Annotated in this window: 48 protein-coding genes and 3 pseudogenes (2 of these 51 cut by a window edge); 16 read left to right on the top strand and 35 right to left on the bottom strand. The window is 59.7% G+C overall.

All coding sequences use genetic code 11. The annotated features are described in order from the left end of the window. Window positions 1–140, bottom strand: the 5' portion of a protein-coding gene (locus tag AC1PLA_RS07950) for a hypothetical protein (protein ID WP_481105939.1). 898 nt of this gene lie to the left of the window's left edge; the window shows 140 of its 1038 coding nt (coding positions 1–140); the start codon lies at window positions 138–140; the stop codon falls past the left edge of the window. Window positions 141–746: 606 nt separating this feature from the next. Here AC1PLA_RS07950 and AC1PLA_RS07945 point away from each other — a divergent pair. Next, complete coding sequence (locus tag AC1PLA_RS07945) at window positions 747–2000, top strand: HAD hydrolase-like protein (RefSeq protein WP_481105938.1); 1254 nt, start codon at window positions 747–749, stop codon at window positions 1998–2000. Then, entirely contained in the window at window positions 1997–2986 is a 990-nt protein-coding gene (locus AC1PLA_RS07940; RefSeq protein WP_481105937.1) for a DNA-processing protein DprA, read from the top strand. Before AC1PLA_RS07945 ends, AC1PLA_RS07940 begins: the two co-directional genes overlap by 4 nt. 67 nt (window positions 2987–3053) lie before the next feature. Here AC1PLA_RS07940 and AC1PLA_RS07935 read toward each other — a convergent pair whose 3' ends face one another. The 3 genes from AC1PLA_RS07935 to AC1PLA_RS07925 all read right to left on the bottom strand — a co-directional run bounded on the left by AC1PLA_RS07935 (window position 3054) and on the right by AC1PLA_RS07925 (window position 5866). Beyond that, complete coding sequence (locus tag AC1PLA_RS07935; RefSeq protein ID WP_481105936.1) at window positions 3054–3908, bottom strand: hypothetical protein; 855 nt, start codon at window positions 3906–3908, stop codon at window positions 3054–3056. 1018 nt (window positions 3909–4926) lie between these two features. Beyond that, entirely contained in the window at window positions 4927–5520 is a 594-nt protein-coding gene (locus AC1PLA_RS07930) for a hypothetical protein (RefSeq protein ID WP_481105935.1), read from the bottom strand. Between the two features lie 46 nt (window positions 5521–5566). Then, complete coding sequence (locus AC1PLA_RS07925; RefSeq protein WP_481105934.1) at window positions 5567–5866, bottom strand: hypothetical protein; 300 nt, start codon at window positions 5864–5866, stop codon at window positions 5567–5569. 197 nt (window positions 5867–6063) lie between these two features. On the opposite strand from AC1PLA_RS07925, the gene AC1PLA_RS07920 reads away from it, so the two are divergent. The 5 genes from AC1PLA_RS07920 to AC1PLA_RS07900 all read left to right on the top strand — a co-directional run bounded on the left by AC1PLA_RS07920 (window position 6064) and on the right by AC1PLA_RS07900 (window position 15275). Continuing rightward, window positions 6064–9264: a tellurite resistance TerB family protein gene (locus tag AC1PLA_RS07920; RefSeq protein WP_481105933.1), complete on the top strand. Its 3201-nt coding sequence runs from the start codon at window positions 6064–6066 to the stop codon at window positions 9262–9264. Beyond that, on the top strand, window positions 9261–10559 hold the full coding sequence (locus tag AC1PLA_RS07915; protein ID WP_481105932.1) for an ATP-binding protein: 1299 nt from the start codon (window positions 9261–9263) through the stop codon (window positions 10557–10559). The genes AC1PLA_RS07920 and AC1PLA_RS07915 overlap by 4 nt, the downstream gene beginning before the upstream one ends. Window positions 10560–10562: 3 nt before the next feature. Then, window positions 10563–12761: a DEAD/DEAH box helicase gene (locus AC1PLA_RS07910; protein ID WP_481105931.1), complete on the top strand. Its 2199-nt coding sequence runs from the start codon at window positions 10563–10565 to the stop codon at window positions 12759–12761. Between the two features lie 12 nt (window positions 12762–12773). Further along, window positions 12774–13505, top strand: coding sequence for a hypothetical protein (locus tag AC1PLA_RS07905; RefSeq protein ID WP_481105930.1), 732 nt, complete (start codon window positions 12774–12776; stop codon window positions 13503–13505). Between the two features lie 201 nt (window positions 13506–13706). Then, window positions 13707–15275, top strand: a complete 1569-nt coding sequence (locus tag AC1PLA_RS07900) for a DUF4365 domain-containing protein (RefSeq protein ID WP_481105929.1) — start codon at window positions 13707–13709, stop codon at window positions 15273–15275. 92 nt (window positions 15276–15367) lie between these two features. On the opposite strand, the gene AC1PLA_RS07895 is transcribed toward AC1PLA_RS07900, so the two are convergent. After that, complete coding sequence (locus AC1PLA_RS07895) at window positions 15368–16189, bottom strand: hypothetical protein (RefSeq protein ID WP_481105928.1); 822 nt, start codon at window positions 16187–16189, stop codon at window positions 15368–15370. Between the two features lie 12 nt (window positions 16190–16201). Further along, window positions 16202–16705, bottom strand: coding sequence for a hypothetical protein (locus AC1PLA_RS07890; RefSeq protein WP_481105927.1), 504 nt, complete (start codon window positions 16703–16705; stop codon window positions 16202–16204). Window positions 16706–16879: 174 nt separating this feature from the next. Between AC1PLA_RS07890 and AC1PLA_RS07885 the strand changes: the two are divergent. Then, a pseudogene (locus tag AC1PLA_RS07885) lies at window positions 16880–17128 on the top strand (IS5/IS1182 family transposase); the annotation flags it as partial. Window positions 17129–17259: 131 nt separating this feature from the next. On the opposite strand, the gene AC1PLA_RS07880 reads toward AC1PLA_RS07885, so the two are convergent. From AC1PLA_RS07880 to AC1PLA_RS07860, 5 genes are all read right to left on the bottom strand, one after another. Continuing rightward, window positions 17260–18327: an ankyrin repeat domain-containing protein gene (locus AC1PLA_RS07880; RefSeq protein ID WP_481105926.1), complete on the bottom strand. Its 1068-nt coding sequence runs from the start codon at window positions 18325–18327 to the stop codon at window positions 17260–17262. A gap of 92 nt (window positions 18328–18419) precedes the next feature. Next, window positions 18420–18653, bottom strand: a complete 234-nt coding sequence (locus AC1PLA_RS07875; RefSeq protein ID WP_481105925.1) for a hypothetical protein — start codon at window positions 18651–18653, stop codon at window positions 18420–18422. Window positions 18654–18808: 155 nt separating this feature from the next. Further along, window positions 18809–19477 carry a hypothetical protein gene (locus AC1PLA_RS07870; RefSeq protein WP_481105924.1) on the bottom strand — a complete coding sequence of 223 codons (669 nt, stop codon included), beginning with the start codon at window positions 19475–19477 and terminating at the stop codon, window positions 18809–18811. Between the two features lie 102 nt (window positions 19478–19579). Continuing rightward, window positions 19580–20218, bottom strand: coding sequence for a DUF6988 family protein (locus AC1PLA_RS07865; RefSeq protein WP_481105923.1), 639 nt, complete (start codon window positions 20216–20218; stop codon window positions 19580–19582). 235 nt (window positions 20219–20453) lie between these two features. Next, window positions 20454–20933: a JAB domain-containing protein gene (locus AC1PLA_RS07860; RefSeq protein ID WP_481105922.1), complete on the bottom strand. Its 480-nt coding sequence runs from the start codon at window positions 20931–20933 to the stop codon at window positions 20454–20456. A 449-nt stretch (window positions 20934–21382) separates the two neighbouring features. On the opposite strand from AC1PLA_RS07860, the pseudogene AC1PLA_RS07855 reads away from it, so the two are divergent. Continuing rightward, window positions 21383–21809 (top strand): annotated as a pseudogene (locus AC1PLA_RS07855) (hypothetical protein). 187 nt (window positions 21810–21996) lie between these two features. Here AC1PLA_RS07855 and AC1PLA_RS07850 read toward each other — a convergent pair. Further along, window positions 21997–22212 (bottom strand): annotated as a pseudogene (locus AC1PLA_RS07850) (hypothetical protein); the annotation flags it as partial. Window positions 22213–22541: 329 nt separating this feature from the next. On the opposite strand from AC1PLA_RS07850, the gene AC1PLA_RS07845 reads away from it, so the two are divergent. Next, the gene (locus AC1PLA_RS07845; protein ID WP_104613924.1) at window positions 22542–23279 is read left to right on the top strand and encodes a DNA/RNA non-specific endonuclease; all 738 of its coding nucleotides are present in this window, start codon (window positions 22542–22544) and stop codon (window positions 23277–23279) included. A gap of 76 nt (window positions 23280–23355) precedes the next feature. Here the strand turns inward: AC1PLA_RS07845 and AC1PLA_RS07840 are convergent, their stop codons facing one another. Then, window positions 23356–23751 (bottom strand): H-NS histone family protein, encoded by a 396-nt coding sequence (locus AC1PLA_RS07840; RefSeq protein ID WP_481105921.1) that lies wholly within the window; start codon window positions 23749–23751, stop codon window positions 23356–23358. 1085 nt (window positions 23752–24836) lie between these two features. Between AC1PLA_RS07840 and AC1PLA_RS07835 the strand changes: the two genes are divergently transcribed. Further along, complete coding sequence (locus tag AC1PLA_RS07835) at window positions 24837–25829, top strand: hypothetical protein (RefSeq protein WP_481105920.1); 993 nt, start codon at window positions 24837–24839, stop codon at window positions 25827–25829. A gap of 28 nt (window positions 25830–25857) precedes the next feature. Here AC1PLA_RS07835 and AC1PLA_RS07830 read toward each other — a convergent pair whose 3' ends face one another. The 6 genes from AC1PLA_RS07830 to AC1PLA_RS07805 form a co-directional block, all read right to left on the bottom strand. Continuing rightward, window positions 25858–26070: a hypothetical protein gene (locus tag AC1PLA_RS07830; protein WP_481105919.1), complete on the bottom strand. Its 213-nt coding sequence runs from the start codon at window positions 26068–26070 to the stop codon at window positions 25858–25860. A gap of 49 nt (window positions 26071–26119) precedes the next feature. Continuing rightward, window positions 26120–27562, bottom strand: a complete 1443-nt coding sequence (locus AC1PLA_RS07825; RefSeq protein WP_481105918.1) for a DUF6538 domain-containing protein — start codon at window positions 27560–27562, stop codon at window positions 26120–26122. A 374-nt stretch (window positions 27563–27936) separates the two neighbouring features. After that, window positions 27937–28059, bottom strand: a complete 123-nt coding sequence (locus AC1PLA_RS07820; RefSeq protein ID WP_317063056.1) for a hypothetical protein — start codon at window positions 28057–28059, stop codon at window positions 27937–27939. Window positions 28060–28671: 612 nt separating this feature from the next. Further along, window positions 28672–30369, bottom strand: a complete 1698-nt coding sequence (locus tag AC1PLA_RS07815; RefSeq protein WP_481105917.1) for a DUF6119 family protein — start codon at window positions 30367–30369, stop codon at window positions 28672–28674. A 428-nt stretch (window positions 30370–30797) separates the two neighbouring features. Beyond that, window positions 30798–30968, bottom strand: a complete 171-nt coding sequence (locus AC1PLA_RS07810) for a hypothetical protein (RefSeq protein WP_196246525.1) — start codon at window positions 30966–30968, stop codon at window positions 30798–30800. 117 nt (window positions 30969–31085) lie between these two features. Continuing rightward, on the bottom strand, window positions 31086–31334 hold the full coding sequence (locus tag AC1PLA_RS07805; RefSeq protein ID WP_024939309.1) for a hypothetical protein: 249 nt from the start codon (window positions 31332–31334) through the stop codon (window positions 31086–31088). A 154-nt stretch (window positions 31335–31488) separates the two neighbouring features. On the opposite strand from AC1PLA_RS07805, the gene AC1PLA_RS07800 reads away from it, so the two are divergent. After that, window positions 31489–33186 carry a sensor domain-containing diguanylate cyclase gene (locus AC1PLA_RS07800; protein WP_481105916.1) on the top strand — a complete coding sequence of 566 codons (1698 nt, stop codon included), beginning with the start codon at window positions 31489–31491 and terminating at the stop codon, window positions 33184–33186. A 95-nt stretch (window positions 33187–33281) separates the two neighbouring features. Here AC1PLA_RS07800 and AC1PLA_RS07795 read toward each other — a convergent pair whose 3' ends face one another. After that, window positions 33282–33587, bottom strand: a complete 306-nt coding sequence (locus AC1PLA_RS07795) for a hypothetical protein (RefSeq protein ID WP_481105915.1) — start codon at window positions 33585–33587, stop codon at window positions 33282–33284. 94 nt (window positions 33588–33681) lie between these two features. On the opposite strand from AC1PLA_RS07795, the gene AC1PLA_RS07790 reads away from it, so the two are divergent. Continuing rightward, window positions 33682–34656, top strand: coding sequence for a GGDEF domain-containing protein (locus AC1PLA_RS07790; RefSeq protein ID WP_024938938.1), 975 nt, complete (start codon window positions 33682–33684; stop codon window positions 34654–34656). A 137-nt stretch (window positions 34657–34793) separates the two neighbouring features. On the opposite strand, the gene AC1PLA_RS07785 is transcribed toward AC1PLA_RS07790, so the two are convergent. The 6 genes from AC1PLA_RS07785 to AC1PLA_RS07760 form a co-directional block, all read right to left on the bottom strand. Continuing rightward, the gene (locus AC1PLA_RS07785; protein WP_039520439.1) at window positions 34794–36218 is read right to left on the bottom strand and encodes an efflux transporter outer membrane subunit; all 1425 of its coding nucleotides are present in this window, start codon (window positions 36216–36218) and stop codon (window positions 34794–34796) included. After that, the gene (locus AC1PLA_RS07780) at window positions 36212–36943 is read right to left on the bottom strand and encodes an SDR family oxidoreductase (protein WP_039520437.1); all 732 of its coding nucleotides are present in this window, start codon (window positions 36941–36943) and stop codon (window positions 36212–36214) included. Before AC1PLA_RS07780 ends, AC1PLA_RS07785 begins: the two co-directional genes overlap by 7 nt. A 43-nt stretch (window positions 36944–36986) precedes the next feature. Continuing rightward, window positions 36987–40157: an efflux RND transporter permease subunit gene (locus AC1PLA_RS07775; RefSeq protein WP_039520435.1), complete on the bottom strand. Its 3171-nt coding sequence runs from the start codon at window positions 40155–40157 to the stop codon at window positions 36987–36989. 105 nt (window positions 40158–40262) lie between these two features. After that, the gene (locus tag AC1PLA_RS07770) at window positions 40263–41453 is read right to left on the bottom strand and encodes an efflux RND transporter periplasmic adaptor subunit (RefSeq protein ID WP_024938934.1); all 1191 of its coding nucleotides are present in this window, start codon (window positions 41451–41453) and stop codon (window positions 40263–40265) included. Then, a complete protein-coding gene (locus tag AC1PLA_RS07765) occupies window positions 41450–42223 on the bottom strand; it encodes an SDR family NAD(P)-dependent oxidoreductase (protein WP_039520429.1) in 774 nt (257 codons plus the stop codon). Before AC1PLA_RS07765 ends, AC1PLA_RS07770 begins: the two co-directional genes overlap by 4 nt. Further along, complete coding sequence (locus tag AC1PLA_RS07760) at window positions 42220–42447, bottom strand: hypothetical protein (protein WP_080689404.1); 228 nt, start codon at window positions 42445–42447, stop codon at window positions 42220–42222. Before AC1PLA_RS07760 ends, AC1PLA_RS07765 begins: the two co-directional genes overlap by 4 nt. Before the next feature lie 128 nt (window positions 42448–42575). Here AC1PLA_RS07760 and AC1PLA_RS07755 point away from each other — a divergent pair, with 128 nt between their 5' ends. Beyond that, window positions 42576–43610, top strand: coding sequence for an XC_2801 family transcriptional regulator (locus tag AC1PLA_RS07755; protein ID WP_016850355.1), 1035 nt, complete (start codon window positions 42576–42578; stop codon window positions 43608–43610). A gap of 889 nt (window positions 43611–44499) precedes the next feature. On the opposite strand, the gene AC1PLA_RS07750 is transcribed toward AC1PLA_RS07755, so the two are convergent. The 9 genes from AC1PLA_RS07750 to AC1PLA_RS07710 all read right to left on the bottom strand — a co-directional run bounded on the left by AC1PLA_RS07750 (window position 44500) and on the right by AC1PLA_RS07710 (window position 56817). Then, a complete protein-coding gene (locus AC1PLA_RS07750; RefSeq protein WP_016902719.1) occupies window positions 44500–45225 on the bottom strand; it encodes a YiaD family glycine zipper/OmpA-like lipoprotein in 726 nt (241 codons plus the stop codon). 290 nt (window positions 45226–45515) lie between these two features. Beyond that, complete coding sequence (locus AC1PLA_RS07745; RefSeq protein ID WP_481105914.1) at window positions 45516–46934, bottom strand: cryptochrome/photolyase family protein; 1419 nt, start codon at window positions 46932–46934, stop codon at window positions 45516–45518. Between the two features lie 102 nt (window positions 46935–47036). Continuing rightward, the gene (locus AC1PLA_RS07740) at window positions 47037–48467 is read right to left on the bottom strand and encodes a replicative DNA helicase (RefSeq protein WP_016902717.1); all 1431 of its coding nucleotides are present in this window, start codon (window positions 48465–48467) and stop codon (window positions 47037–47039) included. A 222-nt stretch (window positions 48468–48689) separates the two neighbouring features. Beyond that, window positions 48690–49244: an NADPH-dependent FMN reductase gene (locus AC1PLA_RS07735; RefSeq protein ID WP_104594802.1), complete on the bottom strand. Its 555-nt coding sequence runs from the start codon at window positions 49242–49244 to the stop codon at window positions 48690–48692. 76 nt (window positions 49245–49320) lie between these two features. Further along, window positions 49321–51261 (bottom strand): asparagine synthase (glutamine-hydrolyzing), encoded by a 1941-nt coding sequence (asnB, locus tag AC1PLA_RS07730; RefSeq protein WP_054591583.1) that lies wholly within the window; start codon window positions 51259–51261, stop codon window positions 49321–49323. A gap of 31 nt (window positions 51262–51292) precedes the next feature. After that, window positions 51293–51937, bottom strand: coding sequence for a glutathione S-transferase family protein (locus tag AC1PLA_RS07725; protein ID WP_024938929.1), 645 nt, complete (start codon window positions 51935–51937; stop codon window positions 51293–51295). Window positions 51938–52061: 124 nt separating this feature from the next. After that, window positions 52062–54632, bottom strand: a complete 2571-nt coding sequence (locus AC1PLA_RS07720; protein WP_481106174.1) for a DUF3857 domain-containing transglutaminase family protein — start codon at window positions 54630–54632, stop codon at window positions 52062–52064. Between the two features lie 58 nt (window positions 54633–54690). Further along, complete coding sequence (locus AC1PLA_RS07715) at window positions 54691–55866, bottom strand: acyl-CoA dehydrogenase family protein (protein WP_024938928.1); 1176 nt, start codon at window positions 55864–55866, stop codon at window positions 54691–54693. Window positions 55867–56025: 159 nt separating this feature from the next. Further along, window positions 56026–56817: a glycine zipper 2TM domain-containing protein gene (locus tag AC1PLA_RS07710; protein WP_006451921.1), complete on the bottom strand. Its 792-nt coding sequence runs from the start codon at window positions 56815–56817 to the stop codon at window positions 56026–56028. A gap of 145 nt (window positions 56818–56962) precedes the next feature. Here AC1PLA_RS07710 and AC1PLA_RS07705 point away from each other — a divergent pair, with 145 nt between their 5' ends. Together AC1PLA_RS07705 and AC1PLA_RS07700 are read left to right on the top strand one after the other, a co-directional pair. Next, entirely contained in the window at window positions 56963–57178 is a 216-nt protein-coding gene (locus AC1PLA_RS07705) for a DUF6116 family protein (protein WP_481105913.1), read from the top strand. Continuing rightward, window positions 57178–57671: the 5' portion of a TatD family hydrolase gene (locus AC1PLA_RS07700; protein WP_481105912.1), read on the top strand. Its footprint extends 274 nt past the window's final position; the window shows 494 of its 768 coding nt (coding positions 1–494); the start codon lies at window positions 57178–57180; its stop codon lies beyond the right edge, outside the window. Before AC1PLA_RS07705 ends, AC1PLA_RS07700 begins: the two co-directional genes overlap by 1 nt.

Raw genomic sequence — 57671 nt, 5'->3', positions numbered from 1 at the left:
CATGCAGCCTCGCTATTGAAGCCAAAGGCGCGAATCGTGGCTTCGCGAATTCGATGCGGACTGATACTAAAGTGCTCACTACAAGCACGATGAAGCGTTTCGGACAGGCGCAGCACGGCCTGCCGGTCAAAGCTGGTCATAAGATATTCCTCAATTTGGGCACAGCGAGGTATTGCGATGCACCAATGGCGCATGCAGCTGGTCATTTGCAATGGACGGGGCTAGAAAAGCCCTAGCAGCCTCAGCTGCGGAATCTTGATGTCATCTCTGGCTCCTATGTGTTTTGACGGTAGTTCTGGACCTTGACTGCGGTTTCCCCAAGGCCCCCCGTTCAAAACAAGGAGCATCAGATCGTAATGAGCCCGCAGCAACTCGGGGTATGGACCCCTGGCTATTGCCAATGTCGAGAGTTGCACATGCCAAATGGGCCGTCAAGAACCAGAGAGGACTTGCAAGCCGCAATACGCTCACGCTGGTCAAGCGCCTGGCAGTGCATTGGCATGGGAAAACCGAGATGCGTTGTGTAGGCAACTTACGACTGCGGCCCGCATGGCTTCTCTTGGCTGCTTGATCTCTTCATCACGCTCTGCCCCCCGGACCCTCGGAAGTCTTACTAAGGGCCAGAAGCTTTCGTCTGCGATTACCCCCTCCCAGAACCTCCTCACTGCTGTTGTCATGCGCCAGACCTTTGAGATAGTGTCTTCGGGCAAATGGACTTACAGGGGAATAGGATGATCCGGCTTTGTTTGTTTGATCTCGACCAGACGCTGGTCGATACCGAGGACATGAAAGAACTCCGTGAGGCTGGCAAGCATCGTGACGACGCAGCCTATGCGGCCGAGGTCGGTGCTGCTTTCAGGAGCCGTCAGCGAAACATCATTGATGAAGTCACATTACTCAGACTGCGCTCAGAATTTTCCGAATTGAAGCTCGGCATATTTACGAGATCACCCAGGCGCTATGTCGATGTGGTGCTCACCAAGGCCTACTCCCAGACCAACTGGGATGTCGTAATCGCTTACGAAGACGTGCGGCGTTGCAAGCCTAATGGTGAGGGCATTCATAACGCCATGATTGCATTAGACATGAACGACACAAATCAGCTCCCTTATGTTCTCCTCGTGGGTGACGGAGACGTAGACATTAAGGCGGCTTACAACGCGGGGTGCCGCGTGGCATTGTTTAAGAAGGGTTGGCCGCGCAGCTATCAGAAGACTCATTGGCGTAGTCTTTCATTGCTCCCGGACGTGATATTAGGAGATCAGGAAGAACTTCGGACCTGTCTAGAAGATCCCTTGCCCGGGCTGCCCTGCTTGGAACGCTTACTGGACGCCGGAATGCCGGCCACTGCAAAGCCACGTTTTGATGAGATTGGCAAATTCTTTCCGGGTGAGAACGCACGGCATGTCGTGCATGTAGCCGGGCGCTACTTCACCTTCTGCGAAGCCTTGAAGTATCGAAGAGACTGGCATCGCCTATCTCAGGCCATCCAAGACAACAAAGATGCGGTGATCTTTCCCTCGGAATGGATCGAAACAATCCGGAGCTTTATCGCCTTCCACTACCTCATCCTTACTTCTGTATTGCCCTTCAGCGGAACCGGTCCAGAATTGGTCATTACGGTCATCCCTGCCAGGCCTGACCGGTCGCACCGGCTTGCACATCTGTTAGCACAGCTACAGGCGTCGTATGGCACCAACCCCAGACTCAACCATTTGCGATTGACATTCAACCCCAATGTGCTCGGCTACCGGCCGGGGGTGCAGTCTCAAAGCCACGATCATCTAAAGCAGGAGGCGCGCTTCGCCAACGTTCGTGATCACCTCTACGTTGCCAATCCAGCGGAAGTGCAAGGCAAGAGGTTCCTAGTCATCGATGACGTGACAACCACCGGATCAACCCTGTTGTATGCCAAAAAATACCTCACCGACGCAGGTGCTAGTTCCGTAGACTGTTTCAGCCTGGCCCAGACCGTATCAGACCCCTTGAAATATCAATGAGCGAGATCTCACCAACCACCGGCAAATTGCTGGCGCTGTCCATGCTCAAAGGCATCGGGCCTGTCACGCTGCGCAAGATGGCAAGCATGGCAAATTTCGAAACCGCCACACCCGAGAGCATGTCCTACCAGTTCCCGGCAAACGCCGCCACCTTGCGCGACAGCGTGGCCTGGAAGCACGCATTAGACGGAGCAGAGAAGCAGGTCGAACAGGCAGAGCGACATGGCGCTCGAATTCTTTCGCCCCTCGACCCGGACTATCCCACCTTGCTTGCAGCGACGAAAGACGATCCATTTTTGCTGTTTGTGCGCGGCACGCTCGCACCTGAGGCAGCTAAGTCAGTGGCAGTCATTGGCACACGTGAGCCTACTAAGCATGGCGCTCTCATCGCCGAAAGAATTGCTCAATATCTGGCTGAGCAAGGTTGGAGCGTGGTCAGCGGACTAGCTAAGGGCTGTGATGCCATCGCGCACCGGGCGGCGCTCGACCATGACGGGCATACAGTCGCTGTCTTGGCCCATGGCCTGCATACCGTAGCACCCAAGACCAATGCACGGTTGGCAGAGGATATTCTCAACAAGGGCGGGGCCTTGGTCTCCGAATACCGGTTTGGCGTAGAGCCTCGTCCTGAGTTCTTTGTCAAACGAGATCGAACTCAGGCAGGCCTTGCCCAAGGCGTCGTCATGGTTCAATCAGACCTTAAAGGTGGAAGCCTGCACGCTTCACGCGCGGCGCTAGACTATGGTCGTTGGCTGGCCGCGCCCTACCCTACAGAGTTGGATCGGATAAATGGCGAGCCGAAGGTCCAAGCAAACCTTACATTTGCTGATGGGTCGAAACAGGATCGGATGGATCTGCTGCGCTGCCCAGCAACTGCGCTGGATCATCTTATCGTCCTGCGCAGCCGTGAGGATTATAGCAAGATGCTCCTGAGCGATTCGACGGAGAAAATATTGTTAGATCCTATGCAAGGCGGATTGATCTAATCTATCCCTCGCAGGGTAGATGCTACATTTGCTATTTCAGCCAAATTGATGCCGCAGGAAAGTGAGATTAGGCACTTTCGAGCTTTGGCAGCACGTGCTCGTCCCAGAAGCTTGCGCGCGCAATAAGGCATGGAATATAGCCTTCATAGGCTCGGTCAAGGATGGCCTTGAAGCGTGCGTGATAGCCATCCAAGTAATTACACCAGGAAGCTAACTCTTCCGTAGCTTCATCGATCCCTTTCAACGGAATCTCGTCAATTTCTTTGAGCGCCTGCAAGTAGTCAGCGAACTTGCCTGCGGCGACCTCATAGCTGTTGAGTTCCTGCACGACTGGCACATCCTTATAGGTCCTCTCGATCATCGAGTGTGCTCGAACGGACGCCTCAAGCAAGTTCTTATTTAGCAACTGAGCGATAGCTAAGCATCGTTGCGACGTCGCACGAAAATCGCTTTCGTCTTCCCTAACTTCAAGCCCCCCCCCTAGTTGAGTCAGCCAGCGAAACGCATCGCCAAACCTGAAGCGAGCTATCCCAGTCCGATTAGGCAGCAGCTTACTTGTCTGGTCATACACGCAGGAACGCTCAAGCTGCGCAAAAGCGCCCACCACTGAATTCGCCCAGTCCTTGACACGGGAACACGTTTGCCAAGCAGACGTGTATTTACTCTTATAGTCATCGCGAATGACTGCCAGCTGGGCGTCGAGCGAGTGATAGTCGATAGCCGACATGCAGTAGCGCAGTATCGCTGCTTCATCGGAGACATGCGCCAGCGCCACTGGATCGGACAGACCACCTGCCTGCTGATAGCGTGATACTTGATCCACAGTTTGCAGCGCATGCTCGATGGTGCCTCCACCGATCAAATACTCACGGAGGAACAAGTAATCGCTGAACGGAGTGATTTGCGAGAAATTGCTTTGCACGTCAACCTGCCTTGGATGGGTGCCGCGTTTATTTGGAAGCCCGGCGCGGCACGCTGCCGGGCTTCCTACACAGCCTTAATAGTCAGGCTGACACTTTTGGCCTCAGTGCTCAGTCGCGTAGAGACAAACGGACGCCACAAATGCAAAGCAACGTCCAATAAATTGGCGCGGAGAGAAGGACTCGAACCTTCTAGCCTCCCCTTGGTCACGATCGTCAAAGTTAAGCGCATTCGTCCTTCAACTTGGGTTGTAGCTCTTCCCCAACTGGGCTCCGCGAGAGGCACGCCACCAACCAACCAGACCACAGTGCACTTTTGAACCACCCGCGAATGGACAAACCGAGGAGCCATCCATGCGTCTCGCTTCTTACCCTAGCTTGCTGCCCATTCAAGACCACTTCGGCACTCTTACGAGCACCCATGCATCCTTCGTCTACAGCGTGTGGAACAACGTATTCAATGTGTGTGTTTGAAGTCATATTCAGCTCCTTAGTGATGACAGATGCTTTGACCACCAGGGAAGTCTGCAACCCAAACTGGGACTCGAACTGCGCCTCCCTATGCGCCGCGTTTGGCACCAAGAAGGTAGGGGGCTAAGCACCCCTTGATCAAATTATAACCCTAAAAAGACGGCACTAGCAACTTAACTCGCATAAGTTTTGCGCGTTACGCACCGTCCTGCAATATTCATCTTTCTAAAGAAGCTTTTACCGATGATTATTTCAAGAATTTATATACTAGCCGCCTCAGCTTGCAGGCACTAATAAAACAGTCGCTACGTCACGAACTTCAACGAAATGCTTAACAACCCTCAATGCACCGCATCGCCTGTTTTCTTATATTACCAATAAATAAAAAGGCAATGTAATCGCAACCTGCCAATTATGTATCGATAACATGCTAAGAATACAAAATTAGCCACGCACTGAGTCACCGCATTAGCCACGGCTGTTAATTTCCATAAAATCCGTGGCGGATCTAAAAACTAGAATAACAATTAAGACAAATCAGAACAAGCATCAAAATCCACCCAACCTTTTCTTATACATAGCCCAACTAGCCATCAAATGGACCAGTAAAATCAGAGAAGCAACAAAAATTTGCCATTGATTCGCACTAAATTCCGCAAATACCTTTTCCAGAAAGTTTTCAGCATCTCTCAACGCTGCAGCCTCCACATCTTCAAGATGCTGTCGCATATCTAACTGCATCGCCTCATATGCTTTATTTTTCACAAGCTCAATTACTCGCTCCGAACTTTCGCAACGCCCCATGACATTCTTATAACGCCACACTGCCTCGTTGCAATAAAAATTCGCATTCACACTTTTCTTCTCTTTTTCTTTTGAACAAATACTTACCGCATCTATAGCCCGGTCAATTCTCGACCTCTCCATCTTACTGGCATAGACCTTGTTTCGCTGAGCAGACTCCTGATCGACATACCAAATCAAACCGTTAAACGAAAACACTGAAATTATGGCTACTGCTACACCAGCCAGCGCTATAAAAAATAGCCGCCTTGCTGCCGTTAGACGGGAGCGGCTGGCAAATTTTCTTATGGCGCGATACAGCGCCAGAAGATATTTTTCTATCACCTCTAAATTTGGCATGTGAATCAATTCTTTGTCGGAGTGTTCAAAAAATAGAGCGGCCGAACTATTTAATTATCAACCAAATTTCTTCGCGCAACTCTGTAATCTTCTCAGCAAGACCTACGTCATACTCCTTTTCCTCCGGAGCAAACTCATCCTCGGAAATTGAATTCATCTCTACCTCTAAGGACTCAAGCGCATCATCCATGGAAATCAGCTCTCGCCGATGCCTTTCACAGATGTCATTCTTTATTAGAAAATCGAGATCACTGACTCCTCCGCTGATCCTTTCTTTAGCAACTCGCTCTTTGGCTTCAGCGTTCCACTCGTCAAGTAAAGCTCTAACCTCATCAAGATCAATCATCGAAGCTCCTTTGGACCGATTTCGACCTACCCAAGCTTGAGCATATATTTTGCTATGACCTTCGTATACCCATCTTCTAACTGAGCCAAAAGTTCATATCCATCTAGCATGATGTCCGGTTAACATCCCTAAGAGGAGTGCTAGAGGCAGGGGGCCACGTGGCGAGACGCAGAAAGAAACAAGGCTCAGGCCTCACCGTGATCGTGATCGCCTTGGCGATCATCGCGATGGTGCCGAGACAGGTGTGGATTGCCCTCGGCATTACTGTTGTGGTCGCTTTCGGGCTCTACCTCTTCGTGAAGTGGCAGGCCCAAAAGAAGCCGCTTGCCCCCATTGTGCGTGAGCCGACGCTCGCCGAACTTACTGGGTTGAAGTCAACTCCAAGCAAACCTCGCAGCTCTACAGCGCCGGCTCCCGCCAGCGCCAATCGGAAGATCCTGTCTTCCATGCTAGAGGCCGCTCAACCACCGATCGCTCCATCGCCCTCGCAGAGCAACAGGGTTGCCAGCGAGCGCGTTGCGGAACCGACTGCAGCGTTGAGCCAATCAGTCCCCCCTTCTCAGGCGGCGCCTCCACAGAACCCAGCTCTTGCTGCAAAGAACCGCCCTGGGAACTTGAGGACCGCGATGGCACACCTTGCCGAGCACGGTCCGACGACACCAGTAGCACCACCGACTCCTGCCCCTCCCGGGCAGGCGGAAATGTCTCCGATCATTCTGTCAGACACACGTGCCGCACTGGAACCGAGCGCCACAGGAAATTCTCAAGATCGTCCCGTCTCTCAGCAGCCCAACGGCAATTTACTTGAAGCAATGCGCGCTGTGACTGAGCAACCATCAATCAGTCGGCAAGCGAACTCTGCCATTGACGCCGCATCAGACGCTCCGCGCATCATCGTGCCCACCCCGAGCCGCCCACGCCCAACTGCTTCGCCTAGTCCAAGCGATCTAGGAACAACCAAGACACCAGACGCGCAAACCATCGCCTCGGCACCTACGGAAGCCCCGTCATCGCCGCAGCAACTGAACAGCAATCTTCTTGACGCCATGCGTGCAGTCGCTGCTAAAGCGGCCATACCTCGGCAGGCTCAATCTACGGCCGGCGCCGAACTCGAAGACCAACGCGGGATCGTGCCGATTGCAAGCCAACCAACGCCAACTGCTGAAAGAGTTGAGACGATCCCAGCACTGCCACCTGCATTGCCGCCTATTCCTGTTCCGACGAGCGAGACACAGGTGTCATCCATTCCGCCACCGTTGCCTGCGGCCTCCCGCACGGAACCGGCGAACGCCACGGACGAACTTCATCGCACCAGCATCGCCGGCAGTGCACCCGCCAAAGAATTCTTGGTGCCCAAGCCTCCTGCGGGCTGGGAGAAGACGCGTTGGGTGCAGCCGGGCGAGATCATCGAAATTCGTGAGGTAGAAATCTCAGGTGGGCTGTTCTACGCGGGGATCAATCTCGCTACGCCAACAGGCGGAGACGAACCGAGCTTGGTCAATGGCCGCCTTTCTGTTGCAGCAACTGGCGACTATCGCGAGCCAAGTGGCTATTGGGGAAGCTACGCTGACCTATCTGCCACTGAACGCCGCGCTTACATCAATTGGCTGGCTTCTGATCGATCCGATCCCGAATGCAACAGCACATATGTGCTCCGGTTCCTGTATGGCCTCGAAAGGCGGGTTGTGCTCGATGGCGTCAGAGAGCCCGATTCGAAGCAGGACTGGCCGGTCATCAAAGCAACGCTCAGGCAGCTCGATGCCGTTTACGGCAAAGCCGATGGACGAATTCGAAGCTACACCAACAGCTTGCTCGACTGGATGGAACTCGATGACATTGAGGACAAACTTTACACCAAGCCGCTTCCCCGCTTTCAGCGCACCCATGAGCTTCCGTTTTACCTCCGCCTAGCCTTGGGTCAATGCTCCTTGGATCGTGCCCCGGTTCCCGCACCCTTGGCCCTTGCCTGGGCGCGCCTCAGCCCAGAAGTCTCCATGCGCACTCCTACTGTCCGCTGCGCTGAAGAATTCGATCAGCTCTTCGTTGAGCGCTACCGGGAGCTTTTTGACGCGGGGTTGGTCCTGCCCAAGAACCGCACCAAGCTTAAATTTTCGAGGCAGACCTTTTCTCCTGCTTTTTATGGCACCAGCTTCAAGCCCAAGACGTTTGGCGAGACACCCGATGTCACAGCGCTCACCGGGCCCATCAAGAAGCTCAACGAAATCGTCCAGCAATGCACGGATGAACTCGGCCCGCTGAGTCGCCTTATCAACAAGAACCCCGACGCTCGGAATACGCTGGATGGCTTGCTACACCTGCCAACCAGCATTTGGCCTGCCCCGCGCAAAGCAGCGCTCCAATTGCTGGTGGACGAGGTTCAAGGTCGTGCGATCACCCTGCCCCTGAGCGAGCTTGCCGATCGCTTCGGCAATGGTGGAGCATCGCTCAACCGAGAAAAGATCCGAGACCTTGCCAGGACGCTTGAGGCAGCTCACATCGGAATGGAACCCAACGTGCTCGAAGGCGCGCGGGCGCCTGGCGATGCTGATCCTGTGGTCCTCTTCGCGTTGTTGCCCGGCCAAACCCATCAAGCCCAAAGCAGCGCGTATCAAATCGCACTGTTGACCTTGCAACTTGCTTCCACGGTTGCACAAGCCGATGGCGATTTCAGTGCACACGAAATCGAACATCTTGGCCGAGAGATTGATGCATGGAGTCACCTCAGTCCCGCCGACCACAAGCGCCTTCGTGCGCATCTTGTATGGCTGAGCCAAGCACCAATCACTCTGGCCTCGCTCAAGAAAAAGCTTGATCCATTGGATCAACCCACCAAGGAAACAATCGCAGCCTCAATGGCAAGCCTTGCGCAAAGCGACGGTACGGTCTCGCCAGACGAAATGCGCTTCTTGGAGAAGGTTTACAAGACGCTCGGCGTGGAGACCAAGCGTGTCTTTAGTGACGTCCATGCCGTGAGCGCGGGAAGAAGCACCACCAAGGTAGAGCCAGCAAAGCAGTTTCGCCTGGACCCCAAACGTATTGCCGAACTCCAACACGATACCGCCAAGGTCTCTGCCCTCTTGGCTGGCATCTTTACCGAGGATGTGCCTGAGCCCATCATCGAGCCCCAAGCACTGCCGCTCCCCAGTCAAGAAGCTGCTTCTACTCCTGGCCTGTTGGGTTTGGATGAAGCGCATAGCGCACTGCTGCGCCTCATGCTCTCCCGACCCAACTGGACGCGCTCCGAACTGGAAGATGGCGCTTCGGATCTGGAGCTGATGCTCGACGGCGCACTTGAACACATCAATGATGCATCGTTTGATGCTTATGACATCCCATTCTCTGAAGGAGACGATCCGGTGGAGATCAACCCAGAGTTCATCGAGAAAATAGAGCAATGAGCAACCCTATTCGTGCCAAGGATCGTGATGCGGTCATCCAGTCATTGCGTGCAGGTGTCGTGCCTCGTGCGGGTCAGCACCTGATCCAGGTTGGGCGCATTCGCGAAGTCGAAACGTTGGTCAGCGACATTGATCGCTTGGCCGATGGCGGCTCCTCGTTCCGACTGGTCGTTGGCGAATACGGTGCTGGCAAGACCTTCTTCCTCAACCTCGTGCGTGCCATTGCCATGGAGCGCAAGCTTGTTGTGGCGAGTGCGGACCTCAATCCCGATCGGCGTTTGCATGCCTCCGGTGGCCAAGCCCGTTCGCTTTATGCAGAGCTGATGCGCAACTTAGCTACCCGCACAAAGCCGGACGGTGGCGCGCTGCCAGGGGTCGTTGAGAAATTCATCGCGACCGCTAAGACCGAAGCCAAAGCAAAGGATGTTCCCACCGAACAAGTCATCCGCGCCAAGCTTGAGCAGCTGACGGAACTCGTTAACGGCTATGACTTCGCTGATGTCATTGCGGCTTATTGCAAGGGCTTTGAACAAGGCAATGAGCAACTCAAATCCGATGCCATTCGCTGGCTGCGTGGCGAGTTCTCCACCAAGACCGACGCCAAATCTGCGCTGGGTGTGCGCTCGATTGTCGATGATGCCTCGGTCTACGATCAGCTCAAACTGATGGGGCGCTTCGTGCGCTTGGCCGGCTTTAGCGGCCTTCTGGTGTGCCTGGACGAGCTCGTCAATCTCTATAAGCTTGCCAACGCACAGGCACGCAACTCGAACTATGAGCAGATCTTGCGCATGCTCAATGACTCCTTCCAAGGCACGGCAGTTGGCCTTGGCTTCGTGTTGGGTGGCACGCCTGAATTCTTGATGGACACCCGGCGCGGTGTTTACAGCTACCAAGCGCTTCAAAGTCGCTTGGCCCAAAACACCTTTGCCAAGGAAGGTCTGGTCGACTTCTCTGGACCTGTTGTGCGACTTTCGAGCCTCACTGCGGAAGACTTCTATGTGCTTTTGACCAAGATCCGTCATGTCTACGCAGGCGGTGATGCGGATAAGTATCTGCTGCCTGACGAAGCTGTCCAGCAATTCATGGAGCACTGCGCCAATCGGATTGGTGACAGCTTCTTCCGCACGCCCCGCACCACGATTACCGCGTTCATCAATCTTTTAGCGGTCTTGGAGCAAAACCCCGGCACGGCTTGGCAAACTTTGATCGGCGAGGTTGAGGTCAAAGAAGACCATGGCGGCGACGAAGATCTCGCGGTTCAAGGGGATGATGAATTGGCTTCGTTCAAGCTTTAATCCATGAGCCAGTCGAACGCCTTCTCTCTTCTTTCGCCAGGCATCCAGCGCTACTTGTGGGCAGAGCAATGGGAAGCCCTGCGGGATGTCCAGGAAATGGCCATCCCACTGATCCTGCCTGCCGATCAAGATGTGATCGTGGCTGCTAGCACCGCCTCGGGGAAGACGGAAGCGGCCTTCCTGCCAGCGCTGACGTATCTCGAACAGCAAACCCCAGCAGGTTTGATCGTTTACATCAGCCCCTTGAAGGCCTTGATCAATGATCAATTCGGTCGATTGGAGCGACTGTGCGAAGACCTCGACATTCCGGTGTGGCCGTGGCATGGCGACATCAGCAGCACAAGCAAACAACGCTTCTTCAAGAAGCCGCATGGCGTCGTTTTGATCACACCAGAGTCGCTGGAAGCGATGCTGTGCAACCGAGGCACCTCGGTTGCCGGCATCTTCAAGCACCTGGCTTACTTTGTGATCGACGAGCTGCATGCCTTCATCGGCAGCGAGCGCGGCAAACAACTTCAATCCTTGCTACACAGGATCGATACCATCGTTGGTCGTAAAGTGCCTCGCATTGGGCTATCGGCAACATTGGGTGACATGCAGGCTGCGGCGCGCTTTCTGCGTCCAGCGGGCACCGCCGCGATTGTCGACGCCCCTTCCGATGCGTCAGAACTTCTCCTTATCATCAAAGGCTTTGAAGAACCTGTTCCTCAAAAGGGCGAAGCTGATGACAAGAAGGAGAAGCAAGAACTAGCACCATTGGCTGTGGCCGAGCATTTGTTCAAAATCCTTCGCGGTAGCAACAACCTGGTCTTTCCCAATAGCCGCCGTGAGGTCGAGCGCTATACCCACCTGCTCAATGAGCTTTGCGAGAAAGGCGGCGTGTCGCGTGAGTTCTGGCCGCACCATGGCAGTCTTTCCAAAGAAATTCGCTACGACACTGAGGCTGCGCTCAAACAGAAGGATCAGCCAGCAACTGCCGTTTGCACCAACACATTGGAACTCGGCATCGATATCGGCGCGGTCAAGAGCGTTGCCCAGATTGGCACGCCCCCTACCGTTGCCAGTCTTCGTCAACGCATGGGAAGATCCGGAAGACGCAAAGGTGAAGCTGCGATCCTGCGCGGCTATGTGATTGAAGACGCCATCGACTCGCAAGCGGATCTTCGAACACGCCTGAGGCTCGACACCTTCCAGACTTTGGCCGTGGTCATGCTGCTCACCGAAAAATGGTATGAGCCGCCTGTGGTCAAAGGTGCGCATCTTTCCACCTTCATCCAGCAGCTCCTTTCCGCCATTGCGCAGTATGGCGGCCTGACTGCACCTCAGGCATTCCAGTTGCTGTGCGCCCCCAATGCCCCTTTCAATCAAGTGTCTCGTGATGCGTTTGTCGAGCTGCTGCGCCATTTGGGGCAGCAAGACATCTTGATCCAAGATGGATCCGGGCTCTTGTTGCACGGACCTGTCGGCGACCGGATCGTCAACCACTACTCGTTCTATGCAGCGTTCACGGTCGACGAGGAATTCCGGATTGTCGCTGCTGGCAAACCGCTTGGCACCCTGCCCATTTCCCAGATGCTCACGACCGGCCAGCGTATCTTGTTTGGCGGGCGCACCTGGATGGTCGAGCAAATCGACGAAGGCCAGAAGACGATCTACGTGTCTGCCACCAAGAGTGGCGCGCCACCGTTGTTCAGCGGCGGCGGCGGACGCGTGCATACCAAAGTGCGTCAAACCATGCGAGCGATCTATAAGGGAACACTGACGCCGACGTTTGTGGATGCGTGTGCGCAGCGCTTCATCGACGAAGGACGGACCAGCTACCAGCAACACAGCTTGGATGATCAACTCTTTCTGGATAGGGGAAGCGACATCCTGCTTCTCACTTGGCTGGGCGATGCGGCCAACGATGCAATCGCTTGCTTGCTCAATGCCAGGAACTTCAAGGCTCAGGGGAGCCGACTGGGGGTCGAGATCACGCGGGGTCCGAATGCCCATGAGAACATCGAGAGAGCGCTCAAGGCGATCGCCGCTGCACCAACCCCATCCATTGAAGTGCTATTGGCAGGCGCGAAAAATTTGGCTAGCCAAAAGTGGGACAATCTGCTTTCGCCCCACTTGCTTCAAGTGTCCTATGCCAGCTCGAACCTAGACCTTGATGAGGCGATGGGTTGGCTACGCAGCTCCTTCCCATCTCGCAGTTGATCTACGAGAACTATGCGCCATATCGAAATTGTCCGATCGAAGCGTTCCACCCCGTCACCAGAAGACGCGAACAGTGCATCTTCCAAGAGGTCGTGCTCCATCACCCGCTTCGTCGGTAGTCTGGCTGCCGTGACAACACTAGCTGGAATCGTTCTTCACGGCTGCGGGCATGTCGCTTACACAAGCTATCTCAAAGCCTGGGGCGTTCAGGCCGACCTATTTCCACAATCGGCCGACTGGAAGGTCGTTCGCGGCTACTATGCCGTTGTGCTTCAAGGGTTCGGAATGTTCAGTGCTTTTCCGTGGGGTTCAATAGCGATTACTTTTTTTACGTTATGGCTAGCTATCTGGGTTTACCGCCTCCCCGCACAATCGGTTCGCAATGGTCGCCTTCAGGATTTCTATCGGCGTCATCCACGAGTGAAGCTTGGCATCACCTCAGGAGGCATGGCTTTTTCAGGAATTTATCTAGCATTGACGCTGTATTCCGTTGGCCTGCTCGTTTCAACAATTCCAGGCGTAATTGGGGAGCGTTATGGGAAAGAGGAAGCAGTTACTGAGAAGCATCGCCTCCTTGGTCCGGTATCGCGAGGCGATTCAGAACTCTGGGAAAAAGGCCAACGAAAGATCCGAGGCCACATCATCGCCAGCAGCTCTGAGCTGATCGCCATCTACGACACCGACCTCCATCAGGTCCGAACGCTATCCCGTGGCGATTGGGAGATACGAAGAGTGGGTCTCTAGGAGCAGCGGCGTGAGGATTCTGGTGACATCCAGGCGCACCTGACAGCATCTGCTTACCTGCCAGCGCTACGAAGTGGTAAATTTTCTGTTCGGAATGAATTTTGGCAAAGGGTAGTCAACCATCCATCCGTCTGGATGATCATCTCCCATTGCCTCGCCGCATTGGAACGGAGTCGTCCATGTTCACAAGGAGATAATGCTGTGAGCCTTTCAGCCAATCAAATTACAGGACGAGCCGCTGAACTCGAGGTTGAGCAGCTCTTCAACAGCTGGGGATGGGTGGTTGGCACCGACCACATTGATGATGGCTACGACCTTCTCGTTATGCCTGATCGTGCTCTTTACAAGGGCGCTCGATTTTCGGTCCAAGTCAAGGGCGAGGCGAAAGTTGGTAAGAAGCGTAGCGTCACAGCACCAGTTGCTAAAAACCGTCTTCGTCACTATGCGGAAGACCCACAGCCCGTTGTTATCGTCAGACGCACTGGTAATGGGAAGCTCTATTGGGTTCACGCGCAGGCGTGGGCCAAAGCCAATCCAGGTCGACTGAGCGGCTCGGGCAATGCGGGTGTGCGGATGGACCTCAATCAAGAACTCAACGAACGCGAGAGCTTCGAACACTTCCTCAAAGCAAATCTAACGCCAGTTGCACAGCGGCATCATGCACTAGTTGAACTTGCGGAAGATCGGCGTGTCTACCTCAACTCTCTTGATACTAGCCTTGAGGTTGACGTTGGGCTCGTTGATGGGCGGGAGTGCTTCACTATCCGGGCCGCTGCGGGCGGTTCCAAAGCCCGCATCCAATTTGAAGCTGCTGCTGGTGAGGCTAACTTAAGAGCCCTGTCTGACGCCATTAGGCTAGGTAAGCCTGCAGAGATCCAGGTGGAAGATGTACGCTCGATGGGGTCTCCCCTTCTATCCACTCTCGGTTTAGATTACCGGGCCGGTGGAACGATATCTATCGAACCAACTCGACGCCGCACAGGATTCATTCGCCTGCATGCTGGTGAACGTCACACCGTATCTTCGCCAATCGTCACGCTTCCCGCTGAACTCTTTATTGGGCAGGAAGGCGTGTCAGTGGTGGCATGTCATCCAGATCACCTCATGGAGATGTCTACCGATTTCCATAAGCAAGGTGCCAGAGGGGGAAGGGTCGATTGGCGCATCACTTGGAGTGATGTGAGATTGTCATCGGTCCCGATCCGAGATCTCAACGCGCTGCGCGATTGGGAGTCATGGGCGACGTCAGTGGAGATCAAACAGTGTGCAAGGATTGAATTTAGTTTCGAAGGTTCGCACCACGTTCTTCCCTTTACGCTTGCTACGGTGCCGGAGCTCCAATTACTGATAAATACCGCCCGAACGTTTGGGAGGCTCCACCTTGTGGCCGACGCCGTCCAATCTTCCTTCCAATTGCCGCCTGGCTATGACATCACACCGGGCGAAATGGGAGATATCGACCTTGCTTATGCACTCTTGAAGGGCGAGACACTACCAGTTGTCATGGGAACACTTGAGTTTGAAGCCAAGGCACCGGTTGAAGCCACAGATTACGAAATCTTAGTTCAAACGACACTTCGAATTGAGATTGGCGAACTGCTTCTTGCCGAGCTTCCCGTCAAGATCGAACTTCCCGATTTCAAGGTAGTGCCGCTGGATGGATCGCCGATGCACAAGCTCACAAAGGAAGGAAAGCACCTCGGTATGCTTTCGCTCGACGACCACACCACTGCTCCACGCTCCACAGACTTAGAGAAGCCCAAATACTAAAATAGAGCTGATCTAATCTTTGCAACCGTCCGACTTTAGATGGTCACACGCTAGGCGCTCCTCAGCGTAAGAACTTGGGTATCGCGCTCGCCTCAAGGGACGATACCAAATGCTTTCAGCCTCTCGATGAGCTTGACGTAAGCTTCCGCGTTGATAAGCCTCCTGACTTTCTTCTCTTTCAAGACAATGCGTTCTCCGTTCACAACCAAGACGCCCCTTAGTAGTGCACAGGTGAACCGAACTTGTGTGATCGGAGGCAAATTCTTGATGCTGTTGTAAAACTGCGCGAAGAATGGGCTCTTGTCCCTGAGAAGAAAGAAGAACACAGCATAGCCACTCCTAGAGAGCGACATCAGCTTTTCAAAGGTTTCCAGCTCTGGAGGATGCGTGTCGATGACCTCAATGATCACGCCGGGATTGGCGCTTCCGGGACCCATCTTGGCGATGTCCCTTCCGCTGATGTCAGGTTGAATATACTTGCCATCATCAAAGCGAATTTGGTTCTCACCATACCATCGATACTCACTCTTCGAGAGCAATTTGAAAATAGTCTGCTCATCTCTCCCGTTGGCACCTTGATCGCCACCTTCGAAGACATACGTAACAAAACGCAGATCGCCTTTTGCCTGTGTCAAGCGATCAAGCAATCCTGCAACCGCCTTACCATGTTCGACAGTTGTTGGCGCTCGATCGCAAGCGGTGAACTTTTGCTGGCCGCCGAGCCTTCGGAAGTGCAACGCATCCCTCCGCCGCACCGGCACGACAATCGTCTCGCTCCCGTCTACCAAAACGCATAATTTCATTTGCGCATAGACATTATCATCAGCGATTTCATTCGCTTTGAAGGTCTTCCCTGTCTCGACATCCTTGGCTACTGTTATCGGCATTGCGGGGCCCCTACCTTGATCAGTCATGAGCCTAGCAAATTACAGACGAACAATCTCAGCACTGCATCCTGATGTAAAAACATTCTCTTGACTGATTTCAAATTTCTCCCAAAGCGCAACCTCCCGGCGTAAATTCTCGTAAAAAAGACAAGTTGCTTCTTGGATTACTCTCGCTGGATTAACATCGAGCTGATTTACAAATGCGCAAAGATCTTGATCTGAGACCCCCGTACTTGAAAAGACCTCTCCAAAAAGCTCGTAAGAAACGATCGACCAATCGGGCGTCAAAGCCCCATCTTCCAAACGCGCCCAGTCCAAGATCTGTTGGCATTTCTCGGGTGACCGCCTCATCAAGAAAGCGACCACACTCAAGCTTCGCTGTGTAATCAGGCGACGTCTCAATAGGAGCGACCAATCAGATCGCAATGCTTCAAGCGATGCCTCGTTGCCTATGCGCAACCCGCTGGCTCGTCTTAGGCAGAACAAATCCTGGGTGCTACACACCAAGCTGCAATCATGGCGAGAGAAATACTCGTCCAGCACGCCGCTCCAAACACCATCTCTGTCCAATTTCCCCGCCCCGCAGCACCCCTACTCGCTTCAAGCTAAGGCAAATGTCGACACGGTCAAGGCATTGACGACTTGGCACCTTGATCGTCACCCTGAATGATTTAGCCAGGCGGTTTCAACTCTGGATCGCAACACCAATGGTTGTGAAGTGGCTACACCAGGCTGGAAAAGCACGAAGAGATGAAGCGCAAGCGCGAGTTGCGTTACTTGATCACCGAGAAGCCCTCAAAGCTGAAGCAGATCAAGAACAAGCGCGAAACGCTAGTTTGGTTCGTCAAGGCGCGCTAGCGCGGCCTGACCAAGAACACCGCGCAGGTGCTGATGCTGTTTGCGCTGTCGAACCTGTGGCTGAAGCGAAAGCAGTTGATGTCTGACGTGGAGAAGGTGTGCCTGTAATGGGGCAAACACAACGAAAATGCGCGGAATCGTCGAAAAACCGAATGTCTGAGTGCTGTCTGCGCCACCGATGTGGCTTGCCACAGACTCCGGCCGCATTGATCAGACTATCCCTAGCGTCCAAAGCAATGCTACAAGCGCACGCTACGAGATGAGTTCATCGTCACCGGCTCTGCCGTATCGCTCTGCGCCACCCTTTTGCGCTCGTTGGATTGAAGCTCTCTGCGCTGCTTGGCCGTATCAACTCTGGCAATCGCCTCATCAAGCTTCGCCTCAATCGCTTCCTCTGTGATCAGGTCCCGCACATCATCTAAGTTCACTCGGCGCACCAAGATGTCGGCCACCTCATCATGGCCATTTTCGAGTGCGACGTGCAAAGCCAATTCGGGATAGGCGGTCTTGTGCGCAAATTCCAAGATGGATTTGACGATACCTACATGCCCGGTTCGTGCTGCAGATTGCAGCGCCTCTTCGCCAAAGTCACGGGGCGCACGGTGGGTTGTCACAATCGCTCCGAGCAAGGTGCGCACCAAGTGTTCATGACCTTTGGTAGCGGCCGCGTTGAGTCCCAATGAGTAGGTGTCTTCCGGATCGGGAAGGCCAGCTTCGATCAAGAACTCAACGACGTCGACATGGTTGTTCTCGGCTGCCGCTGCCAAGCCATGCTGCGCACATTGGATCTTGGATGAATAAGGCAACAGATGCTTGACCACCTCCACATGTCCTTCTTTGCATGCGGCAATCAATGCTCGACTGTCCTGTGCCTTGGCATCTGAGAACAGGACCAATTGAAAGACGACATCTGCATGACCACGGCGCGCGGCCTCATACAACGCAAGTGAGTCATGTTGCAGAGGGCTACACTCTTTGAGCAGGCGTTTGACGCACTCCGTGTGCCCGTGCCTGGCAGCAAGCACCAATGCCTCGTCATCCTCTGTGTCGCAAAATGCCATGAGCTGCTCGACTGCCCGCAGTGATCCTGCCTTAGCAGCCACATCAAGCGGATAGACCTCAAATGACTCTGACAGCAGTGGCGCCAGTTGATCAACCAAGCTTTCTTTGCCGCTCGTGATTGCCACCTCAATGGCGTAGCGTGCTGCAGCATCGGGATCGCCCTGTTCCTGACAAAGCGACACCACATACATCTCACTCCCCTGCTTCACTGCCTGTCTAATCTTTCTTTTAAGTGTCTGGTCCATTTTCTCTCCTCACCTTCAACTTAACGCCATCACGTCTTTCGTCAAGATCACAGCGTGATGGCGTCAGTCGATTGGACAGGCCAAAACGGGGCTTACAGATCATTGATGTCAGGAACATCATCCTCGTAGTCGCACGCAATGAGCGAGCCGCCTTCATCTTCGATGCGAAGGATCTCAGGTGCGCTGTGCCATTGGTCGAAATCGAAGTCACTGTTTGCAATCGTGTCGACATCGCATTGAGCAAGCGCCTCCTGCGGCGAGCTTGCTTCAACTGTCATGTAGTGGGCGACTTGGACCGTCGCATTGATCTCGATGGTGTATTTCATCTTGCTCTCCGCGCTTGACGACTTGCCAAGCTTCGGAACGCAATCTATGCATCGCAGGCGCGTCGCTACAGGACGAAATCGCCATGATCGCTGAACATCCATTCATCAGTCGCCCACAATACTGGCGACTAGATGCACCAGGCAGTCAATGCTCTTTAGGCCCCCCTGTCGCCCCGAATAGGCTTGGTGTCTTCGTCCAGCTCTTGGCGATCCAGCCACGCCATCTTGGATGCATGGACCGTCATCAGATGAGAGCGGTAGGCATTTCGCCAATGCCTCTTCTCAGGGTTTGATTGCCAAGGCAGCGCCAAGGCTTGATCGATGGTCAGGGTCAAGATCGTTGCGCCTTGCTGGAAAGCTTCTTCGATCACACTCATGTCGAGCCCCGTGATGCCCGCATGCGAGATCACACTCTTGATCTTGCCAGCCGACGCGCGGATCACGATGAAGGGGATGCCCTTCCGCGTTCGACCGAAGTTACCCGAGATCGGCTCTTGGATCTGCTCTCGGGCTTTGGTGACTTGGGCATACCACGTCAAGAGTTCCACCTTAGCAATCGAGCGCGGCGTGCTCTTGCTGATCAGAAACGGATTGCCGTGCTCACGCTTGAACTGATCGAATTGGCGTCTCGGGATGCCGAGGTAGAATTCCGCCATGGCTTGGGTGAAGCGCGTCGTGCTCGGTGAGCGATCAAGTCGTTGCTTCAGGCCATCGAAATCCTGGCTGGTGATGATGGCCTCGCGCTCATCGCGCTTTGCGATGACTTCAAGCGCAGCCCGCAAAAATCCGTCTTCGAAGCTTTCCGCCTTGCTGATATTTGTCATCCAAACCGTCCTTCGTTCAAGTCTCACTGCAAGCAACTTGCACCGCAAGCTTGCCACTCATCAGCCTGACAGCCTGTGGGCGATGGCGCTTGCCTGAAAATCCTAACGTATTCGTGGAGGAAGCACAGCGGGAAATCCGTCCGCAGTCGTAGCGACCCAGCGCACCGCCTCTTGGCTACCTGCGGTGATTGCGAGTTGCATGTGAGCCATCACGACCAACGCGTTGCTTTGTTTGACCACAAGTTCAACAAGTTCAAGCGGGAAGCCCGTTCGCAACCGATGAAGCGCGTGTGCACCCGCGTGGACAAACGAGTTGAGTGCCGCCCAAGAGTATTTCTTGAACTCCAAAAACACCCGCAGTGGCTCGGCTGCCTGCTTCACCGCTTCAAGAGCGATCAGCATCTTGGATAGCATTGGCAAACGAGCCGCTAGTGATTCACTTGTCGGTGTCAGCTCTTCTTGTAAGCAGGCCACCTCGGTGTCGCTTGCGCAGTAAAGGACCCACACGGCGCGCACCAGCGCTTCGAACTGCGCCCGATGAACAACCAAGGTGGACGGCTCAGAACCGGCTGCAAGTAAGCAGCGACTCGCAACAGCGTGTTCAATCGAAAGCAGGCAAAGCGCGCGACAAACTTGCAGCCGATCACTTTGATCAAACGGCGGAGCCGATGTGATGGGCGCCAATGCCTCCAACAGCTCATCAGAACCTTCAAAGAGCTTCTCAACCTGCTCAAACATCATGCCTCCCCAAGCGTTGGATCAGTTGGATCGCATCCTGGCTCATCAACAACCCCCTCCTTCGATTTTTTTCGATGCCGTAAAAATTTTCAGCTGCCTCTCTTTCACTTGGATCTTGCCGTAATGGCGTCAGCGGCGAAAGAAGCTTGAAGACCGGACTCAAGCGTAGCGCCATATCTTTTGCAAGATCAGGCGCACTGGTGGCCCTATGCCAACAACCGATGAGAGAGAGGGTGGGCTACGCCCACCCTCTTGCTGCAAGGCTGGTGTGCTGACGCCCGCCGATCACCAAGTGATCCAGCACTCGGATGTCGAGGAGGCCCAGAGCCTGCTGCAGGCGCTCGGTGACCTTGCGGTCAGCTTCGCTTGGCTCCGGATTGCCGCTCGGGTGATTGTGGAAAAGGATGACGGCAGCAGCGTTCAAATCCAGGGCGCGCTTGGCGACTACTCGGGGATGAATATCGCAGCCGTCGATGGTGCCGAAGAAGAGATGCTCGGTCGCCAGGATGTGATGCTTGATGTCCAGGAAGACGACCCCGAAGACTTCGTGACTAAGATGTGCGCAGCGGGCAATGAGGTAATCGCCGGCTTGCTCGGGGCTGTGGATGCGGCCTTGGCGTTGAAGGCGGTGTTCCAGGATGGTGGCTGCGGCGAGCAAGATGCCTTCCTCGTCCATCTGGAGTTGGTATTGAGCCTTGATGTCTTGGGTGCGCTTCATCGGTTTGTCTCCACCAGCGCGTTGTGCGCCTCGTGGGAACCGACAGGCGAAGCGTCCGTCCCTACCGCACCCGAGAGCGAGCACCGCGCAAGCGGCACACAGCGAAGGGCCGCAACAAAGCGCCAGCGACGAGAAGGAGGCCTGTCCTTGCGGTCGGGACAGCGAAGCCAAGATTCCCTTCAAGAGGCCAAGCGCTGGTGGAGAGTAGTGATGCGCTACTCCCATGCCGGTGGTTGAGGCGCCAAGAGGGCTGCATGCTGCTGGCGTGCAATTTTTGCCAATCGCCCTCACTCTTTTGCCGAGCGCTAACTTTTTCATGCCATAAGAGTCCGCTCACAAGAAGTGCTCGCGCTCACAGCATTTCGGCTGGACTAGTCTCAGGCACGCAGCTCAACCGTGTTTCGTAAAGCTATGGGACACTCGGGCCATCTCGCGACCTGCGGCCAACCATGCGAAACGCTCAGCTAAAAGCTGCCCTAGCTACTCGAATGCGAGTGCGAGTGCTTACAACGATTTGGGTCGTCTCACTTGCCGGGTGCGCAGCGACTGGCCCCGTCACTAGCTCGCCCATTGAAGGCCCCGTGCGTCTGGGCGAGATTGCGGCGGTCGATGGGCCCAAGGTGCGTCCCGACCAAGTGATTGAGGACAGCCGTTGCCCGGCTGATGTCCAATGTATTCATGCAGGGCAGCTGATCGTCAGGACGACCGTGCTCGGCGGCGGCTGGTCCCAGCAGATTGATCTCACGCTTGGCGTTCCGGTGCCTGTTGCCGACGGCACGTTGACACTGGTGGACGCCACACCCGTGCCCATCAATGGGATGGCCCCCCCCACTACCCGCCGCTCGCTTTACGTTCAAGTTTCAGGGCGGCCGCTAGCCAAGCGATCAATCGATCTGAACAAGCAGTTGCCGCCGCTTACTCTAGGGACTTCCGAGTCAGAGGACCAATCAAGAACTTGTCGTCCACCGCACTGGCAATAGCAAAGTGAGCTGGGTTATCGCTGCGATTTCAGTGGGCGTGAGAGTAGGTCGGCTGATTGGCAACAGACGTCACCCCAGCCTTGTTCGTCCATGCTTCTGAGCCCATGCCAGAACAAAATCTCATTGATCCGCCGTCCAACGAATTCGGCATCCTGAGCAGTGAGAGCTTTTGCCTCAATGATGTGCGCCATGCCCGCGAAAGCACGTAAGAAATGGCATCTGTCAGGACTTGATGCCCGCAACGCTGGCACCGCATCGTCCAAGTGATCAAGGTGGGTTCGCAACTGGGCTCTGTCCATAACCCAGAGTATCGATGGCGCTGTCGCATCGCCTGAGATTGCACCGCCTGTGCCACGCTGGTGGAGCCACCCACTTGCTGGCGGCTCAGGTCGTTGGAGCTGGGTCACAACTTCAAGAATTAGGGATTGACGCTAGAGTTCGTTTGTTAGATACAAGTGACGACCGCGTGCCACATCGTGGCAATAGGGGCGCGGCGCAACCCTGCCACTCGCCCAGTTGGGCTGCCTGCTTCAACTCTGTCAACTCATGCGTTCCTCAACAGGCAACGGCCTTGTTCCGTGCTTGCTGAGCTTGTGCGACCCCAGAAAACACAAGGAGATGTGCTGCTATGCGATTCCGAATCTTCCTCGCCGTGTCGTTGATCACCACGTTCAGTGCTGCGGCCCAGGCCCAAGTGGTCACGCTCAACAAGGGCGGCTACACGTTGAGCTACGACTGCACGAACCGCACCGCTCTGCGCTACGAGTATGTATTGCAAGCCGACACCGGCTCGGCAGCGCGCCCTTCAAGCTTCAACTTGGATACCGAATTACCCAGTGGCTGCGCAGGCCAAACGTCGAGTGCTTCCTATGCCAGCGTGCGTTCGGGTTATGACCGGGGACATCTGGTTACGTCCAATCACATGGACTACAACGCCACCTACATCCGCCGCGCCAACTTGATGTCTAACATCGTTCCTCAGGTGGCTAGCTTCAATCAAGGCATCTGGGTCCGTGCCGAAGAAGTGGCTGAGTGTTATCGCGATATAGCAAGCGTCCAAGTCTATGGGGGCGTCATTTACAGCGACACGACCAACGACTACTTCCTCACCAGTCATGGCATCCGCACGCCGGATTTCTTCTGGAAGACCATCATCACGGCCAATCCCAATGGCGGCTCGCGGGCCATCAGTTGGCTCATTCCGAACAGCGCCACGCTCGGATCGCTGGACAGCTACATCGTCAGCATCAATGAGCTGGAAGACACCTTTGGCGCCAGCACGATTGGCATCACGGCGCCAGCAGACGTCAAGGCGATGCTGCCGGCAACTACTTGGCCACAGCCGAGTGGTTGTGACCTGAGCTAATAGACGGCAATCCGCAGACGTAAGAAATGAGTGCCCGAAGTCCCTTCGGGCACTCGTTGCCTCGCATTCGCAAGCCTCAGCCCGGGAAAGCCGGGAACTTCTCATCCGGATGCTTGGCTTTCCATTCTTTGTAAGAAGCACTGCCCTGCCAAACGGTGAAGGCCTTGGGCGGACGACCACGCCCTGACCATGTCTCTTGGTTGTGTGGCAACCAATACTTGGGCGCCACTTCCTTTCTTGTGGAAGCAGCCTTCTTCGGCTTGCGCACATCAGCACCGATCAGAGCTGCAATTTCAGATTTTTGCTTTGCACTGAAATGATCGGTGTATTGGTCGAGCAACTTGACGATCTCTGAATAGGCTTCAGATGATTGCTGCTGGCGTAGCTGAGCTTCCTGCTCTTCCAACTTCCGAATTTCTTCTGCCAATTTCTCTTTAGCAGCGGCAAGGGCACTCAAAGACGCGGTTGTCATTCAGGACTATTCCAATCGGTTGATTAGCAAATTATTCGGGAGAAATCTATTGCAGTAAAGCTGCACGGCGATCTATCGACAAGCTCTACTATTCTATCGTATTGCTCCGCAGCGACCTCTGTCTTTTTTGGATATCGGGAGGGCATGAGGCCGGTCGGGCCTCCTCAACTTGAACAGCTTGACTACTGCCACAACCCTTGAAAGCATGTAGGTCAAGACAGGGGGTGTCTATGGATAAAGCAAGGGATCGTCGAAGCGACCAGGACTACACGGCCCAGGAAGTGGCGGACCTGGATGTGTCTGCTCGCCGAGCATTGAAGCCGCATCTGCGCTGCACTTATTGCGAGGCCACCGCTCATTTCAGGTCTGCTTCAAAGCCTAGCGCAGGGCGGCGCAGCAAAGTCGCACACTTCTATGCCCTTCCCCATGGGGATGAGTGCGATATTACTCGGAGCTATAGGGACCCCTGGGAAGACGACGATACGGATCGAACTGTGGCTCACTGGGAGCAGCGAAACACCACGCTGATCGTTCGGATCGTAACTGATCAAGATGAAGGCTCGGACGATAACTTCTTAACCGGTGAACCAACGGAGAGCGAAAGCCGATCTCGCGGCGGCGGGGACCGGACGCGATCAACGAATTCCGTGTCGCGAGGCCCTCAAAAGCTCCTTGAACAGCTTGTGCATTGGCCAAGCTTCAAGACCAGCTCTCTAACGCTTCGCATGCCGGATCCCAATCGCACAGAGATGGCTGTCCACGACGCTTTCGTGCGCTTTGAAGATGCGCAGCTGGAACGCCATACGCTGAGGTGGCAGGGCTTTTGGGGAATAGTCCGCCCACTTAGTTATTGGGCGCACGGGCGCTCCTACTACTCAAACTTTGGCACCTTGAATAGCAGCTTTCGCATCTCAATCCATGAAAACCGCGTTCCTGAGATCATAAGCCGTCTCGGCTTAGCGAGAATCGAGGACTTAGCCAATAATTATTTAATACTATTTGATCGGGCTCGCGAATCAACTACTGGGCGATTCACTGCCGATGTAATTTCCGTAAACCACATCGGATTTCTGAGGGCATCCTAAATGGCAAGCTTGTGGGAGGTATCTGTTGTGCTTGCACTGCGCGATCTGCAGTGGATCATGCTTGGAGCCAACGATGAATATCCGCCGCCCGCAGTGAATTTATCCGGAAACGCAGAGTCTATTTTTGGAGATTCTCTTTTAAATGCTAACGAGAAATTTTTCCTGTTAGAGGTAAAATCCACCTCCGCCAAATCGACTTCAGAGTGGGCCCTAACCGGCGAAGGAAAGGAGAGGCGGCATACCAAGCGCGCCTTCGTCGCTGTAAAGGAACTAGCTAAGACATTCGGCAAAACACCGCCGACTTCCAATCAGCGATCAGATGTTCTTGCCAGCTTACTTTGTCATCAGCTGGCATTTTGGGAAGGAAGCATACAGGCCCTGTGCATTCAGCCCTATCTGATTTCCACCTTAAACGGGTATGTGGATGCAATTTTTAAGGCAAAATACGACACGAAGACAATGTTGGAGGATTCCGATAGAACACTCAAAATTGTTAGTGAACGAATAAATAAAAACTTTAATTTTTCATTTTCAAAAAAAGAACATCCAACTGAGCTCATTACTTGTAGCGAATGTTCATCAGGTTCGGCATCTTCGATCTACACTTCGCAGCTTGGAATTTCCGTAAATTCCGATGATAGCAACGGGGGCAGAGCCTGGATTCCACTTGGTCTACCAGCCAGAAATTTTAATGAATACTTGCAATCAATATCAAAAACATCAAATCCTGATGGCGAAGAGATAAATGTCATAATTCTTTCTGACAAAGGATTTATCCACGTAATTAGAAATACAAAAGAGATCATTCAATTTATGGATGCATTGAATCGCAGAATTCCTAGCACCGACACCGCATCCGCCGACGGCTCACTTAAAACAAAGCCAACCAAGCTGCTTGCCACTGCAAACAACCTATCTTCTGGACATTTGGCTAAAGTAGTAAATGCTGCTAGCTTCATCAAAATTCTTACTTCCAAAGCTGATGTAAGCTAACGACCATTCTGCCTATTACGCGGCTCAGCTAGATACCCTGCTCATCCTTCATGTCTTTGATATAATCGGAGACAAATTTCGGGAACCAATCGTTTTCAGTCCAATCACCCTGCGGAATGCAGGATTCGGGATCTAAATCAATTCCCTCATTAAGCTCCTCAATGTTTTTCTCTCGCGCCATCGTCAGACCATATGAAAATTTTCCTACTAATAACATTGCCCCATCAAATGTCAACGCCATATTTTATTTTCCGCACTACAGAAATAACCCACCCATTACGAAAAACAGATTAATGAAAAAATAAAATTCGGCTTAGCCCAGGTGAATATGAACCTAACCCATTCAGTTTTTCCCCGACAGTGAAGTCGCGGCTATAAGTTGCGTGATGCTCATCATCCAATTCGTGCCCCACGATCTGCGCACGCAGCTCGGAAGACACACCCAGGCCTTGCAGCTTTTGGATGAAGGTCTTTCGCAACGAGTGGAACCCGCGCTTGGCCTTAGGCCAATCCTTGCCGATCTCGCCCAGATAGCGGCTAAACGCCTTCGTGATCCAGTTCCCTTGCCCGTTCATCGCGTCTGCTTTGGCGTGCGGGAACAAGCGCTTGTGACCAGCAGCCTTTCGGCTCTCAACCCAGTCCCAAAACCCCAGCGCCAGCAGCTCGGGATGGATGGGCACAGTGCGCAGGCTTACCTCGGTTTTGACCTTCTGGTGCTCTCCCTCATCTGAAATCCGGATGCAAGGGATGTTGTCCTCGTTGAACACATCCGCCACCAACAACTGCCCAACCTCAGAGGCTCTGGCTCCCGTGTAAAGGCCAATGAGCGCTGCCCAGCGGGCATTTGGAGAAAGCCTGGGGAAGTTGACCGGCGAGAAGATTGCCTGGATTTGCTCACGATCAAAAGCCTTAAACCCAAGCTTCCGTCGAGCCCGCCGTTCCCTTGCCGAATAGCTCACATGACCCTTCGCCGGGTTATCGCCTTGGGGGTAGTGACCGGAGGCCATCGCCCAATCGAAGAAGCCTCCCTTCCCGCCCATGTAGCTCTGCTTGTTCGTCAGCGTTGGTGTGGAAGCGCCCTCCTTCCGCATCTGCTGATACCAGCGAGCTAGGTCTGACCGCGTGATCGTATGGATCTTCGTCTTCTCACCCAGGTAGTCCACCAATGCTTGGATGGCCGACTTCTTGATGACATAGGTCTTCGGCAAGGTGCGGCCCTTCAAGGTCGCCAACCACGCATGCCGCGCCTTCCCAAGCGTCATTGGCTCAAGGGTCGAGCCGAGCTTGGAGACATACGCTGCCACGGCCAGTGGCGACGCCGGCAGTGGGATTGGTCGTTCGCCTTCCGAGCGGAGGCCTTCGTGGAGTTCTCGAAACAATCTCACGCCTTTGGTGCTGTCGATTTGCCAACGCTCATACACCGTTCCGTCCAGCATCCTGGTTCGATGCAAGGTCAGGTTGCGGAAGGGTATTGCAGAGGCGGATGCCACCAAGGCGGAAGCGTCTGCCCGACTGCGCTGATCCAATCCGTCGTCCCGCAATCGAGCGAACAGCCGCTCGTAGTGCGATGCCAAGGTGGCCGCTCGCAGTTGTGCCTCTTCCAAAACAGTGGTGTGCAAGGTGCGCTTGATCGCCCGCAAGCCAAGCAGCGGTTGGAGGTCAGCGGGAACCCGCTGCCGAAAGGACCATCGACCGGAGGGCAACGAACGCGACAAATACTGAGGGATACGCATCAACAACGAACCGGCTGCGCACTGCCTTGCCTCCCTTGGAACTCCTGTTGGGCTCCGAAAACGACGACAGCGCGGACCGATCAACCTCTTAAATCGAGTGCGGGGGCAGCACTATCGCCGGAGGCAACTGGTGGTCAAGGTTGCGGCTTCGCTTTGCGCGAGTCGCTGTCAGTAGTCGTGGGCTTGGCCTATCGCCAGACCCTGAGGCGTCGGTCTTGGGGTGCGGCAAGACAAGACGCGGCAGCAAGCTGGACTGCGGGCTGGGCCTCTCAAATAGGACGACCATCTGGCGGCGCGCCCCATACGGTGGCGCCCGATTCCCGCTTACTAAGCTCAGACCTTTTCTAACCGCCGATATGCCGAAGTGACAGCATCTAGTCCGCAGCAACCGTTTTGATGATTTGATGATGAGAATGCAGATCCGGTTCTTGCAAGCCGTGGCCGCCCTCGGGAATGGAAATCAAAACGCCGTCTCTACCCGCCAGCTTGTGACGCATGAAGATTTCCGATGTAAGAAGTAGGCCTCACGGCTGGGCTAAGCCGCGCAGTTGGAATAAATTATCGGGGTAAAAGTGTCATGAGGCTGGGTGAGGCATACACCACACAAACCTAGCGAGGTAAGGACGGACAACCCAACAACCCACTTGGACTTCAGATTAATATTGAATGATAAATTATTCATACGCTTCTCCTTGGTCTGCGTTTGAGTTGAGTTAAACATAACTTCCTTACCATCGGTGAGAATCGAACCCACCGAACGACTGCTTTTTTCTTCCAGATGAGATTGTTGATACATCAGGTTGATTGAACTGCCGTCCCACCCACTCTCATGACACCTCGCGACTCTCCCTTGCTCTAACTCACGGATTAAGTTGGCCCGCGAGCGGATTCTGCTTAGATGGATTGATTAGGTATCGATCTTAATCTACTTAAGCTTGATTTGTCGAGACATAGCCATCGCGATACGAGACATTTTCAACTTCATCCTAGATGCTTGGAGAACTTTTCATTGGGGCGCTTGGCCTTCCACTCCTTTTTCTCCATCAACATCGAACTTCTCAGTCTTGCAGATTTCCAATGCGATCAATCCATTCATGAATGCCATCTCCTTAACCGGCACGACGCAAGCCGGAGTGCCGGGCCCGCCTTTTTCTTATTGGCGTAGGTTTGACTTTTGCGACAGAGACGTCAGTGCTGCAATCCACCTTAGCAAGCATCACATTTGCATATCCCAGTTCCACCAGCCTTGCATGAACACTTTTCAGGATCACCTTCGCGAAAAATGGCAGGTGAAGATCTGGCTTGTTGGACTGACTAATAATAGCAAAGATGATGGTGTATTTCGCCACATCCCGGATAGAGAACTTCTCACCAACTGGGTCCAAAGGAAGCTGGTGGGTTTTTAAAAGCTCCTCGTTGGCAAGTGAGACATACGGCTCATGCGATCGGAGCAATTCGCCAGACACAAGGCCCTGATTGAACAAATGGGCTAAGACTGCAGAACTTCCATAATGCTTTACATGGATGATTTCGCCGCCACCATAAAGATCAGAAAACTCAACCTTATCGTGAATCCCACCAACACGAAGCATCTTTTTATCCATTAAGCACCACCTGCCAGCGCTTTCGTCCGCAACAGACTCGTTGTAGTGCCCTTCATCCCGATGATTATAAAGAGGCAATGCGTGAGGATACTTGTCGATGTCCTTGAAAGCTCTCTCAATTGCACTTACAAATTCTTTGTCAACTTCAAACCATCGCCCTGCGGAAAGAATGTAAGACTTTCCCTCGTCGTCAATCTCACAGTGAATGCAGCGATACAGCGCCCATCTGTCCACTGTTTTTTCGTCTTCATTAACAGACATCGCGTAATGCTTACGAAGAAACGACAGACTAGGCTCTTCACCAGGATACGCAGCAATCAAAGCCCGAAAGCGCAGATCACTGGATACACCCTCCCCCTTTGAGCTTGTGAATTTAAATCCATCGACTTTTTCCCAATCTACGATGTCGGGAACTGCTAGCCAGCAACCATCGACCACACCATTGTTGTGCCAGGCCTCTTTTACCTTATCGACAAGCATGGCATCTAATTTGGTGGCAACTGTTCCCTTGGGGATCAACTGGCGAACTTGATCGATCCACGGAAAATTGGCTTGGTAGTCTTTGGACTCGAATTTTTTAAGGTAACGCCGCAATAAAGATTTGAGTCCAGGAACTCTGACGTCTGAGGTGACCGTTAAAGCATCAGCGCCAGCCAATCTTCTCCCAAGCCTGAAATCCACGGGGCGACCTACAATGCCGCGAACTAAATCGCGTTCGATGTCGACTCCAAAACTTAACGCTGACGCGGCTTGCGCTGTTTGAACCCTACTATTTTGGTCTTCGACGAATGCCCGCTTATCAATACTTCGCAGGGCATCGGAATTAATTGAGTTGAGCGTTACGATCAATCCAAACCGTTCTTCATAGGCATCCGGGTGGAGCAAAAAGCGACCTTGTCCAAAAGTTAGGGCAAAGAGGCGTTGATCGACTGGAATGATAAAAGCTGCCGAAGAGGACTGGACAGTCCCGAGAAGCTTTTTGTCGATGTAGCTTTCGAACAGCTCAGCCCATTTGGGTGGCTTGGGCTTTGTGTCCTTGACGAACAACTGTCCATATTTTGAAAGCCCATCTTCAATGGCATGCTCTCTTGCACCATCAATGACAGCATCTCTTGCGGTTTTGACAGACTCGCGAAGCAGATAGATCGTAAACGTAGCCAACGCCTCTCCCCCCTGGATGACGCCACAGACTTTGTATCCCAAGGCTCCGCCTCGGCAGTTCAGCCGAGTGTGCCACCACTTTGGCCACATGGAGGGGTAGGAAAAGTCTGACTTTGATGGGCTTTCGTCGTTTTCTCCCCTAGCGGCATGGTGGGCGCACCGTTCTTGATCCATCTCGAGGTATCATCGGAGGTATCAAATCAGGCTCAGCTGGAAGACCCGAAATGCTTTAGGGTCAATGGCTTGCGTAAGGGCGTCTTCAGGCTCCGCCCACCTCCACCAAACAACGGTCCTAAGACGACCGACTAAGGTCGGGACTCCTCGATGCAGAGGGATCCCGGCCTTTTTCATGGGCGATACCCTGCCGCGGTGACGCATGATCGGCAGCGACATGGCGCTGACAAAAATGCCGCATCGCGTGTTGCCCAACAGCCCGTGCATCGCAGCCGACTGCAGGCTTACCTGCCGAGTCAATTAGTGACGTGGACGGTCTGTTCGGTGCGTTCGGCAGGTGTGGTTGCGACGATGTTGGCCGCGTCATGCGCCGGCGCTGCATCGCCACGCAGTTGATCGAATAGCGCGAGCAGTTCGGTGGCTTCCTGCTGCAGCAGGACCAGGGCACTTTTGTTGGGCTCTTGCATGTCGCTTCCGTCGAAGACGCTCCCCAGCGTTCTCCCGGAACGGAAGCAAACGGTGTGCCAGCTCATCTGGCGCTGAGGAGTGCCGGCTTGGTCGATGCGACCAGACGCGCATGCGCCTCAGGCGGATTCGAGCTGCCGTTGCGCTTCGGCGTGCATGGCTTCGAGCGTCACCATGCCGGCGACGCGGGCGGCGGCCATGGCGCTGCGGTGATCGGGAAATGTGGCGGAGAGGGCGCTGCCTGCCAGGTCGCCGGCGCTTGCGGCACCAATCTGGGCGATCTGCCAGTCGGCAACCCAGCCGCGGCTAGGGCCATCGCCCTGGGCAGCGCGGCAGGTCAATTGATAGCTACCTAGAAAAATGACCAATCTGTTGCCCGGCTCGGTGACGAACGCGAAGGATACCGCCGTGCCGGCGCCGGAGCGACCTCAACCCCTTCCCGCAGCTGACTGGCAAGCGAAGTGGAGCATAGGCACGCGGCTTGCATCAGCCTCTACCAGACAATCGGTGTCGGGGAACACGGTGTTGACCAAAAAAGCAAAACGCCACGCCGCCGGCGCCTTGTCGCTCGGCGGGATGATCTTCGTCCTGATCGGCGTGGGCGGTTATTTCACTACGCAGCGTTCGCTGTCCGACGCCGGCTGGGTGACGCATACGCAGGAAGTGATCGCCAGCATCGACGAGATCCAGGCCGGGATGCTGTCGGCGGAGTCGTCGGTGCGCGGCTATGTCCTGACCGACAACGAGGCGTTTCTCGGGGTGTACGCCGATGCGATCGGGCGGCTGCCCGAGCGCATCGTGCGGCTGGATGCCCTGGTGCAGGACAACCCGGTGCAGCGGCGCAACGTCGTGGCGCTTGGACGCCTGGTGGACATGCGCCTGGTACAGATCAACGACCTGTTGCACAGCTATCGCAAGCAAGGCCTGGATGGCGCGCGCGCGTCGATCGCACGTGGCGTGTTCCAGACCTCGTCTTCGCTGCGCCGCCAGGTGCAGACCATGACGGAACTGGAGCGCCAGCAACTGGTAAAGCGCAACGACACCAATGCGCGCAGCGCGCAGTGGGTGCTGTGGGTGACGGTGGTCGGGATCTTCAGCGGCTTGCTGGTGATGTTGCTGGCCTACCGGTTGCTGTCGCGCGAACTGGAACGGCGCGTGCTCGCCGAAGACGCTGCCAGCACGACCAGCGAACGCCTGATCGAATCGTTCGCCATGCTCGAACGCACGTCGGCGGGGCTGGAGGCGCTGGCACGTTACTCGGGCCTGCTGCAGAACTGCCGCAATGCCGAGGAAGCACTGGAAATCACCGCACGCACGATCGCTCCGCTGATCCCGGGCGCGGCCGGCGCGGTCTATCTGCTGCGCGCCTCGCGCGATCGTGCCGAGCAGGTGGTGGCCTGGGGCACGATGGCCGACGACGACAACGCCAGCATCGCGCCGGACACCTGTTGGGCCCTGCGCCGCGATCGCACGCATGTGGTGGAAGACGCCAGCCAGGGCATGCTCTGCCAACACATCGGCGCCAATCTTCCGGCGCATGCGAGCACCGCGTGCATCCCGTTATCGGCACAGGGCACGCAATTGGGAATGCTGGCGCTGCGCAGCGAGGATCCGCGCGATCTGGCCTCGCTGACCGTGGCCGAGGCTGCGGCCGAACAACTGTCGCTGGCGTTGCACAACCTGCGCCTGCGCGAAACGTTGCGCCAGCAATCCATTCGCGATCCGTTGACCGGTCTGTACAACCGCCGCTATCTCGAAGAGGCGCTCAATCACGAACTGGCGCGCTGCACGCGGCGGGTACAACCCTTGTCGGTGCTGATGCTGGACGTGGACCACTTCAAGCAGTTCAACGATCTGCACGGCCACAGCGGCGGCGACCGCGTGCTGGCGGCAATCGGCGACTTCCTGCTGGCGCAGACGCGCGGCGAAGACATCTGCTGCCGCTACGGCGGCGAGGAGCTGACGATCATCCTGCCGGAGGTCGATCTGGCGACCGCCTGCAGGATGGCAGAGAAACTGCGTGCCGGCATCGAGTCGCTGCAGGTCATGGCCGATGGCGTCTCGTTGCCGAAGGTCAGCGCCTCGTTCGGTGCGGCCAGCTTTCCCGAACATGCAGGCAATATGGCGCAGCTGCTGCGGCGCGCGGACGAGGCGCTATACCGCGCCAAGCAGGCCGGACGCAATCAGGTGGTGAGTGCGGGCACCCCGGCTGCAGGCTAAGGCATGCCGTTATCGGCATTGAATCTGCGCCTGCAGGCATACCTCAGTGCCGTGCCCTGCAATACAAGCGTTTTAGTGCCCGCGCAGACCAGGATTCAAGCGCAACTGTGCCCATCCGCATCGGTTGGAATCAGGCCAGCGCCGGCCAGCATGCCGTCGATGCGCGTCCGCACATAGGCCGCGTCCTCGGCTGCGGCGCTGCTCAATAGGGCCTGGGCACGCGCCTGAAAATCGAGATAGTCGAAATCCGCGTCTTCATCGGCGGACAGTTGCGGCAGTTCGTCCTGCAGCGCATCCAGGCGCGTGTCGAGTTCTTCGCGTGCGGGCATGGCAGACTCCAACGGCAAAGACGCTACGGTTGCGGCACGGCCGTCAAGGATGTGCGAAGCCCGGCGCGGCAACGCTTCATTTCCCTACCCGTTGCCGCGGCGCGTGCACGCTCAACTTTCGCAAGGCTCCGCCGATAATGATGCCGACTCCTATAGAACCTTCCCTGTGATCCTCCACCTGCGGCGGGATTTCCGCCTCGGCATCGTCAAGATGTTGGGGCCGATCACCGCGCTGTTGCTTTGCCTCTATGCGGTGTACCTGGCCATCACCGGTCAGGCGCTGGCCTGTCTGATCACCGCATCGCTCGGTGTGCTTGCGATATGGCGTGGCTGGAAGATGCGCGATGCCGAACGCACCGGCGCCGGCGGCGTGTGGCTGGCGTCCATCAATGTCGGCGGCTGTCTGGTCGCCTGCTGGAGCGGCGGCGACGGTGCCCTGCCCTGGTTGTTTCCGGTGCTGGCCACCAATTACTTCCTGTGCGGCCCGCGACGCGCCGTGCTGCTGAGCCTGCCGTTGCTGGCGGCGCTGTTGCTGTTGCCGGGCCTGATCGTCAGCCCCGGCCAGGGTGTGTCGACGGTCGTGGTGACGCTGGTGACGCTGGCGGTGGGGTACGCGTTTTCGCTGCGCATGCAGGATGACCGCGTGCATCTGGAAGAGCTGGCCTCGCTGGATGCGCTGACCGGCCTGCCCAACCGGCGCATGCTCGAACGTGCGCTCACCCATCAGATCGACCGGCGCCAGCCGCATGAACGGCTCAACAGCCTGATCATCCTGGATCTGGACCATTTCAAGGAGGTCAATGATCTGTACGGGCATGCCGCAGGCGATGCCGCGCTGTCGGATCTGGCCACCATCCTGCGCTTTGAAGTACGCGAGCCGCATCAGGTGTTCCGCTTCGGCGGCGAAGAATTCGTGGTGCTGTTGCGTGCCGGCTCCCTGCAGGAACTGGAAGCGGCCACCGAACGCCTGCGCAAGGTGATCCGCAACGGGCTGCGTGGCCCGGGTGGGCGAATCACCGTGTCGCTGGGCGCGGCGCGCCACGATGGCGAAACCCATTGGCAGGACTGGTTTTCGCGTGCCGATGCGGCGCTGTATCTGGCCAAGAACGGTGGCCGCGACAGCGTGCGGGTGGCCGACTGAGCGCAGTTCCTCGTGTGATCAGCCGGTCAGCAGGCACGCAGTCCGGTGCCCGAGATCCATGCGCCGTATTGGCGGACGACGCATCGGCGCAGCCGGTTGCCTGCAGGACGACCTGACGGCCGCCCTGCAGGCCTGCCTCACCGATTGAGCACGGCCACCGGTGCCGCAGGTGCTTCGCCCTGCTTCCAGCCGCCCAGCGCCTTGTACACACCGACCACGCCGACATTCACCGCGGCCTCGGCCTGCGCCAGTGCATCGTCGGCGGCCAGCTGGGTGCGTTGCGCGTCCAGCAGGGTCAGGAAGTCTTCCGAGCCCTCGCGGTAGCGGATCTGCGCCAGTTGTTCGGCACGTCGCGCCGCATTGGCCTGCTCCACCACGATCGCCAGGCGTGCCTGCTGGCGGCCGTAGCCGATCAAGGCGTTCTCGGTGTCTTCCAGCGCCAGCAACACGGTCTGCTGGTATTGCGCCAACGCACCGTCGGCCTGCGCCTTGCTGGCACGCAGGCGGGCACGCACGGTGCCGAAGTCAAATGCCGCCCAACTGATCGACGGGGTGATCGACCAGGCCTTGCCGCTGCCCTCGGTCAGCCTGGCCGCGTCGCCGGACAGGAAGCCGACAAAGCCGCTGACGCTGATGCGCGGGAACAGATCCGCGGTGGCCACGCCGACCTGCGCGGTGGCCGCTGCCAGGCGACGTTCGGCGCTGCGCACGTCCGGGCGCTGACGCAGCAATCCGGCGGTATCGCCCAGCGGCAATGCACGTGCGAACGCGGGCGTGGTGCGCGCCACCAGGGTGGCGTCCAGGGCATTGGGCGCCTGGCCGAGCAGCACCGCCAGGCGATGGCGGTACTGCGCTTCGGCGGTTTCCAGCAACGGAATGTCCGCCTCGATCGCCTTCAGGCGCGCCAGGCTGCTCTGCACATCCAGTTCGCTGCCGGCGCCCAGGTCCCAACGCGTCTGCGTCAGCCGCTGGGTGTCGTGCAGGTTGGTCAGCGTGCGCTTGGACACCTCCAGCTGCTTTTGCGTGCCGCGCAACTCAAAGTAATTGCGCGCCACTTCGGCAGCGACGGTGACCTGCACGTCGAGCAGGCCGGCCTGCTCGGCTTCCAGATCCGCACGCGCCGCTTCCGAGGCGCGTCGCTGGCGGCCGAACAGATCCAGCTCCCAGGCCGCATCCAGGCCCAGGGTGGTCTGTTCGGTGAGGAAGCGCTGGTTGCCGGCAACCACCTGCTGTTGTTCGCGTCGATCGAAGCTGCCCTGCGCGGTGATGTGCGGGGCCTGGTCGAGACGACGCTCAACGAACACCGCACGTGCCTGCTTGACGCGCGACACGGCGATGCGCAGATCGTGGTTGGCGAACAAGGCATCGCGCACCAGTTGCTCCAGCACCGGGTCGTCGAACTGCGACCACCAGTTACCGACCGGCGATTCGCTGCTGAAGGCCGCATCCTGCGCGCCCTGCAAGGTTACCGCGGCCGGCGGGTCGGGCCGGTAATCCGGCCCCACCGCGCAGCCGCTGAGCACCAGCGCGGCCAGTGCCACGCTCAGGAAGTTTCTTACCATGGCAACACTTCTCCCAGATGCGTAAAGCTGCCGGTGGCGCCGTGCGCGTCGAGCAATGCCATCTGCACGCTGCTGTACGCGCCCTGCTCCACCTCGATCTCGCCGCCGCCGCCGTTCATGTCGGTTTTGACGTAGCCCGGATGCACGGTGTTGACCTTGATGGCGGTGTCGCGCAGCTCATGGGCCAGGTGCACCGTCCAGCTGTTGACCGCGCTCTTGGAGGCGTCGTAGGCGGGAATCTTGAAGTCGTAGATCGGCGAACCGGGCTGGGTATGCAGAGTCAGCGAGCCGAGCATGCTGGACACATTGACGATGCGCCCGGCCAGCGAGCGACGCAGCAGCGGCAGGAATGCCTTGGTGACGCTGACGACCGCGAACAGGTTGGTATCGAAGGTGCGCTTCCACACCTCCAGGCTCTGCTGCGACGGCGTGCGCTGCATGTCCTCGATCATGATGCCGGCGTTGTTGATCAGGATGTCCAGGTGGCCATGACGCTGCTCCACCGTGCCGACCGCCGCGGCGATGCTGATGTCGTCGTTGACGTCGAGCTGGATGGCCTCCACCGGCAGGCCTTCGGCCTGCAGCTTGAGTGCGGCGGCGACGGCATCGTCGCGCTTGCGCCCGGCCAGCAGCGTATGCACGCCGGCCTGGGCGAGTTGCCGAACCGTTTCCAGGCCAATGCCGCGGGTGGCGCCGGTGACCAATGCGATCTTGTGGTTGCTCATTTCAATGTCCTTGTACTGCGAATGGGGATTGGGGACGACGCACTCACGCCTTGACGTGATCGTGCGCAACAGTGGCCGGTGCAGCGGCTTCGCGACGCGTCACCCACTTGCGCAGCGCCACGTAGAACACCGGGGTCAGGAACAGGCCGAACAAGGTCACACCGAGCATGCCGGCGAACACGGTGATGCCGGTGACCGAGCGCACTTCGGCGCCGGCGCCATGCCCGAACACCAGCGGCACGGTGCCGGCGATGAAGGCGATGGAGGTCATCACGATCGGGCGCAGACGCAGGCGGCAGGCTTCCAGCGCGGCGTCGACGATGCCCTTGCCGTGCATTTCGAGTTCGCGGGCGAACTCCACGATCAGGATCGCGTTCTTGCACGCCAGGCCCATCAGCACCACCAACCCCACCTGCACGAACACGTTATTGTCGCCGCCGGTGAGCCACACACCGAACAAGGCAGACAGCAAGGTCATCGGCACGATCAGGATCACCGCCAGCGGCAGCGTCCAGCTCTCGTACAACGCGGCCAGCACCAGGAACGCCAGCAACACCGCCATCGGGAACACGATCAACGCCGAGTTGCCCTGGGTGGATTGCTGATAGCTCAGGTCGGTCCACTCGATGTTCATGCCGTTGGGCAACACCTTCGGCGCCATGCCGGCCAGCGTCTGCATCGCCTGGGTGGAGGAGAGCACGCGCGGGTCCGCTTCGCCGATCAGGTCGGCGGCCGGGTAGCCGTTGTAGCGGATCACCGGATCCGGGCCGTAGGTCTGGCCCAGCGTGACCATGCTGCCGATCGGCACCATCTGCCCGCGATCGTTGCGGGTGCGCAGGTTGGCAATGTCTTCGACGCTGTCGCGGAACTGTCCATCGGCCTGGGCGATCACCTGATAGGTGCGACCGAAGCGATTGAAGTCGTTGATGTAGGACGAACCCAGATAGGTCTGCAAGGTGTCGAACAGGTTGGTCAGCGGCACGCCCTGTGCCTTGGCCTTGTCGCGATCGACCTTGGCGTCAAGCTGCGGCACATTGGCCTGATACGTGCCGATCGGGAACTGCATGCCCGGCGTCTGCGAGATCGCACCGGACATCGCATTGACCGCACTCTGCAACTGGCCATAGCCCAGGCCGGCGCGGTCCTGGATGTACAGCGAGTAGCCCGAGCCCTGCCCCAGGCCCAGGATCGGCGGCGGCATGAACGCAAACGCAAAGCCCTGCTGGATCTGGCTGATGCGTGCGTTGATCTCCGCATTGATCTGCGCCGCTGTGCGGCTGCGCTGGCTGAACGGCTTGAGCGTCAGGAACACCGTGCCGGTATTGGGCGTGTTGGTGAACTGCAGCGGGTTCAGGCCCGGGAACGCAATCGCGTGGTCCACGCCCTCGGTCTGCAGCGCGATCTGGGTGATCTGACGGATCACTTCGTTGGTGCGTTCCAGCGAGGCGCCTTCCGGCAACTTGGTACCGGCAATCAGGTACAGCTTGTCCTGGGTCGGAATGAAGCCGCCCGGCACCACCTTGAACATGAAGCCGGTGACCACCAGCAGCAGCACATACACCGCGAACACTGCGCCACGCTTGCCCAGGGTGCGCGAGACCGCGCCCTGGTACTTGTGCGAACTGCTGTTGAAGAAGCGATTGAACGGACGGAACAACCAGCCGAACAAGCGATCGATCAACCGCGACGGGCCATCCTTCGGCGCGTCATGCGGCTTGAGCAGCATGGCGGCCAGTGCCGGCGACAAGGTCAGCGAATTGATCGCCGAAATCACCGTGGAAATGGCGATGGTCACCGCGAACTGCTTGTAGAACTGGCCGGTCACGCCCGACAGGAACGCCATCGGCACGAACACCGCGCACAGCACCAGCGCGATGGCGATGATCGGCCCGGACACCTCGCGCATCGCCTGATGCGCCGCGGCCAACGGGGCCAGCCCTTCTTCGATGTTGCGCTCGACGTTTTCCACCACCACGATCGCATCGTCGACCACGATGCCGATCGCCAGTACCAGGCCGAACAGGCTCAGCGTGTTGATCGAAAAACCCAGCAGGTAGAGCGCGGCGAACGTACCGACCACCGACACCGGCACCGCCAGCAACGGAATGATCGAGGCGCGCCAGGTCTGCAGGAACAGGATCACCACCAGCACCACCAGCAGCACCGCTTCCAGCAGCGTGTGCACCACCGCGCTGATCGAGTCGCGCACGAACACGGTCGGGTCGTACGCAGCCGACCACGCCATGTCCTGCGGGAACTGCTTTTCCAGCTCGGCCATCTTGGCGCGCACTGCATCGGACAATTCGATCGCGTTGGCACCCGGCGACTGGAACACGCCCATGCCCACCGCGTTCTTGTTGTCCAGCTGCGAGCGCAAGGTGTAGTTGCCAGCGCCCAGTTCCAGACGCGCCACATCCGACAGCCGCACGATCTCGCCGCTGTTGCCGCTGCGGATCACGATGTTGCCGAATTCTTCTTCGGTGGTCAGGCGGCCCTGCGCATTGATCGACAGCAGGAAGTCGCTCTTGTTGGGCATCGGCTCGGCACCAAGCTGGCCGGCGGAAACCTGCACGTTCTGCTCGCGGATGGCCGCGACCACGTCGCTGGCGGTCAGCCCGCGCGCGGCGACCTTGTCCGGATCCAGCCAGATGCGCATGGCGTAATCGCCGGCACCGAAGATCTGGATCTGGCCCACGCCCGGCAGGCGCGACAGTTCGTCCTTGACCTTCAAGGTGGCGTAATTGCTCAGGTACAGCGAGTCGTACTTGCCCTTGGGCGAGGTCAGATGCACGACCATGGTCAGCGTCGGCGACTGCTTCTGCGTGGTCACGCCCTGGCGCCGCACGTCCTCGGGCAGACGCGCCTGCGCCTGACTGACGCGGTTCTGCACCTGCACCTGCGCCTGGTCCGGATCGGTGCCCGGCTTGAAGGTCACGGTGACCACCAGCACGCCATCGGAGCCGGCGACCGACTTCATGTACATCATGTCTTCCACGCCGTTGATGGCTTCCTCAAGCGGCGTGGCGACGGTCTCGGCGATGACCTTGGGATTGGCGCCCGGATACACCGCACGCACCTGCACGCTCGGCGGCACCACTTCCGGGTACTCGCTGATGGGCAGCAGCGGCATGGCGATCAGGCCGGCAGCGAAGATGATGATCGACAGCACCGCGGCAAAGATTGGCCGGTCGATGAAAAAACGGGAAAAGTCCATTGGGGTGGTCCTGAAAGAGGTTGCCGCCAGGTGGCGGCGCGGCACAGCGGCCCCGAACCGGCCCTGTTTCAAGGCCGGTGGTCACGGGTGCGATGCAGCGATGAATCAGTTCGAGGCGGTGCGCTTGTCCGGTGCCGTGGCCATGGCCACGGTCTTGGCATCGACCGGCATGCCAGGCATGAAGATCTTCTGCACGCCATCGACCACCACGCGGTCGCCGGCGGCCAGTCCCTTGCGCACGATGCGCAGGCCATCGGCATTGCGGCCCAGCTCGATGTCGCGCCGTTGCGCCTTGCCGTCCTTGTCGACCACATACACGTACTTGCGGTCCTGATCGGTCAGCACGGCCTTTTCGTCGACCAGCATGGCCTTGAACTGGCCGCTGCCCAGCAACTGCACGTGTGCATACAGGCCCGGCGTGAACTGGCGCTGCGCGTTGTCCAGTACCGCGCGCACGCGGATGGTGCCGGTGCTGCGGGTCACCTGGTTATCCAGGAAATCCACGCGCCCGGTATGCGGGAAGCCCTGCTCGCCGACCAGGCCGATGCGCACCGGCAACTCGCCGCCGCGCGCATCCGGACGCTCGCCGTTGCGCGCCATCTGCGAATAACGCAGGAAGGTGCCTTCGTCGGCATCGAAGTACACAAACACCTTGTCCAGCGACACCAGCGTGGTCAGCACGCTGGCGCTGTCGCTGGCGGTGACCAGATTGCCGGCGGTGACCATCGCACGCCCGGCGCGGCCATCGATCGGCGCACGCACGCGGGTCCAGTCCAGGTTGAGCTTGGCGGTATCCAGCGCGGCCTGTGCGGCCAGCAGATCGGCATCGGCCTGATCGGCGGCAGCGCGGCGCTGCTCCCAGGTCTCGGTCGAAATGGCCTGCTGGTCGGACAATTTGCGCGCACGTGCCGCTTCGCTGCGGGCCAGCGTGGACTGCGTGCGTGCACGCACCAGCGCCGCGTTGGCGCGCGCAAATTCGGCACGGTAGCTGCGGTCGTCGATGCTGAAGAGCACATCGCCCTTCTTCACTTCGGCGCCTTCGACGTAGTTGACCTTGTCGATGTAGCCGGACACGCGCGGGCGCAGCTCGACGCTTTCCACCGGCTCGATGCGGCCACTGAATTCGTCCCACTGGCTGATCTCCTTCAGCAACACCGGGGCGACGCTGACGCTGGGCGGCGGCGGCGCGCCGGTCTCGGCAGCCTTGCTGCCGCAACCGGCCAGCACAACCGCGAGTACGGCGCCCGTCAATACAGTACGCAAGGGAAAACGGAACGGGGTGGCGTTCGGGGTCATGGGGAAATCTCTCGGGTGGGGATGGGAAAATGCAGACCGGCGAGCCGGTCGGCCGAAGGAGCGGCGTGCAGGCGACGGCTGACGGTCACGATGGCTTGCCCGGGCTGGCCAGGCCCGGCGATCAGCGAGACCGCCGCGCGGCCGACATCCACGGCGCGGATCCATTCCGGACACGCGTCCTTGGCACGGCCCGGCGTACACACCGGCTGCTCGACCGACAGTAGGTGCACGCGGACGCCCAGCGGCTTGGCTTCCTCGTGCAGGACCTGGGCGAGCATGCGGGTGGCGGCAGCGGCGATCGAGGTATCGCCATGCGCGGCCCAGGCACGCAGCGCGCAGGGGCTGCCCAGCAACAGGTAGCGGCCGCCGCCCTCGGCCTCGGCCAGCAGCGGCAGCAGATGCCGCGCGGCCGCCAGGTGCGGCAGCACGTCGCGCTCGATGCGGCGACGCAGCGCAGTGACCGGGCGGTCCAGCAGGCGGCCGGCCTTGAGCGGGCTGCCCACGCTGGCGATCACCGCCGCCAGCGGACGCGGGCGCTGGGCCAGTTCGCCGGCCAACGCCTGCGCCGAAGCGTCGTCGGCGACCGAGCCCTGCAAGGTCTCCAGCAGCGGTGTGTGGCCATGCTGCGCGCGCAGCGCGTCGAGCTTGGCGGCGTCGCGTCCAATCACCAGCACCGGCATCCGGGCATCGAGCAAGGCGGCGACGATACCGGCGCCGACATTGCCCGCGCCGCCAATGACGGCCGTCTCGGATTGGACCATCCCGGTCATGGGACTTTCACTCCCGACATCGGGACAATTCCGCGCTGCGCCAGACGCGCCGACAGTCCAGTCCGCTGTGTCGGAGCGCCGCCGGCCTGACGCCGGGGCGATGCCGAAAAAGCGCGCGAAACGCCGGCACGCGGGCTTCTCGCCGTGGAAACCACCGGATCGAAGGCACCTTCGATGGCGCTACGCGATGTCGACGACAAGCCGAAAACATTGCACAACCACATGGCCGTGCTCCTGCATGGAGGGGATGCCGCATAAGTTAGGCTCCAAACCAGCACTTGATTAGTCCGGATTTAGGGGAATAATCGTCCCGTAAGCGGTCTAATCCCTCCTGACCCCGGAAGGCAGTCCCATGACTCACGATCTCAACGACACCCTGATCTTCGTCAAGGTGGTCGAACAAGGCAGCTTCATCGCCGCCGCCAACGCGCTCGGCCTACCCAAGACCACCGTCAGCCGCAAGGTGCAGGAACTGGAAACCCGCCTGGGCGCCCGCCTGCTGCACCGGACCACGCGCCGCATCGGTCTGACCGAAGCCGGCTCGGTCTATCACGAACATTGCCAGCGCATCGCACGCGAACTGGAAGAGGCCGAGAGCGCCGTCGGGCAATTGCAGTCCGGCCCGCGCGGCTGGCTGCGCTTCACCGTGCCCTACTCGCTGGGCATCACCTGGATCGCGCCGTTGCTGGGCGAGTTCCATGCGCAATACCCGGAGATCCAGCTGGACATGCATCTGGGCAACGAGAAGCTGGACCTGATCGGCGGCGAAGCCGATCTGGCACTGCGTGTCGGCGCGCTGCCCGATTCCAACTTGGTGGCGCGCAAGCTCGGCAGCCTGCGCACGCAGGTCTTCGCCAGCCCGTCCTACATCGAGCGCTATGGCGAGCCGCTGCATCCGGACGAGCTGCAGTTCCATCGCACCCTGGCGCTGCGCAAGAACCGCAACGTGCACAACAACCGCTTTTTCTGGTCGCTCAGCGACGGCAGCGATGTGCGCGATTTCCCGGTCAATCCGTTGATGGTGGCCAACGATCCGGCTGCGCTCAATGGCGCGGTGTTATGCGGCGAAGGCTTGCTGTTGACCGGCGATGTGATGGCCAAGCCGTTCGTGCAATCGGGTCTGGTGCGCCGGGTGCTCGCGGGTTGGACCGGGCCGGAGGTGGACTTCAACGCGGTGTTCGCCGGCGGCCGCCTGGTCTCGCCGAAAGTGCGCGCCTTCGTGGACTTCCTGGTGACGCGGATGAACTTCGATGCGGACTACATGATGGCGCAGTGCCCTGCGCGCCTGGCGGCACAAAAAGCCGACAACGATGCAAAGATCGAGGTCGGCGCAGAGGCGGAACTGCGTGCCGAGGGCAAGCGCATCCTGGAAAACGTCACGGCGTAGTCTGTACTCGTAGTCGCCTAACGGAGCACCCTCGTCCCCCTCGGGACAAGGTGCCCGAAGGGTGATGGGGAGACGTTGCCCGTACAAGCGAAAACGTCCCGGCCGCTACAAACCTCGAATCCCGAATCCCGAATTCCTGCCGGAGTGTCGAGGCCATCCAGCTCCGGCACTTTTGGTCGTGGCGAAGTCACCATACCGCTGTCGACCGATGCAATCTTGAAGCGACCGAGCGCGCGAGCTTTAGCGTGGTCTGGAGATCCGAAACTGCGTTGGTCAACGCCTAGCGATAACGTCTAGCTGCAAGTCAAAAGACCAGTTGGTCGAGTGCGCGGTGCCCTCACCGCTTGCGGGACACGCCGTGAATCAGTCCATGGAGGCTCCTCGGCGGCATCCATGCCGCCGAGGGTCCCGCAACCGGCAAGGACACCGCACCAGAGAGTTGGTCGGCTGCTTTTTTTAAAAATTGTTACTCGGCCTGCGATAGCAGATGCGACGTTTGTAGCTTGCGTGTTGAAAGTCCGTTTGTTGCTCGGTTTGCGATGGGAAAATGGCGAGAGGTTGATCGAACACTTAGTGCTCCGAGCAACCTACGGCTTGCCTTGCTTGCAACCACGCACACCGACCATCCCGACAGGTCCTTGCCCGCCCACCGTCGCGGGACCTTACGCGGCATGGATGCCGCGTAAGAGCCTACAGGGACGTACTTGCGGCGTGTCCCGCGAGGGTGGGCGGGCAAGGGCCCTGCAGAAAACCCGCAGATCGGCAGCTTTGCACCCGACGCGCGCTTGATCAAAAATTCGCAGCGCAAAAAAACAGGCCGCTTTCGCGGCCTGTCTTGCTTACTCATTGCGGCTCGTCAGTCGACTCGCCACGATTCAGTGCGGCAAACTCAACGCATGCCCGTGTTGTTCCCGGCACCCTCCGAGCGCAGCGGGATCAGGCGGATTTCGACGCGGCGGTTCTGTGCGCGGCCGGCGTCGGTGCTGTTGTCGGCGATCGGGTAACGCTTGCCGGCGCCCATGGTTTCCATACGCTCACGCTGCACGCCTTGTGCAGTCAGATACTGCGCGACCGCGCCGGCGCGCTCTTCGGACAGACGCTGATTGACCGCGTCGCTGCCGACGCTGTCGGTATGACCGACCACTTCCACCATGGTCTGGTTGTACTCGCGCAGTGTGGACGCCACGCCATTGAGCGCGCTGTAGAACTGCGGCTTCAATGCAGACTTGCCGAAGTCGAAGGTGATGCCGTCGGGCAGGTTCAGGGTGATGTTGTCGCCCTGGCGCTGCACTTCGATGCCGGTGTTGGCGGTGCGCTCACGCAGTGCGCGCTCCTGGCGATCCTGGTACTGGCCAACCGCCGCGCCACTGAGCGCGCCGATGCCGGCACCGACCATCGCATGCTGACGGCGTTCGGTGGCGCTGTCGCCGGTCAGCAGACCAGCGGCCACGCCGATCGCAGTGCCGATCAGCGCGTTGCGGCCGGTGCGGTTCTGCTGTTGGGTCTGCTCGCCGTACTGGTCGCGCTGCACATACGAGCCGCCGGTGGCGCAGGCGGACAACGCAATGGCGCTGGCCAGGGCAACGGCAAGGCTCTTGGTGGCTGCTGGGGACATGGTGTTCTCCTGTGGCCGGACCATCCGGCACTCAATCGTGTCGGCGAGGATAAACAGTCCAACGCGACTGGCGCATGATGAAACCGACCTCCAGTCGCGCGCAGCTAGTGCTGCATTCAGGAAAACGTTTTCTGCTCGGACAGCGGCATGCCTACACGTAACGCATTCGGTGATGTGCGAAACAAGCGTTGCAGCACACGCATGCAACGCCTTAGCCTTGCAGAAGCAAACACGCAGAAGCGAGCATCAGCTGACCACGCAATCAGGAGGTCGCTCGCCCTGCCGCGCGCCTAGCCGCGCGTTTTTGCATACGCCGCCAGCGCCGCATCGCGGCCTTCGGCCAGGCCGATGATCGGCGTACGCGGATACTCAGGTGCCAGCCGCGCCAGCGACAACGGATGCAGCCACGGCGCGAAGCGTTCCTTCACCGCAAGCTTGCCGAGCTCAGGTACCCAGCGCGTGATGTAGGCGGCCTGCGGATCGAACTTCTCGGCCTGCGTGACCGGATTGAACACACGGAAATACGGCGCCGCATCGGCACCGGTACCGGCCACCCACTGCCAGCCCAGCGTGTTGTTGGCCAGGTCCGCATCCACCAGCGTGTCCCAGAACCAGCGCGCGCCTTCGATCCAGTGCACGCGCAGATGCTTGCACAGCAGGCTCGCCACGATCATGCGCACGCGGTTGTGCATCCAGCCGGTGTGCCAGAGCTGGCGCATGCCGGCATCGACAATCGGAATGCCGGTGCGGCCCCGCTGCCAGGCCTGCAATGCGACCGGGTCTACCTTGGCCCAGTCAAAGCCTTCGAAGCGCGGGTTGAGATTCTGGTTGGTGGTGTCGGGAAAATGGTGCAGCAGGTGATACGCAAAATCGCGCCAGCCAAGCTGGCGGATATAGCCGTCGATCTCGGCACCGTTGCGTGCGTTGCGATTGGCTTCCAGCGTGCTGGCGATCCGCCACGGCGCGATCTCGCCGAAATGCAGATGCGGCGACAACTGCGAGGTGCCGACCCGGTCGGGCCGGTCGCGGTTTTCGCGATACCCGGACAGCGCGCCATCGATGAAGATTTCCAGCATCTCGTGCGCGCCGGCCTCGCCGGGCTGCCAGTGTTCCCAGAAGCCTCGGTCCCAGTCCAGCGCCGGCAGCAGCCCCAGCGTGTCCAGCGCAGCGCTCTTCAATTGCGCAGGCAACGGCGGCAGGCTGCGCGGTGCCGGCACGGCAGCCGGCAATTGCAGCTGGGTAAGCGCATTGCGCCAGAACGGGGTGAACACCTTGTACGGGCCGCCCTGCTGCGTCGTCAACTGCCACGGTTCGAACATCAGTGCGGAGTTGCAGCTCTGCACTTCGATCCCGCGCTCGCGCAGGCTGCGCTTGATCTGCGCATCGCGCGGCTGCGTGGCCGGCTCGTACTTGCGGTTCCAATACACCGCCACCGCCTTGGTCTGCGCGATTAGCTCATCCAGCACCTGCGCGCTGTCACCTGCACGCAGCACCAGACCACTGCCGAGCGCGCGCAGGTCCGCATCCAGCGCCGCGAGCGAGCGGTGCCGCCAGCTCCGCGAGGCGGCGCCTGGCGTCCACTCGCCCTCTTCGTGCGGCGCATCGATATACAGCGGAATCGGCTGGTGCCCCGCATCCAGCGCAGCCTGCAAGGCCGGGTTGTCCTGCAGGCGCAGATCGCGACGGAACCAGACGATGGCGTAGGACATACAAGCTCGGCAGCGGCGATGAGGCGCGCAGCATAAGCCAGCAGATGCAAGGATGGCGCGATGCCGTAGCGACGGATTGCCGCCCGGCATCAGGCAGGAGGTTTATTCGAAACTGCCCACCGAATCGTGGGCCAGATTGTCGAACCGGGTGTATTCGCCGAAGAACTTGAGCTTGCACGACCCGGTCGGTCCACCGCGGTGCTTGCCGATGATGATCTCGGCCAGGCCCTTGTCCGGCGAATTTTCCTTGTTGTAATAGTCGTCGCGATAGATGAACACGATCATGTCCGCGTCCTGCTCGATCGCGCCGGATTCGCGCAAGTCGGCCATCACCGGGCGCTTGTCGGTCCGTGTTTCCAGCGAGCGGTTGAGCTGCGACAACGCGATCACCGGCACGTTGAGCTCCTTGGCCAGGCCCTTGAGCGAACGCGAGATTTCCGAGATTTCGGTCGCGCGGTTTTCGCTGTTGCCCGGCACCGACATCAGCTGCAGGTAGTCAATGACGATCAGGCCCAGGTCGTGTTCGCGCTTGAGTCGGCGGCACTTGGAGCGCAGCACTTCCGGCGACACGCCCGGCGTGTCGTCGATGAAGATCTTGGTTTCCTTCAGCATCTTGATCGCGCCGGTCACACGCGCCCAGTCCTCGTCTTCCAGCGCGCCGGTACGCAGGCGTTGCGCATTGATGCGGCCATTGGACGAGATCAGGCGCATCGCCAGCTGCGATGCCGACATTTCCATCGAGAATACCGCCACGCCCTTCTTGGATTTGATCGCGGCGTATTCGGCGATATTCAGCGCAAACGTGGTCTTGCCCATCGCCGGACGCGCGGCCAGGATGATGAGGTCGGTCGGCTGCAGGCCGGAGGTCATCGCGTCGAAATCGTTGTAGCCGGTCGGCAGGCCGGTGATGTTGCCGCCGTTTTCGAAACGGCTGCGCAATTCCTCGAAGGCGTCCTTCAACGCGCCCGGCATCGCCACGAAGTCGGTACGCCCGCGCGCGCCGGCCTCGGCGATCTTGAACACCGCCTTTTCCGCCGACGACAGCAACTCCACGCTTTCGCGGCCCTCGGGCTGGAAGCCGTCGTTGACGATGGTGGTGCCGACCTCGATCAGCTGTCGCAATACCGCCTTGTCGCGCACGATCTCCGCGTATGCGGCGATGTTGGCCGCCGAGGGCGTGGTGCTGGCCAGCTCGATCAGGTACGCGCCGTCGCCGACCTGCTCCAGCTTGCCCTGCGATTCGAACCACTCGCCCAGGGTCACCGCGTCGAAGGGGCGGTCCTTTTCGTTCAGTTCGCGAATCGCGCGGTAGATCAGCCGGTGATCGCGGCGGTAGAAATCGTTGTCGGTCAGTTGGTCGTTGACCCGATCGAACGCATCCGGCGCCAGCATCAACCCGCCGAGCACGGCCTGCTCGGCCTCGACCGAATGCGGCGGTACCCGCAACTGGTCAAGCCGCGGCTCGGGACGATCGTAATCGTCATCGTCGCGATCGCGATTGCGCTTGGAACGGAAACCAGGACGAGCAGCCATGGACAAACAGACCTGACACAAGGGAGACGAGGGCAGGAAGCATAGTCATCGGCGGCGCCGACGACCATGCACAACTCTGTGGATAACTGGTGGACAGCCGGTGCATCACCGTTCTACGCGGCGGCTGTCGCAACCACCGAGACGCTTGCTGCACCTGGGTTTGCGCTGCGTCACCGGTGCCGGTTGACAGCTGTCTCCAGGCCCAACGCCGCTGTGGTCAACTCAGCGCTTGGACTGTTCGACCAGGCCCAGGAAGGCGTCGACGAAGCCCTGCAGGAACTTGCGGCTGTCGGCGTTGGCAACCTGGTCGTCGGCACCGAACAGGCCCTCCTTGTACTGCAGGAAGACTTCCGGCTGGCCAAGCACCCGCATGTCCAGATACGACAGCACATTGCGCAGGTGCTGCTGCGCGGTGGCGGTGCCGATCGCCCCGACCGAGATGCCGACCACGGCGGCCGGCTTGCCCGCAAACGCGCTGTCGCCGTACGGGCGCGAGCCGGTATCGAGGGCGTTCTTGAGCACGCCGGGAATCGAGCGGTTGTACTCCGGGGTGACGAACAGCACCGCGTCAGCCGACCGGATCTGTTGCTTCAGCCGCGTGCCCTCTGCCGGGTAATCGCCATCGTGGTCCTGGTTGTACAGCGGGATGTCGCCGATCTCCACGTACTCGAACACGGCCTTGTCGCCGGCCAGATGCTCCAGCGCGCGCGCCAGTTGGCGGTTGTAGGACGCGGCACGCAGGCTGCCGACCAGCACGGCGATGGTGATCTTGCTCATGGGGAACGCTCCATTGGGGGAATCAGCGCCCGACTCTAGTCAGCCTGGCGCTCATACCCGGTGAAGCGCGGCTGCCTCAGCGGCCGATCGCGGCGCGTTGGGCGCGCCAATGCACCTGCCAGGCCTGGAACATCAGCACCGTCCACAGGTGCGTATGCCATTTGCGCTCGCCGCCGTTGAAGTCCCGCCACAGCCCGGCCACGGTGTCGGCGGCGAACACGCCGTCGCGCTCCAGCGTAGCGTGCGCCAGCAGATCGTCGGCCCAGCCATGCAGGTCGCCACGCAGCCAGGCACTGACCGGCGCGCCGAAGCCGCGCTTGCCGCGGTAGACCATCGGGTCGGGCAGATAGCGGCACAGCACGCGCTTGAGCAGGTATTTGCTGACCCCGTCGCGGTACTTCAGCGACAGCGGCAGCGACCAGGCGAACTCGGCCACCCGCCAGTCCAGCAACGGCGCGCGCGCTTCCAGCCCCACCGCCATGGTGGTGCGGTCCACCTTGCACAGCAGATCGTCGGGCAGATAGGCGGCAAAGTCGGCCAGCATCATCGCGTCGGCCGGCGTGCCGGAGCCGTGCAGCGGGTCGGCCAGGCTGTAGAAACTGTCGGGCTCGGTCGCGCCCAGCACCACCGCGGCCGGATCGCGCCAGCGCGAAATGCGGTTGCGGTAGATGTCGCCGATGCCGCGTGCGCCGGCCTCGGCCACCAGCGCGGCCAGGCCGCCGGTGCGCGAGGACTCGCCGTTGCGGCGTGCCGCCAGCGCCATCAAGCGCCGCAGCGGCCCCGGCACCAGCCCGTGCATGCGCCAGTTGCGCAGCGCACGCTGGTACCGGCCGTAGCCGAAGAACAATTCGTCGCCGCCATCGCCGGACAGCGCCACCGTCACCCCGCCGCGCGCCAGCCGTGCGACCAGCGCGGTCGGCACCTGCGAGGCATCGGCGAAGGGCTCGTCGAACATGTCCGGCAGGGTCGGCACCACCGCCAGCGCGTCGGCGCCGCTGACATACAGCTCGGTGTGGTCGGTGTGCAGATGCGTGGCCACCTCGCGTGCCAGCGGCGCTTCGTCGTGATGCGAACCTTCGAAGCCGATGCTGAAGGTATGCACCGGCTGGGCGCTCTGCGCCTGCATCATCGCGGTGACGATCGACGAATCGGTGCCGCCGGACAGGAACACGCCCACCGGCACGTCGGCCACCATGCGCAGCGCCACCGCATCGCGCAGCACGGCATCGAGTTGCTCCTCGGCCTGTGCATCGCTGCCGGTGAACGGCGCCGCCAGCGCGCGCTGCATCGCCTCGCGCGCGTTCCAGAACGGCTGCTGCGCCTGGTCCGGCCGATGCGCCGCCGCGCCGGCCGCCACCATCTGCGCATCCAGCCGCAGCACCCGCCCGGGCATCAACTTGAAGGTGCGCTCGTGGATGCAGGCCGGTGCCGGGATGTAGCCCAGCCGCAGCAGCAAGGTCAGCGCATTGCGATCGACCCCGTTATCGAAGTCCGGGTGCTGCCACAGCGCCTTGAGTTCGGAGCCGAACACCAGGGTGTCGCCGGCCCAGCCGTAGTACAGCGGCTTCTTGCCGACGCGGTCGCGGGCCAGATACAGGCAGTTGTCGCGCTCGTCCCACAACGCCAGCGCGAACATGCCGTTGCAGCGAGTCAGGGTGTCGTCCAGCCCCCACTCCACCACCGCCGCCAACAGCACTTCGGTATCGGAATGACCGCGGAAGCGGTGCCCGAGCGCGGACAGCGCCGCGCGCAGTTGCGCGAAGTTGTAGATCTCGCCGTTGTAGGCCAGCACATAACGGCCATCGGCAGAGCGCATCGGCTGATGGCCCAGCGGCGACAGATCCAGGATGCTCAAGCGTTGATGCGCCAGCGCCACGCCGGCCTGCGCATCGCACCAGGTGCCGGCATCGTCGGGGCCGCGATGACGCAAGGCGGCGCCCATCGGCCGCACCAGCGCATCGAGTTGTTCGCCATGCATGCGTGGCGAGGCCAGCAGCAGTCCAGCCAATCCGCACATCGTCAGTGCTCCTGCCGGCAGCGCATGCCGCTCATGCCGTCACCGCGCCGGCTGCAGGCGCCGGCATTGCGATAAAACCGGGTACTGCCTGCACGCGCTGCAGCCAGGCACCGATCGCCGGCCAGCGCTCCAGATCGAAGCCACCGTCCTCGGCGCAATGGGTGTAGGCAAACAGCGCGATATCGGCGATGCCGTAGTCGTTGCCGGTAAACCAGCGGTGCTGCTGCAGGTGCTGTTCCATCACGGCCAGCGCCTGCTCGCCGCGGGCGCGCAGCTGCGGCAGTTCGGCGCGGCGCGCGGCATCGCGCGGCGTCCACAGGCTGATGAACCGCGCCACCGCGACATACGGCTCATGGCTGTATTGCTCGAAGAACATCCAGCTCAAGGCCTGCGCGCGCTGCCACGCGTCGGTGGGCAGGTACGGGGTGCCTTCGGCCAGCCAGAACAGGATCGCGTTGGATTCGGTCAGCACGCGGCCGTCGTCGCGCTCCACCATCGGCACCTTGCCGTTGGGATTCTTGGCCAGATACGCGGGCGTGCGAGTTTCACCGGCGGCGCTGTCGACCTCGACCCAGTGATAGCGGCTGCCCAATTGCTCCAGCAGCAAGCGCACCTTGTAGCAGTTGCCGGAACTGGACATGCCATGGACGGTCAACGGGGGACGCACGGTCGACATCAAGCTGGCTCCGCGGCAGCAACGAGGGGCTGGCAGTGTCACAGCCCCGGGGATCTTTGCAAAGCCCTGCATCGATTCTGCTGCAAGGCGTGGCCGTGGTTGCGTGCGCTGCCGGCGGCGCGGCTCAGCGCATCACCACCAACGCCACCGGCACACCCAGCACGGCGACCAGCATGCCCAGCACCGACAACGTCAATGCCAGCGCACCAAAGGCCCGCGCGCGTGCGCAGCCGGTCGCACCGGCAACCGCCTGGACCGCAGCGATCGACCACCACAGCCCGCCTAGCAGCAGCATCAGCACCGCCATGGCCACCTGCGCCAGCCCGGCCGGATCGTGCACAGCGGTCCGGAACAGGACGATATCGCCACCGAGCGCGACCAGCGTCGCCAGCAGGCAGACCAGCCATGGCAAGGCACTGCCCAGCAGCGCCGGCAGTAACACCGCAAACTCCGCAGTGCCGCCCATCCAGCGCAGCATCCACTGCAGCAACACGCAGCCCACCAGCGCGATGGCCAGCATGATCGCCACGGCGATGGCGTGCACCCACAACGGCTGCGGAGACACCCACATCCAGCTCGAGAGCACCAGGATCAGGCCGAACACGCACCACGCGCTCCAGCGCGCGCGGGCCTGCGTGTGCAGGCGCTGCGCAACGGTGTGCGGATCGAACAGCATCCCGCCCAAGCCACCGCCGCGCCACCAGGCCAGGCATGCCAGCACCAGCACGATCAGCGCCAGCAGCGCGGCCAGCGGATAGACGAAGACGTGCATCTCCAGCGGCTGTCTGTGCGGCTGCGGCTTGAGGTCGTGATTGAAGTACAGCAGGTCGCGGGCACGCTCCATGTCGGCGGCTGCACGCTTCACGCCGCTGGCGGGAATGCGGTCGGACAGCCGCTGCCACTCGCCGACGATGACGATGCGTCCTTCGTGCGTGGAGACCGTGCGCGAGAACCGGAACCACGGGTTGGCGACCACCTGCGTATCCGCTTCCACCCGCACCGCCGGGTCGACCCGCACCCGCACGGTCTGCCGCGCCAGCCGCGGGCCGCCCAGCGCCAGCGGGCTCTTGCGCGCCGCAGTGGGCAGGGCGTCCATCCATTCGCCGAGCTGGAACAGCGGAAAGCCCAGCTCGTCGCCCTCGTCGGTCGGCCACTCCAGGCGGTAGGCCTCGTGCGTGCGCACGTTCAACACATCGGTCGCGTCGATGGTCGGCACGCCGACCTGCATCAGCGCGGTGTAGTACTGCTGCATGAATTCCAGGTAGTGCTCGCCCACCGCTTGCGCACCGTTGTCGTCGAAGCTGGTCGCCACGCGCTCGCCGCGTCCCTGGCGATACGTCGTGTCCACGGTGAAGGTCGCCACACGCTGCGGCTTGCGCAGCGAGATCACGACCTCCTCGTCTACCTCGACCTGCGGCAGCGTCGGCATCGGCGATGGCACCGCCACCAGATCGCGCTGCCCGGCCACGACCGGCAGGCCGCGCACGAACGGCAACGGCCGGCGTTGCGCCAGCGGGCCCTCTTCGCGGTCGCGCGTAGCATCCACCCATACCTCGCCCTGCGGCAGGTGAGCGCGCACCACCACATGATCGAACGCGTAGGGACTGGGCAAGCGCAGATCCAGCCCGTGGCCCTTGTCGCTGCTGACCAGCACCGGCTCGGCGCGGATGCCGGCCAGTTGCAGCAGCGCGATCAACAGCGTCGCCTTGTCCTTGCAGTCGCCGTAGCGATTGCGCAGCGTCACTTCCGGTGGATGCGGCGCGTGCGAATTCTCGCCCATGTCCAGGCCGACATAACGGATCTCGCCCTGCACGAAGGCCACTGCACGCAGCAGTGCGCCCTGCGGGTCGTCGCGGCGCAGCTGCAGGTTCTGCACCATCCCGTCGGCAACGCGCGCGTCCTTGAACGCGTGCGGATACAACTGCGCTGCCCATGCCGCCACCGCCGCCCAGTTGCCGGCAGTGGAGACTTCGATCCGGCCATACGGATCGACATCCTCCGGGGTGTCCTTTTCCTCCTGCACGGCGGGCAGGTCGCGTGCGGCGATGTCCAGTGTCGCCACATCGCCGGTGCGGCTGACGTTGCGGCTGAAACCGGGCGCCGTCACCCGCCACTGCAATCCCATGCCGGCCGGATGCCGCACGCGCACCCGGCGCTCGCCCAGCGCTACGCCGTAGCGCGCATCGAACACGTCGTAATAGCCCTTGCCGAACACCGGATTGCTGCCGGTGATGGTCACGCCGTAATCGACCCGGTCGCCCACGCGCAGGTCCGGCAAAGTGATCGACAGCGTCAGCGCGCCATCGATCAAACCGTCTTCCAGTCCGCTTTCGCGGCGCAACCGGGCGTAGTGCGCCTGCTTGCGCATGTCGATGCGCCTGCCGTCGCGCCAGACCTCCAGGCTGTTGAGCGCCAGCTGCTGGTACTGCGGCTGGTAATCGATGGAGATCTGCCCGGCTTCGTCAAGACTTTTCGCACGCTGCACGGTGTAACTGAGGCGGCGATACGCCTGCGGCGCCGCGCCGGTCAGATCGACCTGATCGGACACCAGTTCATAGCGCAGCCCGCTGGCACCGGGCACCTTGTCGGGCACCGCATCGGCGATGACCCAGGCCGGTGGCGGCGCCATGCGCGGCGCCTCGCTGGCCTGTGCCGGTGCGATCACGCTCGCCACCACGGCCAGCACGCAACTCATCCAGAACGCGCCACGCAGACGTCGCTTCCCATCCCTGTCGATCAACACCCACTCCTCGTCAAAACGCATTGAGTCCCGTCAGCGCACGCCCGACCACCAACTGATGCACGGTCTCGGTACCCTCGTAGGTGATCACCGATTCCAGGTTCAGCGCATGCCGGATCGCCACATGCTCGGTGGTGATGCCGGCCGCGCCCAGCAGATCGCGGCACTCGCGCGCCACATCCAGGGCCATGCGGCAATTATTCCACTTTGCCAGCGAGATCTGTTCCGGCCGCAGCTGGCCGGCCTGCTTCAGCCGCCCGAGCTGCAGCGCCAGCAGCTGCGCGGTGGAAATCCGCCGCGCCATGTCGGCCAGCTTGATCTGCGCGCTCTGCGTGGCCGCCAGCGGCCGGCCGAACAGGATGCGTTGCCCGCTGTAGGCCAGCGCCTCGCGCAGACAGGCCACCGCCGCGCCGATCGCGCCCCAGGCGATGCCGTAACGCGCCTGATTGAGGCAACCCAGCGGCGCCTTCAGACCGGCCGCGTTCGGCAGGCGCATCTGCTCCGGCACGTAGACGTTGTCCAGGAACAAGCCCGAGGTCACCGATGCGCGCAGGCTCATCTTGTGTGCGATGTCCTGCGCACTGAAGCCGGCGCTGCCGGTCTCGACCAGAAAGCCGCACACGCCGTCATCGGTATGCGCCCAGATGATCGCCAGGCCGGCAATGCTGCCGTTGGTGATCCACATCTTGGCCCCGTTCAAGCGCCAGCCGTCGCCCTGCCGCACCGCGCGCGTGGTCATCGCGGCCGGATCCGAGCCGCCCTGCGCTTCGCTCAGCCCGAAACAGCCGATCAGGCGGCCGGCGGCCATCTCCGGTAACCAGCGCTGGCGCTGCTCGTCGCTGCCGTAGGCATGGATCGGGTACATGCACAGCGAGGACTGCACGCTGACGAAGCTGCGCAGGCCGCTGTCGCCGCGCTCCAGTTCCTGGCAGATCAATCCGTACGCCACCGCGCCCAGGCCCGCGCCGCCATCGCGGACCGGCAGGCTGGCACCCAGCAGGCCGAGCTCCGCCAGTTCCGGTACCCATTCGCGCGGAAAGCGCCCTGCGTCGAAGGCATCGCCGATCGCCGGCAGCACCCGCGTATCGGTGAAGCGCGCCACCGCGTCCTGCACTGCCCGCTCGTCGTCGGTCAGCAGCGCACGTACATCGAACAGATCATCGGGGCGCACCGGCATGTCGGCTTCCACTCCAGGAGAAGTGGCGATTATCAGCCAGTTGCCGGCCGAACATGGCGGCGACCTGTTCAGCGCACGGACGTCGTGACCAGCGCCTGAAAACGAAAAGAGCCGGCAATGCCGGCTCCTTTCTTGCCAACCAGCGATCCTGGGCGGATCGCTGCCAGCGGTTTACTGACGCGTGCTGCCCGCATCCACACGAACGCCCCTGTCACCGGCGGTCGAAGCGGTCTGGGTCACCAGCTGACCGTCGACCACCGGCAGGCGATCGCTGGCCGGCTTGTCGTTCATGCGCACGGTCTTCTCGAAACCGTCGTAGCGGTAGGTCACGTCGTAGGCCACCACGTTGTCGGCATCGCCCAGCGAGATGCGTTCGCCCGGCTTGCTGTCCATGCGCATGGTGCCGGTGGTGCCGTCGGCATTGCGGTAGGTCACGTCATAGCCGACCACGCGCGAGGACTGCGAGTTGGCGTTTTCGGTATGGCACTGGCGCTCGGTGCGGTCCACCACGCGGCCGCCGACATGATTGCGGTCCACACGGTTGCCGACCATGCCGCCACCGACCGCACCGGCCACCGTGGCCAGCTTGCGGCCATTGCCGCCGCCGACCTGGTTACCCAGCAGGCCGCCGATCACCGCGCCAGCGACGGTGCCGCCGACATTGCCATCGCGCTCAGGCAGACGTTCCTGCACTACCACGTCGCGGCAGACTTCGCGCGGCGAGGAGCTGGTGGTGGTTTCGCGGATGGCCGCGCTGTTGACGACCTGCGCATACTGCGGCTCGCGCTCGGTGATGGGTGCAACCTTGACCACGTCGGCGTATTCCAGACCACGCGGTGCCGGCTCGCCGTTGGCGACGAAATCGCCGGACGACGGACGATTATTCATGAAGGCGGCCGTGGCCACGCCTCCAACCAGCAACGCACCAGCAGCGACCAGTATAGTTGTCGTATTGCTCTTCATGATCCAGCTCCGTGCGGACACGCCGCGTTGTTGACGGCGTGATTCCAGCACGCGAACCCTGAACAAAAACGCCCTCGCTCATGAACGCCGCAGTTAAGTTCAGCTAGCGGTTATTTCATGCACTGCTAACAGCCGGAGCATCCGCATGCGCAATCTCGTTACCTCGCGCGCCCTGGACTGGGCCAGCAAGCTGCGCTACCCCACCTTGTTCAAGCTGGCGGCGGCGCTGTTTCTGGTCGACTTGGTGCTCCCGGACCCGATCCCGTTCCTGGACGAGCTGCTGTTCGGCCTGACCACGCTGCTGCTGGCCAACTGGAAGACCCGCAAGGCACCGCTGCCCGCGCCGGTGCGCCGCGATTGATGCAGCTGGTCGATAGCCACTGCCATCTGGATGCCGGCGAGTTCGACCACGACCGCGCCGCGGTGATCGCGCGCGCGCAGGCGGCCGGTGTCGTGCAGCAGGTGATCCCGGCGATCACCGCCGCCAGCTGGCCGGCGCTGCGCTCCGTCTGCACCCAGGCACCCGGACTGCACCCCGCCTACGGGCTGCACCCGATCTTTCTCGATCAGCACCGCCCCGAACACCTGCAGCTGCTGGCCGAGTGGATCGAGCGCGAGCGGCCCTGCGCCATCGGCGAGTGCGGGCTGGACTTCTATCTGGACGGGCTGGACGCGCAGATGCAGCGCGATTATTTCGACGGGCAACTGCAGCTGGCCAAGCGCTTCGGGCTGCCGCTGATCGTGCATGCGCGGCGCGCCACCGAAGAGGTCATCGCCCGCATCAAGGCCGTGGGCGGCCTGCGTGGTGTGGTGCACAGCTTTGCCGGCAGCCCCGAACAGGCGCAGCAATTGTG

Source organism: Xanthomonas sp. NCPPB 1826 (assembly GCF_056725285.1).
This window is presented reverse-complemented; position numbering and strand designations above follow the sequence as displayed.

Coding starts and splice junctions, on each gene's coding strand:
- AC1PLA_RS07720 (WP_481106174.1), bottom strand. CDS start 54,632: ATGAGTTGCGTGCTGGCCGTGGTGGCGAGCGTGATCGCACCGGCACAG.
- AC1PLA_RS07840 (WP_481105921.1), bottom strand. CDS start 23,751: ATGACAACCGCGTCTTTGAGTGCCCTTGCCGCTGCTAAAGAGAAATTG.
- AC1PLA_RS07895 (WP_481105928.1), bottom strand. CDS start 16,189: ATGACTGATCAAGGTAGGGGCCCCGCAATGCCGATAACAGTAGCCAAG.
- AC1PLA_RS07910 (WP_481105931.1), top strand. CDS start 10,563: ATGAGCCAGTCGAACGCCTTCTCTCTTCTTTCGCCAGGCATCCAGCGC.
- AC1PLA_RS07835 (WP_481105920.1), top strand. CDS start 24,837: ATGGCAAGCTTGTGGGAGGTATCTGTTGTGCTTGCACTGCGCGATCTG.
- asnB (WP_054591583.1), bottom strand. CDS start 51,261: ATGTGCGGATTGGCTGGACTGCTGCTGGCCTCGCCACGCATGCATGGC.
- AC1PLA_RS07830 (WP_481105919.1), bottom strand. CDS start 26,070: ATGGCGTTGACATTTGATGGGGCAATGTTATTAGTAGGAAAATTTTCA.
- AC1PLA_RS07865 (WP_481105923.1), bottom strand. CDS start 20,218: ATGATGTTTGAGCAGGTTGAGAAGCTCTTTGAAGGTTCTGATGAGCTG.
- AC1PLA_RS07785 (WP_039520439.1), bottom strand. CDS start 36,218: ATGGTAAGAAACTTCCTGAGCGTGGCACTGGCCGCGCTGGTGCTCAGC.
- AC1PLA_RS07870 (WP_481105924.1), bottom strand. CDS start 19,477: ATGACAAATATCAGCAAGGCGGAAAGCTTCGAAGACGGATTTTTGCGG.
- AC1PLA_RS07925 (WP_481105934.1), bottom strand. CDS start 5,866: ATGATTGATCTTGATGAGGTTAGAGCTTTACTTGACGAGTGGAACGCT.
- AC1PLA_RS07745 (WP_481105914.1), bottom strand. CDS start 46,934: ATGTCCTACGCCATCGTCTGGTTCCGTCGCGATCTGCGCCTGCAGGAC.
- AC1PLA_RS07740 (WP_016902717.1), bottom strand. CDS start 48,467: ATGGCTGCTCGTCCTGGTTTCCGTTCCAAGCGCAATCGCGATCGCGAC.
- AC1PLA_RS07845 (WP_104613924.1), top strand. CDS start 22,542: ATGCGATTCCGAATCTTCCTCGCCGTGTCGTTGATCACCACGTTCAGT.
- AC1PLA_RS07750 (WP_016902719.1), bottom strand. CDS start 45,225: ATGTCCCCAGCAGCCACCAAGAGCCTTGCCGTTGCCCTGGCCAGCGCC.
- AC1PLA_RS07780 (WP_039520437.1), bottom strand. CDS start 36,943: ATGAGCAACCACAAGATCGCATTGGTCACCGGCGCCACCCGCGGCATT.
- AC1PLA_RS07860 (WP_481105922.1), bottom strand. CDS start 20,933: ATGAAGCGCACCCAAGACATCAAGGCTCAATACCAACTCCAGATGGAC.
- AC1PLA_RS07725 (WP_024938929.1), bottom strand. CDS start 51,937: ATGTCGACCGTGCGTCCCCCGTTGACCGTCCATGGCATGTCCAGTTCC.
- AC1PLA_RS07770 (WP_024938934.1), bottom strand. CDS start 41,453: ATGACCCCGAACGCCACCCCGTTCCGTTTTCCCTTGCGTACTGTATTG.
- AC1PLA_RS07880 (WP_481105926.1), bottom strand. CDS start 18,327: ATGGACCAGACACTTAAAAGAAAGATTAGACAGGCAGTGAAGCAGGGG.
- AC1PLA_RS07705 (WP_481105913.1), top strand. CDS start 56,963: ATGCGCAATCTCGTTACCTCGCGCGCCCTGGACTGGGCCAGCAAGCTG.
- AC1PLA_RS07810 (WP_196246525.1), bottom strand. CDS start 30,968: ATGCAAGAGCCCAACAAAAGTGCCCTGGTCCTGCTGCAGCAGGAAGCC.
- AC1PLA_RS07905 (WP_481105930.1), top strand. CDS start 12,774: ATGCGCCATATCGAAATTGTCCGATCGAAGCGTTCCACCCCGTCACCA.
- AC1PLA_RS07875 (WP_481105925.1), bottom strand. CDS start 18,653: ATGAAATACACCATCGAGATCAATGCGACGGTCCAAGTCGCCCACTAC.
- AC1PLA_RS07915 (WP_481105932.1), top strand. CDS start 9,261: ATGAGCAACCCTATTCGTGCCAAGGATCGTGATGCGGTCATCCAGTCA.
- AC1PLA_RS07820 (WP_317063056.1), bottom strand. CDS start 28,059: ATGCGTCACAAGCTGGCGGGTAGAGACGGCGTTTTGATTTCCATTCCC.
- AC1PLA_RS07760 (WP_080689404.1), bottom strand. CDS start 42,447: ATGTGGTTGTGCAATGTTTTCGGCTTGTCGTCGACATCGCGTAGCGCC.
- AC1PLA_RS07930 (WP_481105935.1), bottom strand. CDS start 5,520: ATGCCAAATTTAGAGGTGATAGAAAAATATCTTCTGGCGCTGTATCGC.
- AC1PLA_RS07940 (WP_481105937.1), top strand. CDS start 1,997: ATGAGCGAGATCTCACCAACCACCGGCAAATTGCTGGCGCTGTCCATG.
- AC1PLA_RS07825 (WP_481105918.1), bottom strand. CDS start 27,562: ATGCGTATCCCTCAGTATTTGTCGCGTTCGTTGCCCTCCGGTCGATGG.
- AC1PLA_RS07710 (WP_006451921.1), bottom strand. CDS start 56,817: ATGAAGAGCAATACGACAACTATACTGGTCGCTGCTGGTGCGTTGCTG.
- AC1PLA_RS07755 (WP_016850355.1), top strand. CDS start 42,576: ATGACTCACGATCTCAACGACACCCTGATCTTCGTCAAGGTGGTCGAA.
- AC1PLA_RS07765 (WP_039520429.1), bottom strand. CDS start 42,223: ATGACCGGGATGGTCCAATCCGAGACGGCCGTCATTGGCGGCGCGGGC.
- AC1PLA_RS07735 (WP_104594802.1), bottom strand. CDS start 49,244: ATGAGCAAGATCACCATCGCCGTGCTGGTCGGCAGCCTGCGTGCCGCG.
- AC1PLA_RS07775 (WP_039520435.1), bottom strand. CDS start 40,157: ATGGACTTTTCCCGTTTTTTCATCGACCGGCCAATCTTTGCCGCGGTG.